Below are 56,384 nucleotides of genomic sequence, written 5' to 3' on the forward strand. Positions count from 1 at the left end.
GAACCTCATCCACGAACCGGAAGAATCCGACCCGATGGACGGGGTATCAACATATTTGGCGTTGACTTTTAGCACGCTGTTGAGTTCTCAAGGAACGGAAGCTACCTTCGAGACCGTTTCACCGGCCGCTCCGGGCTTTCCCTTCGGTGTTCCACCAGCTTATCAGATCCTTTCGGGCCTGATTCCCGCTGGCGGGGATTTTGCTTTCGTGCCCTGCGGCACATCCACTACGTTAGTGGATTTCCTCGCCGACTCCTAATCGAGCGATTCGAATCCCATTCCGGACGCGCCGAAATTGACCCCGATGAGGGGTCGAGTTGTAGTGGTTGGCCGCTTCGTGGGGGCCTGGGCGGACTCCCGAAGGGTCTCGCGGACGGCTCACCCGTTAGAAGCGACTCGGGCTACGTTAGGCGTCGGGCGGGCCCGCGTCAAGTCGCGGACCCGCCCGAAGTGGTCCGATGCCGGACGAACCGTCAGCCGTCGGACGGCCGGGCGGTGTTGAGCTCGACGGCGGCGAGGTTCCGCTTGCCGCGCCGCAGCACCAGCCAGCGGCCGTGCAGCAGGTCGGAGTCGGCGGGGACGGCGTCCTCGTCGGCGACCTTGACGTTGTTGAGGTAGGCGCCGCCCTCCTTGACCGTACGGCGGGCGGCGGACCGGCTCGGGGCGAGCCCGGTGCGCACCAGCAGGTCGACCACCGGCAGCAGGCCGTCGACCGCGGCGTGCGGCAGCTCGGCGAGCGCGCCGGCCAGGGTGGCGTCGTCGAGGTCGGTCAGCTCGCCCTGGCCGAACAGTGCCTGGGAGGCGGCGATCACGGCCGCCGTCTGGTCGGCGCCGTGCACCAGCGTGGTCAGCTCCTGCGCCAGCGCGCGCTGGGCGGCGCGGGCCTGCGGTCGCTCGGCGGTGAGGCGTTCCAGCTCCTCGATCTCCTCGTGGGAGCCGAAGCTGAAGATGCGCAGGAAGCCGGGGACGTCGCGGTCGTCGGCGTTCAGCCAGAACTGGTAGAAGGCGTAGGGCGTGGTCAGCTCCGGGTCGAGCCAGACGGTGCCGGACTCGGTCTTGCCGAACTTGGTGCCGTCGGCCTTGGTGATCAGCGGGGTGGCCAGCGCGTGCACGGTGGCGCCCTCGGCCTTGCGGATCAGCTCGGTGCCGGCCGTGAGGTTGCCCCACTGGTCGCTGCCGCCGGTCTGCAGGGTGCAGCCGTACCGGCGGAACAGCTCCAGGTAGTCCATGCCCTGGAGGACCTGGTAGCTGAACTCGGTGTAGCTGATGCCCGCCTCGGAGTTGAGGCGGCGGGCCACCGCCTCCTTGGTGATCATCGTGTTGACGCGGAAGTACTTGCCGATGTCGCGCAGCAGGTGGATGGCCGACATGCCCGACGTCCAGTCGAGGTTGTTGACCAGGACGGCGGCGTTGGACCCGTCGAAGGCGAAGTACGGCTCGATCTGCCCCCGGATGCGCTCGACCCAGTCGGCGACGGTGCCGGCGTCGTTCAGGGTGCGCTCGGCGGTCGGCTTGGGGTCGCCGATCAGGCCGGTGGCGCCGCCGACCAGGGCGAGCGGGCGGTGGCCGGCCTGCTGGAGCCGGCGCACGGTGAGGATCTGGACGAGGTTGCCCAGGTGCAGGCTCGGCGCGGTCGGGTCGAAGCCGACATAGACCGTGACGGGGCCGTCCGCGAACGCCTTGCGCAGTGCGTCCTCGTCGGTGGAGATGGCGATCAGCCCTCGCCACCGCAGCTCGTCGACGATGTCGGTCACGGGTCTCGTGTCTCCTCGGGTCGGGCGGGGTCGGTCCTGCACGTCATGACTACGTACCGGCGTGAAGCGTGTCCGAGGGTACGCGGTCGCGGCCACCGATTATCGGCGGCGCCGGGGGGCGTGCGCGCGGTAGGGGCTGACGGTGGGGTCGCCGTCGATCCAGAACCGCCAGGGGTGGTCCGCGCCCGCGCCGCCCACGCCGGTGCGCGGGCCGGTGCGGACCGTCCCCGGCGCCGGCGGCGCGCCGGTGAGCAGGCGGAACGGTGTGCCGTCGGGGGCGCAGGCGTCGGCGCCGTTCAGGGCGCGGTCGATGCCGAGCGCGCCGGCCAGCCGGGCGGGTCCCTGGGCGAGGTCGCTGTCGCGCCGGGAGGTGGCGCGGCGCGGGCGGGCCAGGTCGGCGCCGGTGACGATCTCGCCGGCCCGCAGCAGGACGCCGGAGGCGGTGCCGACCGGGCCGCAGACCAGGTTGGCGCAGTGCCACATCCCGTACGTGAAGTACACGTAGACGTGGCCGGGCGGGCCGAACATGACGGCGTTGCGCGGGGTGCGGCCGCGGTAGGCGTGCGATCCGGGGTCGGCGGTGCCCGCGTAGGCCTCGACCTCGGTCAGCCGCAGCGCGATCGGGCCGTCGGCGGTGGTGTGGACCAGGACGCGGCCGAGCAGGTCGGGAGCGACGTCCAGTACGGGCCGGTCGAAGAAGGAGCGGTCCAGCGGGCGTCGGGTGTCGTCGTCGGTGATCACGCGGTACGAGGGTAGTCGTCCGGGCGTGGCCGCCTCCCGCGTCCCGGGGCGCGTCCTAGGGTGGCGGCAGGTACTCGTTCTCAGGAGGTTGTCCAGGTGTCCGAGCACAGCAGGCCGCCGCTTCCGCACGCGTTTCACCCGCCGGTGGCGTCGTTCACCGTGACGAGCGATGACGTGTCGGAGGGGTCGCGGCTGAAGGACGAGCAGGTCATGGCGGCGGGCAACCGTTCGCCGCAGTTGAGCTGGCAGGGGTTCCCGGCGGGGACGAAGAGCTTCGCCGTGACGTGTTACGACCCGGACGCGCCGACGGGCAGCGGCTTTTGGCACTGGTCGGTGTTCGACATCCCGGCGTCGGTGACCGAACTGCCGGCCGGGGCGGGCTCGGGCGACTTCGCCGGGCTGCCGTCGGGTGCGGTGCAGGTGCGCAACGACATGGGCGGCCGGGAGTTCGTGGGGGCCGCGCCGCCGCCCGGGGACGGGCCGCACCGGTACGTGTTCACGGTGTACGCGGTGGACAGCGAGAAGCTGGGTCCGGACGCGGACGCCTCGCCCGCCGTGGTCGGGTTCAATCTGCGGTTCCACGCGATCGGCCGCGCCCAGCTGATCGGTGCGTACGAGGTGGCCGCTCAGGACTGACCTGTGGAGGCCGGTTTTTCCCTTGCGGTGACCGGCCGGCCCGGCCACAGTGGTGTCACCGGGCGACCGGTACCGCCAGTGGCGGGGACGGTGGCCCTACCAACCGCTGTCCGTCGGAACCGGTGGCCGCGCCGCGCGTGAGCGCCGCGCGGACCGGTGGCCTCGCGGGTCGCCAATGCGCCCCGGACGCCCCTTTCGGGGGGTGTCCGGGGCGTTCGGCTTTTCGCAGGTTTCCGGTGATGGGCCCATCTTCCGGCGAGTTGGGGAAATTGCGTTGTCGGTGCGCGTTTCGCGGGTCCACAGTGGTGTCACCTCGCCGCGGGGGCGGGCCTGAGCCGGGAGGGTGGCCGAAGATGCGCGAGACGCTGGTGCTGAACGCGGGGTACGAGCCGTTGTCGACCGTGTCGTTGCGGCGCGCGGTGGTGCTGGTGATGCGGGGCAAGGCGGTGGTGGAGCAGGCGCACCCGGGTCTGCGGCTGCGGGCCGCGGCGGTGGAGATGCCGGTGCCGCTGGTGATCCGGCTGACGCGGTACGTCCGGGTGCCGTTCCGACAACGGGCCCCGTGGTCGCGGCGCGGGGTGCTGGTGCGCGACCGGCACCGGTGCGCGTACTGCGGGCGGCGGGCGACCACCGTCGACCACGTGCTGCCGAGGTCGCGGGGCGGGCGGGACACCTGGCTGAACACGGTGGCGGCGTGCGCGGCGGACAACCACCGCAAGGCGGACCGGACGCCGGAGCAGGCGGGGATGCGGCTGCTGGTCCCCCCGTTCGAACCGACGCCGGCCGACACGCTGGTGGCGGCGCTGGGGCTGACCGGTGACGACGGCGCGGGCGGGGCGGCGCGCTGGCTGGCCGGCACGACCGCGGCGGGCGGGCCGCCGTACCGGCTGCCGGAGTCGGCCACCGCGTAGCCGGGACCGCCGGGACACCGGGACCGCTGAGTACGGCGGGACCGACGGGAACGCCGAGGCCCGGACGGATGATCCGTCCGGGCCTCGGCGTCGCGGGTCAGTCGTTCTCGATACCGGGGGCCTCGCGGCGCGGCGGGACCGGGGACTTGGTCATGCCGCCGCCGTTGCCGCCACCGTTCCCCCCGCCTCCGTTGCCGTTGCCGGCGCCGAGGTTGCCGAGGTTGCCGAACGCGCCGCCGAGACCCTTGAGGGCGTCGCCGATCTCGCTGGGCACGATCCAGAGCTTGTTGGCGTCGCCCTCGGCGATCTTCGGCAGCATCTGGAGGTACTGGTAGGCGAGCAGCTTCTGGTCCGGGTCGCCGGCGTGGATGGACTCGAAGACGGTGCGGATCGCCTGGGCCTCACCCTCGGCGCGCAGGGCGGCGGCCCGGGACTCGCCTTCGGCGCGCAGCACGGCGGAGGCCTTCTCGCCCTCGGCGGTGAGGATCTGCGACTGGCGGATGCCCTCGGCGGTGAGGATCGCGGCGCGCTTGTCACGGTCGGCGCGCATCTGCTTCTCCATCGAGTCCTGGATGGAGGTCGGCGGCTCGATGGCCTTCAGCTCGACGCGGTTGACCCGGATGCCCCACTTGCCGGTGGCCTCGTCCAGCACGCCGCGCAGTGCGTGGTTGATCTCCTCGCGGGAGGTCAGGGTGCGTTCCAGGTCCATGCCGCCGATGATGTTGCGCAGCGTGGTGACGGTGAGCTGCTCGATGGCCTGGATGTAGCTGGCCACCTCGTAGGTCGCGGCCCGGGCGTCGGTGACCTGGTAGTAGATGACGGTGTCGATGTTGACGACCAGGTTGTCCTGGGTGATCACCGGTTGGGGCGGGAACGGCACAACCTGTTCCCGCAGGTCGATCCGGTTGCGGATCCTGTCGATGAACGGGACGACGATGTTGAGACCCGCGCTGAGTGTGCGGGTGTAGCGGCCGAAGCGCTCCACGATGGCGGCGCTGGCCTGCGGAATGACCTGGACGGTCTTGATGAGTGCGATGAAGACGAGCACCACCAGGATGACCAGGACGATGATGATGGGTGTCACGACGACCACTCCCCATGCCCACGCGCCGCAAAGCGATTGGTAGTTGATCCGTATGCTGATCGGGAAGATCAATACTGGCAGACCGGACGCGGGTCGTGCCCATGGTTGGCGCAAACTCTCGGCGTCCGGACACTCGCGGGTCACATGACGACGGCTGTGGCCCCCTCGATCTCGACGACGTCGACCTCCTGGCCGGCCTCGAAGACCAGGGTGGCGTCGTAGGAGCGGGCGGACCAGATCTCACCGCCCAGCTTGACGCGGCCGGTGCGGTTGTCGACGCGTTCCAGGACGAGGGCGCTGCGGCCCTTGAGGGCGTCGATGCCGGTACGCAGTTCGGGGCGGGTGTCGCGGTGCCGTACGGCGACGGCGCGCACCACGGTGACCAGCGATACGGACACCGCCAGGAAGACGATGACCTGGAGTACGCCGCCGGCGCCCAGGACGCTGGACAGCGCGGCGGCCACCGCGCCGATGACGAACATGCCCAGTTCGGGCATCGCCGTGATCACCAACGGGATGCCGAGGACACCCGCCGCTGCCAGCCACCACACCCAGTCATTCACAAGTCCCATGGTAGGGCGGAAGGTTGGGCACCGACAGAAGGCGTGCGCACCGATCGGGCCATCACGGCCGGGATGTTTGGCGGGCCGTGGGGGCGGTGGCGCGGCGGGGTCCGGGCGGGGCCGGGGCGGGTCAGTTCAGCGGCAGGCCCTGGGCGGTCCAGCGGTCGCCGCGGTGCTCGACGGTGAGCGGCAGGCCGAAGCAGTGCGAGAGGTTGCGGGAGGTGAGCTCCAGCTCGATCGGTCCGGCGGCGACGACCTTGCCCTGGCGGATCATCAGCACGTGGGTGAAGCCGGGGGCGATCTCCTCGACGTGGTGGGTCACCATGATCATCGAGGGCGCGATGGGGTCGCGGGCGAGGCGGCCGAGGCGGCGGACCAGGTCCTCGCGGCCGCCGAGGTCGAGGCCGGCGGCGGGTTCGTCGAGCAGCAGCAGTTCGGGGTCGATCATGATGGCACGGGCGATCAGGGTGCGCTTGCGCTCGCCCTCGGACAGGGTGCCGAAGCGCCGCTCGGCGTACTCGGTCATGCCGAGCCGGTCGAGGATGAGCCGGGCGCGCTCCTCGTCGGACGCCTCGTATCTCTCCTGCCAGTGGGCGGTCATGCCGTAGGCGGCGGTGAGGACGGTCTCCAGGACGCTCTGGTCGCGGGGCATCTTCTCCGCCATGGCCACGCCGGCGACGCCGATGCGCGGGCGCAGGTCGAACACGTCGACGCCGCCCAGCTTCTCGCCGAGGATCACGGCGCTGCCGGAGGTCGGGAAAAGGTAGCTGGACGCGATGTTGAGCAGGGTGGTCTTGCCGGCGCCGTTCGGGCCGAGGATCACCCACCGCTCACCTTCCGCGACCGTCCAGGTGATCTGGTCCACCAGAGCCCGTCCGTCGCGGACCACGGATACGTCCACCAGCTCCAGTACTTCGGTCATGAGCGCGTTGTCTCCCCTGTGCGTGTGCGGTCTCGGTCGGCCGCGGGGCCGCCCCATGGAAAACCCCCGAGGGAAAACCTACGCCACACCTCCACCGCGGCAGTCCCTAGGCTGGGTGGATGCTTCAGGAACCACGCGCGGGACGCATGACAGCTTGGGGAAACGCCCTTCTTGGGGGTTTTGTCTCACCGGACGACGCGGTGGACGCGATCGTCGGGAGTGACGCGGCACACCGGATGGCGGGGCTGCCGGGTGAGGACGGTGAGGTGGGGCTGACGCTGGGTCTGGGGCGGCTGCGGGCGCTGGGGGTGCGCGGGCTGCGGCTGGCGCTGCCGGTGCCGGGGCATCCGCTGGGTCTGAGCGGCCCGGCGCCGTTCAACGCGGCGGCGCTGGCGGCCGGGGAGGCGGTGCTGGCGGTGGGCGGCGCGGTCGGTCTGGTGCCGGAGGTGCGGCGGGCGGGGCCGGCCGGGGACGAGCACGTCGAGGTGGTGTGGCGGTGCGCGCCGGTGCGGGAGGCGCCGCCGGCCGACGTGCCGTCGCTGGGCGAGGCGGAACGGGAACTGGCGGAGGCGCTGCGGGACGCCACGCAGGCGCTGTCGCGGCTGGACGTGGCGGGGGCGGGTCCGGCGGCGCGGGCGGCGCTGGAGGCGTACCGGGCGCGGGCCGAGCAGGGACGTCAGGTGCTGGCGCCGGGGTATCCGCCGCGGGCGGTGCGGGTGCTGGCGCTGGCGCAGCGGGTGGCGGCGCTGACCTCGATCGCGGGGGTGCCGGCCACCGGTGAGCACGGCGCGGCGGTGAGCGCGACGCAGATCGCGGCGCGCGCGGAGGTGCTGCGGCCGGTGGAGCGGACCGCGCGGCGGGCGCAGGTGGCGGCGTACAACGCGTTCGTGGAGGAGGCGGAGCGGCGCCGCGAGGGGTGACGGTCGCGGGCTGCGGGCGGCCGGGGTGCGGTCCGTGCCGCGGGGGGCCGCGCCGCCCGGGGTGGCGGGCGCGGGTTGTCGGCGGCCGGCCGGGGGCGGTGGGCGTGGCGCACCGCGCGGGGCGGCCCGGGGGGGGTGCGGTGGACGTGGTCGGGCCCCGCGCCCCGGGGGGTCGCGGGGCCCGGCCCTGCCGTCCCGGAGGCCGCCGCCGGGGTGCGGGACGGCCGTCGGCGGTACGTCAGCTGGCGACGGCGGTGTTGCCGAACGCCGGGTTCAGCAGCCCGACGACGTTGATGGTGTTGCCGGAGGCGTTGACCGGCACGTGGAGCGGCACCTGGATGACGTTGCCCGACACGACGCCGGGGGAACCGGTGGCGGCACCGAGGGCGCCGGCGTCGGCGAAGGCGGAACCGGCGCAGGCACCAGCGGCCACACCGGCGGTGGCGAGGACCAGGGCGGCCTTCTTGGCAGTGTTCATGAGTAGCGTTCCTCCTGTGGTTCGGTGGCCCCGGGCTCGGGTCACACGTGAGGAAACGCCTGACCGCGGCGGACGACACGGTTCGGGGTGCCGATACCTCCGTACGGCGCAACCTGCCGTCGCCGGGCCGCCGTTCGGGCCGCGCCGGAACGCGGAACGGCCCCGGGGCGGATGCCTCCGGAGCCGTTCCGTTCACCGCGTGCGGACCGCGCGGTGCGGGCGGGGGTGCCTCAGTGGTTGAGGGTGTGGTTGCCGAACGCCGGGTTCAGCAGCCCGATGACGTCGACGGTGTCGCCGGTGGCGTTGACCGGCACGTGCAGGGGGACCTGGACGAGGTTGCCCGAGGCGACACCGGGCGAGTTCAGGGCGGCACCGTGGGCGGCGGAGGCCGCGCAGGCGGCACCGGCGCCGGCCATGGCGAGCCCGCCCGCGACGGCGGTGACGGCGGCGACCTTCTTCAGGTTCTTCACTTCTTCGACCTCTCTGGTGGTGCGCCGCCGCAGGACGCGGGCGGCACGCCATGGAGAACGCCGCACCGGCCGAGGGGTTGCGCCATTCGGGCGACATACACCCGACGGTATGAATCTCGGTCGGTAGGACAATCGGTGGCCGACGCGGGCGTTCTACGGTCCGACGCCGTGCCGGACCGCCCACAGCGCGGCCTGGGTGCGGTCGGAGACGTCGAGTTTCATCAGGATGTTCGACACGTGGGTCTTCACGGTCTTCTCCGACAGCACCAGCGCGCGGGCGATCTCGCGGTTGGAGCGGCCGTCGGCGATGAGGCACAGGACCTCGCGCTCGCGGTCGGTGAGGGTGGCGCCGCGGCCCCGGGTGCCGGCGGCGGGCCCGGAACCGTCGAGGGTCAGCAGCGCCTCGGCGACCTCGGGCTGGAGCAGGACGTGGCCGGCGTGCACCGAGCGGATGGCGTCGGCCAGGGCGCCGGGGTCGATGTCCTTGTAGACGTATCCGGCGGCGCCGGCGCGCAGGGCGGGCACGACGGTGCGCTGTTCGGTGAAGCTGGTGACGACCAGCACCTGGGCCCGGTCGCCCGCCTCGCGCAGCAGGCGCAGCGCCTCGATGCCGTCGGTGCCGGGCATCTTGACGTCCATCAGGATGACGTCGGGCCGCAGTTCGGCGGCGCGGGCGGCTCCTTCGGCGCCGTCGGCCGCCTCGCCGACCACCTCGATGTCGGGCTGGACCTCCAGGAAGGTGCGCAGGCCGCGCCGGACGACCTGGTGGTCGTCGACCAGCAGGACGCGGATGACGCCGCCGTCCGCGGGGGCGGGGTGCTCGTCAGCCACCGGGGACCTCCAGTTCGATCGTGGTGCCCTCGCCGGGCGCGGACCGCACGGTGAGCAGGCCGGCGACGGCGGTGGCGCGGTCCCGCATGGACACCAGGCCCAGGTGGCGGCCGGCCCGGCGGACCGCGGTGGTCTCGAAGCCCCGGCCGTCGTCGGTGACGCGCAGGACGGCGCCGCGGCCGCGGCCGGTCAGTTCGACGGCGACCCGGCCGGCCGCCGCGTGCCGCAGGGCGTTGTGCAGGGCCTCCTGGGCGACCCGCAGCACGGCCTCCTCCTGGGCGGCGGGCAGCGCGTGCGGCAGCCGGCCGGTGAACGTCACCCGGGCGGCGTGCGCGCGGTCCAGCACGTCGGTCTGGCTGCGCAGCGCGGCGATCAGGCCGTCCTCCTCCAGGGCGGCGGGGCGCAGTTCGACGACGACGGCGCGCAGTTCGTCGGCGGCCTCGGCGGCGAGCCGGGCGACCTCGCGCAGTTCCTGCTTGGCGCGGGCCGGGTCGCGGTCGACGAGGGCGGCGGCGGCCTGGGCGGTCAGGCGCAGCGAGAACAGCTTCTGGGAGACGGCGTCGTGCAGGCCGTGGGCGATCCGGGCGCGTTCGCCGGCCAGGGTGAGTTCGCGGCTGCGTTCGTGGAGCCGGGCGTTGGTCAGCGCGAGGGCGGCGTGCGCGGCGAGGGTACGCAGCAGTTCCTCGTCGTCGGCGGTGAAGCCGGGGCCGACGGGCGTGGCGGCGGGTGCTTCGCGGGGGCCGTCGGGTGCGTCGCCGGAGCCGTCGTACGCCTCACCGGGGTCGCCGGGCGCGTTGCCGCCGCCGTGCTCCGGGTCGGCGCCGTCGTGCTCCCGGGCGGCGGTGGTCCGCCCGGCGGGGCTCTCCTTGCCGGCCAGGAAGATCGCGCCGAGCACCTCGCCGTCGCCGGTGACCGGCATGCCGAGGAAGTCGGACATCTCGGGGTGCTCCTTGGGCCAGCCCTCGAAGCGGGGGTGGCGGCGGACGTCGGCGAGGCGCTGGGTGGTGGCCTCGTGGAGCATGACGGCGAGGATGCCGTGCTGGCGGGGCAGCGGGCCGATGGCCTTCCACTGTTCGTCGGTGACGCCGTCGACCACGAACTGCGCGAAGCCGCCGTGGTCGTCGGGCACGCCGAGGGCGGCGTAGCGGGCGCCGATGAGTTCGCGGGCGGAGCTGACGATGGTCTGGAGCACGTCGCGGACCTGGCGGTGGCGGCTCATCGCCAGGACGGCGGAGCTGATCGCGTTGATCCGGTCGCGGGCCGTGTCGGGGGCCGTACCGGGTGGGGTGGCGTCGTGCGCCGGGCCGGACATGTGATCACCGTACCCGTGCCGTACCGGGGTGGCACCGGTCCGGCGGCGGAGCGGCGCGGGCCGCTGGTCGTAGGTCCGATGGACCGGTCGGCGGGGTCCGGGCGGCCGACGCGGGCGGGGCGGGGGCGTTCCTACGGTGAGGTGGTCGCCGGGCGGCGGGTCCGGCAGCGGGACGGAGGTACGTCATGCCGGTCGCGATCGTCACGGGTGCGTCGAGGGGGCTGGGGCTGGCGCTGGCGCGGGAGTTGTCGGCGCGGGGGTGGGACCTGGTGCTGGACGCCCGGTCGCCGGAGCCGTTGCGGGCGGCGGCGCGGGGGCTGCCGGGGTCCGGTGAGGTGGTGCCGGTGCCCGGCGACGTGACGGACGCGGCGCACCGGGCGGGGCTGGTGGCGGCGGCGCGGGGGCTCGGCGGGGTGGACCTGCTGGTGAACAACGCGAGCGCGCTGGGCGCCGCGCCGCTGGTGCCGTTGGCGGAGCTGGCGGCGGCGGGGCTGCGGGAGGCGCTGGAGACGAACGTGGTGGCGCCGGCCGAGCTGACCCGGGCGGCGCTGCCGGCGCTGCGGGCGGCCGGGGCGGGCGCGGTGCTGAACGTGACCAGTGACGCGGCGGTGGAGGCGTACTCGGCGTGGGGCGGTTACGGGGCGTCGAAGGCGGCGCTGGAGCGGTGGTCGGCGGTGCTGGCGGTGGAGGAGCCTGCGGTGCGGGTGTGGTGGGTGGATCCGGGGGACCTGCGGACGGCGCTGTACGCGGCGGCGTGCCCGGACGATCCCGGGGCGGCGGCGCGGCCGGAGCCGGGGTCGGTGGTGCCGTCGCTGCTGCGACTGGTGGACGCCGGGGCGCCGAGCGGCCGGTACACGGCGTCGGCGCTCGCGGGGGCGGTGTGATGAGCGGGCGGCCGGTGCGGGTGCCGCGGGAGTTGTCGGCGCGGGGGCCGGCGGCGCGGCGGGACGCGGTGCGGATGGTGGTGGGCCGGCGCGGTTCGGGCGCGGTGGCGCATCACGCGTTCGGCGAGCTGCCGGCGTTGCTGCGGGCCGGGGACGTGCTGGTGGTCAACACCTCGATGACGTTCCCGGCGGCGGTGGACGCGGTGCTGGAGGGGGCGCCGGGCGGGACGGCGGTGCCCGTGGCTCCGCAGGGAATGGCGCCGGGGGTGCCGGGGGTGCCGGGCGGGAGGGCGGCCGGGTTCCCGGACGGGGTGCCGGCGGCCGGTGCGGGCGGGGTGCCGGTGGTGGTGCACTTCTCCGGGCGGCGGGACGACGGGCGGTGGGCGGTGGAGCTGCGCGATCCGGACGGCCGGGGCACGACACGGGCGCGGCCGGGCGGCCCGGCGGGGGCGGTGCTGGCCCTGCCGCGCGGTGAACGCCTGGTGCTGCGGGAGCCGTTGAGCCCGCACGGGGACCGGTTGTGGCTGGCGTCGGTGTCGATGGCGGACCCGGTGCGGTACCTGCACCGGTACGGGCGGCCGATCCGGTACGCCTACACCGAGCGGGACCATCCGCTGTCGGCGTACCGCAGTGTCTTCTCGGTGCCGTCGCCGGACGGTCCGGGGTCGGCGGAGATGCCGAGTGCGGCGCGGCCGTTCACCGCGGCGCTGGTGGCGGCGCTGGTGCGCGGCGGGGTGCAGTTCGCGCCGCTGGTGCTGCACACCGGGGTGGCCTCGGCGGAATCGCACGAACCGCCGTACCCCGAGCGGTTCGCGGTGCCGGAGTCGACGGCGTGGCTGGTGAACGCGGCGCGGGCGGGCGGCGGGCGGATCGTGGCGGTGGGCACGACGGCGGTGCGGGCGCTGGAGTCGGTGGCCGATCCGGCGGGCCGGGTGCGGGCGGGCGGCGGCTGGACGGACCTGGTGGTGACGCCGGAGCGCGGGGTGCGGGCGGTGGACGGGCTGCTGACCGGGCTGCACGAGCCGCGGGCGTCGCACCTGCTGATGCTGGAGGCGGTGGCGGGCGCGCCGCTGCTGGACGCGGTGTACGCGGGGGCGGTGGAGCAGCGCTACCTGTGGCACGAGTTCGGCGACGTCAACCTGCTGCTGCCGTGAGCGGTGCAGCGGTGCCGCCGTGAGCGGTGCCGCGGCGTGAACGTGCCGACGGCGCCGCCCGGTCGGGGGCGGCGCCGTCGGCACGGGCGGGGCGGGCGGGATCACTTCTCCCGCATGACCTCCGGTTCGTGGCGGCGCAGCAGGCGGGCGACGGCGAAGCCGCAGGCGACGCCGAGGGCGAGCAGGACGATCATGTCGGCCCACCAGATGCCGGCGCTGTGCTTCCACAGCGTGTCGGGGTCGGTGGGGTCCCAGGGCAGCAGCGTGTCGAGTTGCACGGTGGTGCCCATGGCGGCGACGGCCCAGCGGGACGGCATCAGCCAGGCGACCTGTTCGATGCCGGGCTTGGCGTAGATCTGGAAGAGCACGCCGGTGAAGACGACCTGGACGATGGCGAACATCACCAGCAGCGGCATGGTCTTCTCGGCGGTCTTGACCAGGGCGGAGATGACCAGGCCGAACATCATCGAGGTGAAGCCGATGCCGATGACGCCGAGGGTCATCTCGATCGCCGGGTGGCTGTGCAGCACGACACCGGTGGTGGGCATGGTGCGCGGGGTGAAGCCGATGGCGCAGATGATGACGCCCTGGAGGGCGGTGATCAGGCCGAGCACGATGACCTTGGACATCAGGTACGCGCTGCGCGACAGTCCGACCGCGCGTTCGCGCTCGTAGATGACGCGTTCCTTGATCAGTTCGCGTACCGAGTTGGCGGAGCCGGAGAAGCACGCGCCGACCGTGAGGATCATCAGGATGGTGCCGGCGTCGCGGTTGGCGAAATGCGCGTTGGCCGGGCCGAAGCCGAGGCCGGACTTGGCCGGGATGACCACGGAGACCACGCCGAGGACCGCGGGCATGATGAGCATCAGCGCCAGGAAGCCGCGGTCGGAGGCGATGACCGAGGTGTAGCGGGCGATCAGCGTCCACAGCTGGGAGCCCCAGCTCTGCGACTTCTGCGGCCGGGTGACCTGGCTGGGCATGGCGGGCGCGACCTGCGGCGCGGCCTCGTCGAGGTGCGCGGTGTACATCTGGTAGTGCTGCGATCCGCGCCAGCGCCCGGCCCAGTCGTAGTCGCGGTAGTTCTCGAACGCCTGGAAGACGTCGGCCCAGCTGGAGTAGCCGAAGAAGTTCAGCGCCTCGTCCGGCGGGCCGAAGTAGGCCATCGAGCCGCCGGGGGCCATCACCAGCAGCCGGTCGCACAGGGCGAGTTCGGCGACCGAGTGGGTGACGACGAGTACCGTGCGGCCGTCGTCGGCCAGGCCGCGCAGCAGCTGCATGACGTCGCGGTCCATGCCCGGGTCGAGGCCGGAGGTGGGCTCGTCGAGGAAGATCAGCGACGGCTTGGTCAGCAGCTCCAGGGCGACCGAGACGCGCTTGCGCTGGCCGCCGGACAGCGAGGTGATGCGCTTGTCGGCGTGGATGTCCAGCTTGAGTTCGCGCAGCACCTCGTCGATGCGGGCCTGGCGTTCGGCGGCGTGCGTGTCGCCGGGGAAGCGGAGCTTGGCGGCGTACTTCAGCGCGGTGCGGACGCTCAGTTCCTTGTGCAGGATGTCGTCCTGCGGAACGAGGCCGATGCGCTGGCGCAGTTCGGCGAACTGCTTGTACAGGTCGCGGTTGTCGTACAGCACCTCGCCGACGTCGGCGGGCCGGTAGCCGGTCAGCGCGCGCAGCAGCGTGGACTTGCCGGAGCCGGAGGGGCCGATGACGCCGATGAGCGACTTCTCCGGGACGCCGAACGAGACGTCCTTGAGGATGCTCTTGGTGGTGTTGCCCTGCGGCACGTTGACGGTCAGGCGGCGCGCGGAGAAGGAGACGGCGCCGGTGTCGACGAACTCCTCCAGCCGGTCGTCGACCAGCCGGAACGTGGAGTGGCCGACGCCGACGATGTCGTGCGGGCCGATCTGGTGGCGGTCGACGGGCTGGCCGTTGACGTAGGTGCCGTTGTGGCTGCCGAGGTCGACGATCTCCATGCGGCCGTCGGGGTGGGCGTGGAACTCGGCGTGGTAGCGGGAGACCTGGAGGTCGGAGACGACCAGTTCGTTCTCCAGCGCACGGCCGATCCGGATGACCCGGCCCGCCGACAGGTGGTGGAAGGTGGTGGGGCTGCGGTCGCTGTAGGCCCCGGCGGCGCCGGCGGTCTGCTGCCGCGGCTGGTCGCCGCCGCGGGCGGCCGGCGGCTGGGCGGGCGGTCCGGCGGTCCCGGCGGCGGACGCGCCGGCCCAGGCGGGCAGGGCGGCCTCGGGCTGCGCGGCGGCCTGTGGTGCCGCGGCGGCCGGCTGCACAGCGGCGGCGGGCCGGGCGGCCGGTTGCGCCGTCGCGGCGGCCGGTTGCGGGACGTCCGCGGCGGTGAAGCCGAGGCGTGGTCCGTCGGTGGCGTTGCCGAGGTTGACGGCGGAACCGGGCGCGATCGCCGCCTCGTTGACCCGCTGCCCGCCGGCGAACGTGCCGTTGGTGCTGCCCTGGTCCTCCAGCAGCCAGCCCTCGCCGGTCCAGCGGATCGTGGCGTGCCGCCAGGAGACCCTGGCGTCGTCGAGCGTTACGTCCCCCTGCGGGTCACGGCCCACGGTGTATGTCCTGGACGCATCAAGGGTCCAGGATTGTCCGTTCAATTCAAGTACGAGTTCCGGCACTCCATGCCCCACAAGGTTGTCCCCCGAGTAGTCCCCCATTGGCGGGGAGTCTAGGGATGTCGAACATCGGGAGGAACTATTTCAGGATTGGCGGTCTATCTGAAAGTCGCCTCCCCCGGCAGCGGGGCCGGCTGCCGCGCGGACGGCGGCGACGACCGCGCAAGCCGGTACGAAAGCCGCCCGCGGTGGTAAGGGGCACGTAACCCCGCCGAGCGGGGCAACCGAGCCCGCCGCACACCACCGGAGCCGCGATGACCAGCGACCGCGCACCCCGGGCGGTGCCGTGGGGGCGGGTCGTCGCGACGGGGGTGGCGGCGGTGGGATGGGCGCTGCTGGGGATGGCCGCGGTGGCCGCGCTCGGGCTGCACCTGCTGGGGACCGACCGGCGGGCGGCGCTGGGCCCGTCGACGGCGGCGCTGGTGACGATGGCGGTGGGCGGCCGGGTGCACGCCTTCGGGAACGTGTCGGCGTTCGGCCGCGGCGCGGCGGCCACCGGCGTGATCGGCCTGCTCCCGCTGGGCGTCGCGCTGACCGGTGCCCTGCTGGTGGCCCGGGTCTTCCTGCGGTCGCTGCGCGGCGCGGACCCGGGGGTGCGGCCGACGGAACTGGCGGCACGGGCCGCGGTGGTGGTGGCGCTGTTCACCGCGGCGGTGGCGGGGCTGGCGTGGGCCGGGCAGGACACCGTCTCGCTGCGCGGCGGCCCGGCCGGCGACGGCAACGGGCTGCCCGGCGGCCTGGCGGGGCTGGACGGCGCTTTCTCCCGGGGTCTCGACACGCTGGGCAGGACGCACGGTTCGGTGGGGTTCCGGGTGGACACCGCCGCGTCGGCGGGCGGCGGCGCGCTGTGGATCGTGGTGGTGCTCGCGCTGGCGCTGGCGGCCGGACGGCGGGCGCCGGCCGGCTGCGGCCCCGTGCACCGCGTGGTGCGGCCGGCCGTCTCCGCGTGGTGCACGGTGCTGCTGCTGGCGGTGGCGGCGGGCCTGGCCGTCGCCGCCTGCGCCGCCGTGACGGACGACCACCCCGCACGGGTGGCCGGCGGCGCGCTGCTCGGCACACCGAACGCGGTGTGGTTCGCCACGACACTGGGCCTGTTCGTCCCCTGGTCCGGCCGGGCGTCCGGACCGCTGACGGTGCTGCTGCCCGATCCGCTGGGCCGGGTGCTGGGCTCGGCCCGCGGTCCGGTGACCGTGCGGGGGCTGGCGGAGCTGGACGGCCGGGTTTGGCTGCTGCCGGTGGCTGCCGCGGTCCTGGTACTGGCCGCCGGCGTACTGACCGCGGTGCGCACGCCGCCCGCCGACGCCCCGCCCGGCCGCCGGGTGGCCCGGATCGCGGTACGCGACGCGGTGGCCGGCGCGGTGGCGTTGCCGGCCCTGGTGGGCCTGACCGGCTTCTCGGTGGCCGCCGGGCTGTCCGCCTTCGGTGTCGACGCGGCCGGTGCGGCGCTGTCCCTGCACGGTTCGCTCGGCCGGGCGGTGCTGCTGGGCGCCGCCTGGGGTGCGGCCGGCGGCGCGGCGGGCGGCGCGCTGGCCCTGCTGACGGGCACGGAGGGATCGCGGGCGGCGCGGGACGGGAACGGGCGGGACGGGAACGGGCGGGGCCGGAACGGGTGGGGTCGCGAGGGGTGACGACTGCGGGGGTGGCCGCAGGGGTGGGACCGGGTGGGAGCCGATCGTGAGGGGAGGGAGCGGATCGTGAGGGAGCGGACCGGGCGGACGGTAAGGGGCCGGACCAGTCGCACCACGGGAGACGGAACCACCGCACCGGGCGGAACCACCGCACCGGGCGAGACCACGCACAGGGTGCGCCGGTGACCGCGCCGACCGCAGACGGAACCACCGCACCGGGCGGGACCACGCACGCAGGCGCCGGCTACCGCGCCGGCCGGGAAGCGGGGTCCGGTGACCGTTGTGCGGGACAGTGGGTCTTGAGTCGGGGAGGAGCCGATACCGTGGGGGGCACCATGGACGACGCATCGCGGACCCTTCCCGCTCACGCCGATCCGGTCACGACGGAGGAAGCCGGACCCACCCTCCTGGTCAAGATCTTCGGCAAGGACCGTCCCGGCATCACCGCCGGGCTCTTCGACACCCTCGCCGGTTTCGGCGTGGACGTGGTCGACCTCGAACAGGTGGTGACGCGGGGCCGGATGGTGCTGTGCGCGCTGGTCACCGCGCCGGCCGGCGACGGCGCGGTGGAGGGCGCGCTGCGCTCGACCGTGCACGCCTGGGCCGAGTCGGTGAAGATGCAGGCGGAGATCATCTCCGGCACCGGCGACAACCGTCCGCGCGGCACCGGCCGCTCGCACGTGACCATCCTCGGCTATCCGCTGTCCGCCCGGGCGATGTCGTCCATAGCGGCCCGGATCACCGACGTCGGCGGCAACATCGACCGTATCCTGCGGCTCGCGAAGTACCCGGTGACCGCGGTGGAGCTGACGGTGTCCGGCACGCCGACCCCGCAGTTGCGCAGCGCGCTGGCACCGGAGGCGATGCGCAGCGGGGTGGACGTGGCGGTGGTCGCGGCCGGGCTGTACCGCCGGGCGCAGCGGCTGGTGGTGATGGACGTGGACTCCACCGTCATCCAGGACGAGGTCATCGAGCTGTTCGCCGGGCACGCCGGCTGCGAGGAGCAGGTCGCGGAGGTGACGGCGGCGGCGATGCGCGGCGAGCTGGACTTCGCGCAGTCGCTGCACGCGCGGGTGACGCTGCTGGCCGGGCTGGACGCCTCCGTGGTGGACAAGGTCCGCGCCGAGGTACGGCTGACGCCGGGCGCGCGCACCCTGATCCGCACGCTCAAGCGGCTGGGCTACCAGGTCGGCGTGGTCTCCGGGGGCTTCACCCAGATCACCGACGACCTCAAGGAACGGCTGGGGCTGGACTTCGCGGCCGCCAACACGCTGGAGATCGTCGACGGCAAGCTGACCGGCCGGGTGACCGGGCCGGTGGTGGACCGGGCCGGCAAGGCCCGGCTGCTGCGCGAGTTCGCGGCGCAGGCGGGGGTGCCGCTGGCGCAGACCGTGGCCATCGGCGACGGGGCCAACGACCTCGACATGCTGAACGCGGCCGGCCTCGGCGTGGCCTTCAACGCCAAGCCGGTCGTGCGCCGGGCCGCCCACACCGCGCTGAACGTGCCGTTCCTCGACACCGTGCTGTATCTGCTGGGCATCAGCCGCGAGGAAGTCGAGGCCGCCGACAGCGAGACGCTGTGAAAGGCCCTGCGGGGCGGGGCGATGATCCCACTGCGCCGTGAAACGCACCCCGGGCCGGCCGGGTAACGGTCCCTTCGCACCGTGAAACGCCTCCGCGGCGGGCGGCGACGATCCGATCGTGCTGTAAAACGCCCCGGGGGCGGGACGATGATCCCTTCGCGCCATGAACCGCACCCCGGGCCGGGGCGACGGTCGCGTCACGCCGTGAAACGCCCCCGGCCCAGCCCGGCGGTCCCGCCCGGAACGGCTCCGTGACGGGGCCGCTCCCGGCGACCGGCGGCGCGGCCGGCGGCGCGTGGGTCAGGCGCGGAGCCGGAGCGAGGGCGGATCAGCCGCAGGGCCGGAGCGGACCAGTCGCGGACCAGCCGCGGAGCCGGGGCGCGGCGGACCAAGCCGCGGAACCGCAGCAGGTCAGCCGCAGGCCCCGAGCGGATCAGTCGCGGGGCGGGGCCCAGTACGCGGTGAGGCGGGCGACGCCGTGCTCGACGCTCTTCCAGGTGCCGGTGAACTCCAGCACGGCGACGGCGGCGGTCGGGAAGGCGCCGCGGCGCATGTGGGCCAGGGCGCCGTCGCCGGCGTCGCCGGCCAGCGCCTCGGCCAGCCCGTGCATACCGGGGTTGTGGCCGACCAGGGCCACGTCCGGCAGGTCCTCCTCGACACCGTTGAGCACTGCCAGCAGGTCACCGGTGGTGGCCTCGTAGAGGCGCTCGTCGTAGACGGTCTTCGGGCGCTGCGGGAGCTCGTGGGCGACCAGCTTCCAGGTCTCGCGGGTGCGGATCGCCGGGGAGCACAGCGTCAGCCGGGGCTGGATGCCCGCACCGGCCAGCCACTGTCCGGCGGCCGGCGCCTCCATCCGGCCGCGGTCGGCGAGCGGCCGCTCCCGGTCGGGGACGTCGGGCCAGTCGGCCTTCGCGTGCCGCAGCAGAACGATCCTTCGGGGCGTTGCGTCGCTCATGCCCTTCAGCTTTGCAGAAAACCGGCCGCCGGGCGCGGGGTGCGCGCGGACCCGTTCGCGGCGGGCGGCCGACGCGGGGGTGCCGTCGGCGGGCTCGCGTCAGGCGGCGGACGCCGGGGAGACGTCACGCGGTGGACGCCGGGCGGACGTCACACGGAAGGCACCGGAGCACGGAGGCGCCGGAGCGGGGGCGCCGGAGCGCGGAGGCGCCGGGCAGGAGGCGTCACGCCCCGGCCGTCAGGGCGGCGGGCAGCAGGGCGCGCAGGTGGCCGAGGAGCACGACGACCGGCGGGACGGCGACCGGGCCGGTGTGCCGGTTGCCGGCCACTCCGGCGAGCAGCAGGACGAACGCGGCGGCGGGCAGCGCCACCGCCCACCAGCGCAGCCGCACCCCGTCACCGGCCGTCGGCCGGGCGCCGGACGCGGTGCCGAGCCCGGCCGCGGTGCCGATCCCGGTGCCCGTGCCTATGCCCGACCCCGTACCCGTACCCCCGCCCGCACGCACATCTGTACCGGAGAAGCCGGTGAAGCCGGAGAGAAAAGCGCGGGCCGTCCGTCCGGCGCGGTGGTGCACGCCGGAGCGGCGGAGCGGGCCGGGGAGGCGGGCCCAGCCGGCGAGGCGGCTGACGCCGAGCGGGCGGTTCGCGCCGAGCGGCGGGCGTATCGGAGTCGCCGAACGCGCCGGGTGCCCGGCCGTCAGCGGGACGGGTGGGGGGTGGCCTGCCATGGGGAACGCCTCCTGATCATCGCTTCCGCGCGCCTGGTGACGACGCTACGCAAGCGGTGTCCGCGTTCCCATCCGGGCGGCCACCCATCCGACCCTGATCCTGACCCCAGGGTGAGGGTGGGGTTGTCCCCACCCCGCGCCAGGGATCACCCGTAGTGGGCGCCGATGGTGGCGATGATCGCGACGACCGCGGGAACGGCGAGCATGAGGCCGAAGACGAGAAGGAGCTTCTTCTGCGGCTGCGGGGGGTTCGGTTCGAGGACTGGCATGGCGTCAGTGTGGCATCCGTTCCTGTACGTCCCGGTCCGGGGGTGCCGGCCCCGGCACCGGCGTGTCGCGCGGCGGCCGGCCGGCACGGGCGGCGGCGCCGGTCGCGGGCCGGGCACCGGCGCGGTCACGGCGTGGTGCGGCGGGTCAGCCAGGCCGCGCGGATCTCCTTCCAGCAGCGGCCGGAGAGCGTGACCCACTGCGCGGGACCGTCGTAGACCGGCGCGGTGTCGGTGGCCGGGTCCCACCAGCGCACGCAGCTGACGTGCAACTGGAGCCGGGTCTCCTCGGGGTCGGGGTTCATGCAGGTGGCGACCGCGTCGCTGCCGTGCCGCACCAGGTCGCACCGGGCGCCGTCGTCGCGCGCGGTGTCCAGCGGGACGACGCCGGGGGTGGCCCGCTGCGCGAGGCGGACGGGCGCGCGGACGGCGGCCGACGACGGCAGGAGGACCAGCGCGGCCAGCACGGCGGCGAGGTGGACGGCCGGCCTGCCGGGGTAACGAAGCATCGCGTGCCCTCCTCGTGGCGCCCTGCCCCCTGAGGTCCCCACCGTCCCCACCGCCATCCTCACCGGCGGCGGACCGCGGCGCCCGGCATGCTGCGCCGACCGGGTCACGGGCCCGCGTCGGGCCCCGGTCCCGCCACTGTGGCGGAGCCGGGGCCCGGTGGACGTACGTCCCATCGAACGCCTCCCCCGCCGGCCGCGAGGACCGACAGGGGATGCGCCGCGGGGTGCGTCTCAGGAAACGCGCCTCGGGGAGCGTCCCTCAAGGGATGCGCCTCGGGGTCAGGCGCCCATCATGTGCACGCCGCCGTCGACGTGGACGATCTCGCCGGTAGTGCGCGGGAACCAGTCGGACAGCAGGGCGACGACGCCGCGGCCGGCCGGCTCCGGGTCGCTCAGGTCCCAGCCGATCGGGGCGCGGTGGTTCCACACGTCGGCGAGTTCCTCGAAGCCCGGGATGGACTTGGCGGCCATCGACTTCAGCGGCCCGGCCGAGATGAGGTTGACGCGCACGTTCTTCTCGCCCAGGTCACGGGCCAGGTAGCGGGAGGTCGACTCCAGCGCGGCCTTGGCGACGCCCATCCAGTCGTACTTCGGCCAGGCGATCTGCGCGTCGAAGGTGAGGCCGACGACCGAACCGCCGCGCGGCATCAGCGGCAGCAGCGCCATGGTCAGCGACTTGAGCGAGTACGCGGAGACGTGCACCGCGGTGGCCACGTCCTCCCACGGCGCCTCGAGGAAGTTGAAGACCGACAGCGGGCCGAAGGCGATGGAGTGCACGACGCCGTCCAGCTCCACGCCCTCGCCCAGGTGCTCGGCGACCAGGCCGGGCAGCCGGTCCAGGTGCTCCTGGTTGGTGACGTCCAGCTCGATCACCGGTGCGGGCTTGGGCAGCCGCCGGGCGATCCGCTCGACCAGGCTGGGGCGGGGGAACGCGGTGAGGATGACCTCCGCCCCCTCCTCCTGCGCGAACTTCGCGGCGTGGAAGGCGATCGAGGCGTCGGTGAGGACTCCGGTGATCAGGATGCGCTTGCCTGCGAGGATTCCACTCATGGTGCTCAGTGACCCATGCCCAATCCGCCGTCTACGGGAATGACGGCTCCAGTGATGTACGCGGCGTCGTCCGACGACAGGAAGCGCACCGAGGCGGCGATGTCCTCGGGCAGCCCGTAACGGGCCATCGGGACCTGGCCCATGATGGCGGCGCGCTGGTCGTCGCTGAGCACCCGCGTCATGTCGGTGTCGATGATTCCGGGCGCGACGACGTTGACGGTGATGTTGCGGCTCGCCAGCTCCCTGGCGAGGGAGCGGGCGAACCCGATCAGGCCGGCCTTGGAGGCGGCGTAGTTGGACTGGCCGGCCGAACCGAGCATCGCGACGACCGAGGAGATCAGCACGACGCGGCCCTTGCGGGCCCGCAGCATGCCGCGCGAGGCGCGCTTGACCACCCGGAAGGTGCCGGTGAGGTTGGTGTCGAGGACCGCGGAGAAGTCCTCCTCGGTCATGCGCATCACCAACTGGTCACGGGTGACGCCGGCGTTGGCCACCAGCACCTCGACCGGGCCGTGCGCCTGCTCGACCTCCTTGTAGGCCTGCTCGACCTGCTCCGCGTCGGTGACGTCGCACTTGACGGCGAGCACCCCCAGGGCGGTCAGCTCGGCCGGCGGCTCGCCGGAGCGGTAGGTGATCGCGACCTGGTCCCCGGAGTCGGCGAAAGCGCGGGCGATGGCGAGGCCGATGCCGCGATTGCCTCCGGTGACGAGTACCGAGCGGCTCAAGGGCCCACCCTTTCGTAGTCTCAGCGTGTGATCCCAGCTCACCCGTCGAAACTATCGGTCACCCGGTGCCTTCGGTGAAGCCGCTGGCGACAGGGGCGGCGGTTGACGTCTGTGGGGTCCCTACAGAAATCGGCGGTGGGCCGGGCTGTCGCAGGGGCATGATTCACTGCGGGTGTCATCGCAGACCGCTGACTGACGGAAGGGGGGCCTCCGTGCCCCAGGAGATCGACGCGTCGTTTCTGGCGCTGCCGCTACGGGCGCTCGCCGACGCCGCGCTGGCCCGCGCCAGGACGCTGGGCGCCGAGCACGCGGACTTCCGGTTCGAACGGGTGCGCAGCGCGTCGACGCAGCTGCGCGACGGACGGCCGGCCGGTTCCTCGGACGGCACGGACACCGGTTACGCGGTCCGGGTGGTGCACGACGGCGCGTGGGGGTTCGCCTCCGGCGTCGAGATGACCATGGACGCGGCGGCCCGGGTGGCCGGCCAGGCGGTGGCGATGGCCAAGCTGTCCGCGGGCATCGGCCGGGCGGCCGGCGGCGACGACCGGGTGGAGCTGGCCGCCGAGCCGGTCCACGCCGACCAGGTGTGGGTGTCGGCCTACGACATCGACCCGTTCTCCGTCCCGGACAAGGACAAGTTCGCGCTGCTGGCCGACCGCAGCGCGCGGCTGCTGGCGGCCGAGGGCGTCACGCACGTCGACGCCTCGGTGCTCAGCGTGCTGGAGAACAAGTTCTACGCGGACAGCGCGGGCACCACCACGACCCAGCAGCGGGTCCGGGTCAACTCCGAGCTGACCGCGCTGTCGGTGGATCCGGCCACCGGCGAGTTCGACTCGATGCGCACCATCGCGCCGCCGGCCGGCCGCGGCTGGGAGTACCTGACCGGCACCGGCTGGGACTGGGACCGGGAACTCGCCGAGATCCCGGGCCTGCTGGCGGAGAAGATGCGCGCCCCCAGCGTCGAGGCCGGCCGCTACGACCTGGTGGTCGACCCGTCCAACCTGTGGCTGACCATCCACGAGTCGATCGGCCACGCCACCGAGCTGGACCGCGCGCTGGGCTACGAGGCGGCCTACGCCGGCACCTCGTTCGCCACCTTCGACCAGCTGGGCACACTGCGCTACGGCTCGCCGGTGATGAACGTGACGGGCGACCGCACCGCCGAACACGGCCTGGCCACCGTCGGGTTCGACGACGAGGGCGTGGCGGGCCAGTCCTGGGACCTGATCAAGGACGGCACCCTGGTCGGCTACCAGCTCGACCGGCGCATCGCCCGCCGCTGCGGCTTCGAGCGGTCCAACGGCTGCGCCTACGCCGACTCCTCCTCGCACGTGCCGGTGCAGCGGATGGCCAACGTCTCGCTGCGGCCGGCGCCGGACGGGCCGTCGACCCAGGAGCTGATCGGCGGCGTCGAACGCGGCATCTACGTGGTCGGCGACCGCTCGTGGAGCATCGACCAGCAGCGCTACAACTTCCAGTTCACCGGCCAGCGGTTCTTCCGGATCGTCAACGGGCAGCTGGCGGGCCAGCTGCGGGACGTGGCGTACCAGGCGACGACGACCGACTTCTGGGGTTCGATGGAGGCGGTCGGCGGGCCGCAGACCTACGTGCTGGGCGGCGCGTTCAACTGCGGCAAGGCCCAGCCCGGTCAGGTGGCCTCGGTCAGCCACGGCTGCCCCTCGGCCCTCTTCCGCGGCGTCAACATCCTCAACACCACGCAGGAGGCGGGTCGTTCATGAGTCGTTCCACCCCCGCGCACGACATCGTCGAGCGCGCCCTGGAGCTGTCGCGGACGGACGGCTGCGTCGTCATCGCCGACGAGCAGTCCAGCGCCAACCTGCGCTGGGCGCGCAACGCCCTGACCACGAACGGCGTCACCCGCGGCCGCAGCCTCACCGTGGTCGCCACGGTCGACGGCGCCCAGGGCACCGCCAGTGGTGTGGTCTCCCGGTCCGCGGTCACCGACGAGGAGCTGGAACCGCTGGTGCGCGCGGCCGAGGCGGCGGCCCGCGACTCCGGTCCGGCCGAGGACGCCCAGCCGCTGATCGGCGGCGCCGCGCCCGCCGCCGACTTCACCGCCCCGCCGGCCGAGACCACCTCCGACGTCTTCACCGCGTTCGCGCCCGCGCTCGGCGAGGCGTTCCGCACCGCCCGGGACGGCGGCCGGGAGCTGTACGGCTTCGCGTACCACTCGGTGGTCACCAGCTACCTGGGCACCTCGACCGGGCTGCGGCTGCGGCACGACCAGCCGACCGGCACCCTGGAGGTCAACGCCAAGTCGCCGGACGGCACCCGCTCGGCGTGGGCCGGCGCCTCCACCCGCGACTTCCGCGACGTCGACCCGCGCACCCTGGACGGCGACCTGGCGCGGCGGCTGGCCTGGGCCGAGCGGCGCGTGGAGCTGCCCGCCGGACGGTACGAGACGCTGCTGCCGTCCACCTCGGTCGCCGACCTGCTGATCTACACCCTGTGGTCCGCCGCCGCCCGCGACGCCGCCGAGGGCCGCACCGTCTTCAGCCGCCCCGGCGGCGGCACCCGGGTCGGCGAGAAGCTGTCGGCCCTGCCGCTGAACCTCTACAGCGACCCGGCCGCCGACAGCATCCAGGCCGCGCCGTTCGTCATCGCGCACTCCTCCGGCGGCGACCAGTCGGTCTTCGACAACGGCATGCCGATCGGCCGCACCGACTGGATGCGGGACGGCGTGCTGGAACGGCTGGTGACCACCCGGCACACCGCCGCGTCGACCGGCCTGCCCGACGCGCCCAGCGCCGACAACCTGCTGCTGGACGGCGGCGGCACCACGTCGCTGGAGGAGATGGTCGCGGCCACCGACCGCGGCCTGCTGCTGACCTCCCTGTGGTACATCCGCGAGGTCGACCCGGCCAACCTGCTGCTGACCGGCCTGACCCGGGACGGGGTCTACCTGGTGGAGAACGGCGAGGTGACCGGCGTCGTCAACAACTTCCGGTTCAACGAGTCGCCGGTCGACGTGCTGGCCCGGGCCACCGAGGCCGGCCGCACCGAACGCACGCTGTCGCGCGAGTGGGGCGACTACTTCACCCGCACCGCCATGCCGCCCCTGCGGGTGCCGGGGTTCAACATGTCCTCGGTCAGCCAGGGCGTCTGACCGGCCGCGCCGGGGAGCACGAAGAGAACCGAAGAGCACGAAGAGAACGAAGAGCACGAGGCCGACGGGGGAACGATCGGGATGACGGGGGGAACGACGGGGATGGACGACAAGCGCCATGTGAAGGTGTCGAAGTTCCTGTCACTGGTGCTGCGGCACCAGCCGTCCGCGGCCGGGGTGACCCTGGACGCGGGCGGCTGGGTGGCCGTCGACGACCTGCTGGCCGGCTGCGCGGCGGCCGGCCGGCCCTGCGGCCGGGCCGAGCTGGAACGGGTGGTCGCCGACAGCGACAAGCAGCGCTTCGCGCTGTCCCCCGACGGCCTGCGCATCCGCGCCAGCCAGGGCCACTCCGTCCCGGTCGACCTGGGCCTGGCCGACAGCGAGCCGCCGCCGGTGCTCTACCACGGCACCGCCACCCGCACGCTGCCGCTGGTGCTGCGCGAGGGCCTGCGGCCGATGGGCCGGCAGGACGTCCACCTGTCGGCGGACGCGGCCACCGCGACCCGGGTCGGCGCCCGGCACGGCCGTCCGGTGGTGCTGGAGATCGACGCGGCGGCGCTCGCCGCGGCCGGCCACCGCTTCCGGGTCAGCGCCAACGGCGTCTGGCTGACGGACGCGGTACCCGCCTCCCACCTGCGGGTGCCGCCGACCGGGTGAGGACGGCGGCGCGCTCCCGGCGCGGCGTCAGCGCGGTGAGCGGTTCCTGTTGCGGCCCCGGATCGACTGCCACAGCGGGCTGCCGACCGCGACGACGAGGACCGCGCCGGCCAGTTGCAGCAGGTGCCGGATCCAGTCGACACCGCTGGTGTGCCGCACGCCGATCCCGCTGGCCACCGCGTTGCCCAGCAGGCCGCCGATGATGCCGTAGATCACCGTCAGCCACAGCGGGATGGCCTGCCTGCCCGGCAGGATGGCCCGGGCGATCACACCCAGCACCAGGCCCACCACGATCGCCCACAACCAGCCCATGACGCCTCCTCGGCCACGACCCCGTCCGTCCCGGGTCAGTCTCCGGCTGCGGCCCGCCCCGCGCATGCCGGGCGGACCCGTTCGCATGGCGGCGGCCGGGCGGCGGCCGGTGGTCGGGGCGGTGGACGGTGATGCGGCAGCCAGCCGGTGACGCAGGGGGGTCGGGGGCGGCGGCCGGTCGTGCGGTGACCGGTGGTGCGGCAGCCAGCCGGTGACGCAGGGGTGGCCGGGGTGGCCGCCCGTCGTGCGACGGCCCGCAGGACGCGCGGGACCCGGGGTACGCCGGACGGCCCGGCGCGGCGTACCGTGGGCAGGGCCCGGTTCCGGGGAACGTCCGGCACGGTGATCAGGTGGTGGAGTTGAAGCGCAAGCGCGCCGGTGACGGCGAGGTCTTCCAGATCTCGGGGGCCCGCGAGGGTCTGTCCGACGACATCCGGGGCCGCCAGCGGCGCTACGCCATTTCGATGGCGGTCCGCACGGTCTGCGTCCTGCTCGCGGTGGTCCTGTGGCACGTACAGACGGTGATCGCCGCGATCTGCCTCGTCGGCGGTCTCGTGCTGCCCTACGTCGCCGTGGTGGTCGCCAACGCCGGCCGCTCCAACGACACGTCGCTGCCGCCGGCCTTCGTCCCCGGCCCCACCCGCAACGTCCTCGAACCCGGCGCCGACCCGCACGCCGTCGGCGACCCGCACTCCGTCGGCGACCCCGGCCGCGATGACGAGCAGGACCGCGGCACCCCCGGCTGACCGGCGACTTCGCGTCAAGCTCAAGGAAACCTCAGACGAATCCCGCCGATCCGCTGCCAACGGAGGGTGGGTGCGTGACATACTGCGTACGCGCTCCGCATCCCCCGTCGGAGCGACCGATCGACGCCGGGCAGCTCCCCCCGTGGCTGCCTGGCGTCGTTCTTTTTGTGCGCCGCGCCGCCTTCTCCAGGGGGCCGTCCCAGCTGCCGGGGCCCGGTCGCGGCGGCCGCCGAGGTCCGTGACCGGTGGTCCCTGCGGTGCCGTACGGGTGGGACGCCGGCCAGCGGCTGTCACCGTGCGACGTCGAAGTCCCAGTCGGACAGCGCGACGACCTCCTTGAGCATGCCGCGCACGTTCAGGAACCCGGACAGCGATGCACGGTGTTCCTCGCAGGCGAGCCAGGTCTTGCGGCGCTCGGGGGTGTGGATCTTGGGGTTGTTCCACGCGACGACCCAGGTGGCGTCGGCTCGGCAGCCCTTGGCGGAACAGATCGGCTTCTCGGCCGCGACGAACTCCATGCCGTGAGCCTACAAAACGGCGCCGCGCGCCAGGGTCCGTCCGGCTGATCCGGTCGGAGCGGGGAGCGGCGAGGGCCGCCGAGCCGCGCGCTATCCGCCGATGGCCGACATCGGGCGCCGGGGCTGGAGGAACGCGGGGTCGTCCAGGCCGGAGCCGGCCTTCTTGCCCCACATCGCGGCCCGCCACAGCGCGGCTATCGACTCGTCGTCGGCACCGGTGCGCAGCGCCTGGCGCAGGTCGGTCTCCTCGCGGGCGAACAGGCAGTCGCGGATCTGGCCGTCGGCGGTCAGGCGGGTGCGGTCGCAGGCGCGGCAGAACGGGCGGGTGACGGAGGCGATGACCCCCACCCGGGCCGGGCCGCCGTCGACGAACCAGTGCTCGGCCGGGGCGGAGCCGCGATCGCCGTCGGTCCCGGGGGTCAGGGTGAAGCGGGTGGCGAGCGAGGTCAGGATCTCCTCGGCGGTGACCATGGTGTCGCGCTGCCAGCCGTGCTGGGCGTCGAGCGGCATCTGCTCGATGAAGCGCAGGTGGTAGCCGTTGTCGACGGCCCAGGCCAGCAGGTCGGGGGCCTCGTCGTCGTTGAGGCCGCGCATCAGCACGGTGTTGATCTTCACCGGTGCCAGGCCGGCGGCGCGGGCGGCGGCCAGCCCGTCGAGGACGTCGGCGTGCCGCCTGCGCCGGGTCAGCCGCTGGAAGACGTCGGGGCGCAGCGTGTCGAGCGAGACGTTGACCCGGTCCAGGCCGGCGTCGCGCAGGGCGGCGGCGGTGCGGGCGAGGCCGATGCCGTTGGTGGTCAGCGACATGCGGGGCCGGGGGTCGAGGGCGGCGCAGCGTGCGACGATGCCGGCCAGGCCGGGGCGTAGCAGCGGTTCACCGCCGGTGAAGCGGACCTCGGTCACCCCCAGCCGGGTCACCGCGACGCGGACCAGCCGCACGATCTCGTCGTCGGTCAGCAGCTCGGGCTTGGCCAGCCATTGCAGGCCCTCCTCGGGCATGCAATACGTGCAGCGCAGATTGCACCGGTCGGTGAGCGAGACCCGCAGGTCGGTCGCGACCCGTCCGTAGGTGTCCAGCAGCACCGTCTCCGCCTCCCCCGGGGCGCCGAGCGCGTCCCGTGATCCCCCCAGCGTAGATCGCCCGGCGGACATTCCACCGATCGAGGACGATCGGCCTTCCGCGCGCGGGGGCAGGGCGGGGGCGCGGGGAGGGCGGGGACGGCTGCCCGGCCGCCGGCGGGGACCGGATCGCGGACCGGGGAGCACGGCGCGAACGGGCGAGCGTGACGCGGACGGAAGAGCGCGGCGCGGACGGAAGAGCGGGGCACGGACCGGATCACGGAAGCCGGAGCGACACGGACCGGATCACGGGCCGACGAGCGTGACGCGCACGGAAGAGCGCGGCACGGACCGACGAGCGCGACGCGGACCGAACAGCGCGGCACGGACCGACGAGCGCGACGCGTACCGAACGGCGCGGCGTGGACCGAACAGCGCGGCGCGGGCCGGGCCGGTGAGCGCGGCGCGGACCAGGCCGGTGAACGCGGCGCGGGCCGGATCGCCGGAGGGGCGAGCGCGGCGCGGCCGACTCGTGGAACAGGCGTCAGGCGGTCATACCGCTTCCGCTCCGGCCGGTGCCTCGGCCACCGCGGTCCCGCCCGCCGGCGTCGTCGCGGCGGGCCGCGCGTCGGCCGGGGCCGGGGGCGCCGCGTCGGCGGTACGCCGGTGTTCCGGCTGCCAGCCGGGGCCGCGCAGTACGTAGCCGGCCCGGTCGCGCCAGCGGTCGGCGGCGGCGATGTCGCGGCCGAGGGCGGCGTATTCGTGGGTGGCGACGCGCAGCGGGTTGAAGGTGCCGATGTTGGTGGTCAGTCCGTAGACCGGGCGGTCGGTCTCGGGGACGAACGAGCCGAACATCCGGTCCCACACGATGAGGATGCCGCCGAAGTTGCGGTCGAGGTAGCCGCCCTGGGAGGCGTGGTGCACCCGGTGGTGCGAGGGGGTGTTGAGCACGAACTCCAGCGGGCGCCACAGCCGACCGACGCGTTCGGTGTGCACCCAGAACTGGTAGACGAGGTTGACCGACGAGCAGAAGGCCACCGCGGCCGGTGAGACGCCGCAGGCGATCATCGGCAGGTAGAACGGCCAGACCGTCCACGTGGTCCACGGCTGGCGCAGCGCGGTGGACAGGTTGAAGTTCTGGCTGGAGTGGTGGACGACGTGACAGGCCCACAGCAGGCGGATGACGTGGTGCTCGCGGTGCGACCAGTAGTAGAAGAAGTCCTGGGCGAGCAGCATCGCGACGACGGTCCACCAGTGCAGCGGGATCCGCAGCGGCGTCAGTTCGTAGACGCCCAGGTAGATCGCGGCGATCGGGATCTTCCAGAGCGCGTCGAAGACCAGGCTGCCCAGGCCCATGCCGATGCTGGTGGTGGTGTCCTTGCCGGTGTACCCGACCTGGTCGTCGTCGGGATGTATCCGGAAACTGACCACTTCGATGACGGTCAGCAGCACAAAGGCAGGTATGGACCACAGCACGGCATTGGGCAGTTGCGGCATAACGGCACCATAGAAGCGCCGGAGCCCTGACGCCAGAGGTAGTTACCGACTAGTACGAAACGAGATGCGTGAGGCTCCGTCAGCCGGCGCGACACGCTGCGCGGGTGACGCCGCGACCGGCGAGCGGTGCGGACGGTGTCAGTGGGGGCCCGTATCCTCGTGAACCATGCTGGACGAACGCCCCGAGACACCGTCACCAACCCCGCCCGTGTGGCCCGATGCCTACCCGCAGGGGTACGCCGTGGTCGACGTCGAGACCACCGGCCTCGGCCGCGACGACCGGATAGTGTCCGCGGCCGTCTACCGGCTCGACGCCCGGGGCACCGTCCAGGACCACTGGTACTCACCGGTCAACCCGGAGCGCGATCCGGGTCCGGTGTGGATCCACGGTCTGACGAGCGAGGCGCTGGAGGGCGCGCCGCTGTTCGCCGAGATCGCCGGGGAGCTGGCCGGCCGGCTGGCCGGCCGGGTGCTGGTCGCGCACAACGCGGTCTTCGACTGGTCCATGCTGGCGCGGGAGTTCGCCCGGGCCGGCACCGAGGTCGCGGTGGAGCACCGGCTGTGCACCATCGTGCTGTCGAAGGAACTGCGGCTGCCGCTGCCCAACCACAAGCTGGAGTCGCTGGCCGCGCACTACGGCGTGGTGCAGCGCCGCAAGCACCACGCGCTGGACGACGCCCGGGTGCTGGCCGAGGCGTTCCGGCCCAGCCTGCACCTGGCGGCCGGTGCCGGGTTGCGGCTGCCGCTGCACGCCTGCCGGCCGCTGACCGAGTGGCGCCAGTCCCCCTCGGTGCCGCTGCGTTCCACCGGGTACCGGCAGCCGACCAGTTGGCGCCAGCCGCGCAAGCGTCCGGCCTGCCCGTACCCGAACCCGGGCCGCCTGGAGCCGGGCCGGCCGCTGGTGCAGGGCATGCGGGTGGCGTTCTCCGGCGACACGACGGTCGAACGCGAACTGCTGGAGGACCGCGCGACCGAGGCCGGCCTGCATGTGGCCTCCAGCGTCTCGCGCCTCACCAGCCTGCTCGTCACCAACGACCCCGGCTCCCCGGCCGCCAAGGTGCTGGCCGCCCGGCGCCACGGCACCCCGGTGGTGGACGAGGCCGGCTTCCAGCGGCTGCTGTCGGAGGTGGCACCCGCGGGCCGCCTGCCCCAGCAGCGGCCGCCGGCCGGGTAGGCCGGACGGGCGGTTCGGCCCCGAACCGCCCCGCGCCTGCGCCGCCGCGGGGCCCCGCGTCACGCACTGTGGCGGCATGGCACGTTGCGAGGTCTGCGGAAACGACTACACGATGAGCTTCGAGGTGCGCGCGCAGGGCGCGACGCACGTCTTCGACAGCTTCGAGTGCGCCATTCACCGCATGGCGCCCATCTGCGAGCACTGCGGGATCAAGGTGGCCGGCCACGGCGTCGAGGCGGACGGCCGGTTCTTCTGCTGCGCCCACTGCGCCAAGGCGGAGGGCGCGGTGGGCCTGGTGGACCGGGTGGGCGCGGCCCCGGTGTCCTGAGGCCCCCCGGTCTCCGGAAGGCCCCGGTGTGCTGAAGGCCCTCGGGTGTCCTGAGGTGCGCTGAAGGCCTCCGGCATCCTGGGCCGTCCGGAAGGCCCCGGTGTCCTGACCGGCCCCGGTGTCCCGGACGGTCGCCGCGGCCCGTTCCCGCGCCGGCCCGCGGTGACCGCGGGCCGCCACCCTTGTGCGGAGCGCCCGGCGACGAGTTGTACCGTCGTGGGGTGTACCGCTTCCTGCTGACCAGGCAATGGGTGATTCTCACCATCGTGGGCCTGCTGATGATGCCCGTGATGGTACGGCTGGGCATCTGGCAGATGCACCGCCACGAGGCCGAGAACGCGAGCAACGCCCGCATCTACGCCGCGCTCGCCGCCGCGCCGGTCCCGGTGGAGCGGATCGACGCCCCCCGCCACCGGATTCCGGCGGCGGACGACTTCCGGACGGTGACGGTCACCGGGACCTACGACCAGGCGCACGAGGTGGTGGTCCGGCACCGCACCTCGGCCGACGACTCCTCGATCGGGTACTACGTCGTCACCCCGCTCCTGCTGGCCGACGGCAAGGCGGTGCTGGTCAACCGCGGCTGGGTCGCCTCGCAGTACGACGGGATCACCTTCCCCAAGGTGCCGGCCGCGCCGAAGGGCCGGGTGAGCCTCACCGGGCGGCTGCGGCTGGACGAGACGACCGCGGGCACCGGCATCCAGGACAAGCACGACATGCCGCCGCGGCAGGTCATGCTGATCAACAGCGAGGAGCTGGCCGGTACGGTCTCCCGGCCGGTCCTGGGCGGCTACCTGGAACTCACCGCCACCTCGCCGAAACCGGCCGCCGGCCAGCCGCAGCTGGTCCCGCCGCCCAACCCCGGCCAGACCAACGGCGGTTACACCCCCCCGCACCTGGCGTACGCGTGGCAGTGGTGGCTGTTCGTGCTGATGGTCCCGGCCGGCTGGATCATCCTGGTGCGCCGTGAGCACCGCGACCAGGTGGCCAAACGGGACAAGGCCCGCGACGCCGCGGCCGGTCCGGGCGACACGGGTGCCGGCGAGACCGGTGCCGGTGTGGCGGGTGCCGGCGAGACCGGTGCGGCCGGTTCGGACGGTACCGCCGACGCCGGTGCGGAAAGTGCCGCCGGTGCCGGTGCGGATGGTGCCGGTGTCAGTGCCGGGGTCCGTGGTACCCGTGAGGGCGATGCCGAGGACGCGGCGGCGAAGGTTACCGTGCCGGCCGCCTCCGGCGAGGGAAAAGCGTCGTAACGCCCCTTCGGGGAACGAATAGCGGCGTCGGGCGCGTCACCGCGCGGGAGAACGGGCGGCGGCCACCGGAGGCCCGGGCCCGACCTGACAGAGTTCCGTTTCCAGGAAAGGCACCACGTGGCAGGACGCATCGAGGACTACGCGATCATCGGCGATCTCCAGACCGCCGCCCTCGTGCACCGCAACGGTTCGATCGACTGGCTCTGCCTGCCGCGGTTCGACTCGGGGGCGTGCTTCGCCGCGCTGCTGGGCGGCGAGGACCACGGCTTCTGGCAGCTGGCGCCCACCGGGCACAACGCCACTCCCCGGCGGCAGTACGTCAAGGACAGCCTGGTGCTGGAGACGGAGTGGGAGACCCCGTCGGGCACCGTGCGGGTGACCGACTTCATGCCGCAGCGCGACCACCGCCCGGACGTGGTCCGGATCGTCGAGGGCCTGTCGGGCCGGGTGCAGATGCACGGCCAGCTGCGGCTGCGGTTCGACTACGGCAGCGTCGTGCCGTGGGTGCGGCGGGTGGACGGCACCCGGGTGGCGGTGGCCGGACCCGACTCGGTGTGGTTCGGCGTCGAGGGCGACGTGCACACCTACGGCGAGGACTTCACCACGCATTCGGAGTTCACCGTCGGCAAGGGCGACAAGGTCGCCTTCGTGATGTCGTGGCACCCCTCGCACGAACCGCGCCCCAAGCTGATCCACCCGTACAAGGCGCTGGAGCAGAGCCTGAAGGGCTGGCGCAAGTGGGCCGACCGGTGCAGCTACGACGGACCGTGGCGCGACGAGGTGGTGCGGTCGCTGATAACGCTGAAGGCGCTGACGTACGCCCCCACCGGCGGCATCGTGGCCGCCGCCACCACCTCGCTGCCGGAGGAGATCGGCGGGGTCCGCAACTGGGACTACCGCTTCTGCTGGCTGCGGGACTCCACCTTGACCCTGAGCGCGCTGCTGGCCAGCGGCTACACCCGGGAGGCGTCCGAGTGGCGCGACTGGCTGCTGCGCGCGGTGGCCGGCGACCCGGCGGATCTTCAGATCATGTACGGACTGGCCGGTGAACGCCGGCTGCCGGAGATGCTGCTGCCCTGGCTGCCCGGCTACGAGGACTCCTCGCCGGTGCGGATCGGCAACGCGGCGGTGGAGCAGTTGCAGCTCGACGTCTACGGCGAGGTGATGGACTCCCTGTACCTGGCCAGGACCGCGGGCATGCCGATAAAGAAGCACGCGTGGAACTTCCAGCGGTCCCTGATGGACTTCCTGGAGTCCAACTGGCGTGACCCGGACGAGGGGTTGTGGGAGATCCGCGGCCCGCGCCGGCACTTCACCCACTCCAAGGTGATGGCCTGGGTCGCCGCCGACCGCGCCGTGCGAACCGTCGAGGCGGTGCCGGAGCTGAAGGGCGACCTCGACAAGTGGCGGGCGATGCGCGACGAGGTGCACCGCGAGGTGTGCGAGAAGGGCTACGACCCCGAACGCAACACCTTCACGCAGTACTACGGCTCCGCCGAGCTGGACGCCGCCACCCTGCTGATCCCGCAGGTCGGCTTCCTGCCGGCCGACGACCCCCGGGTGGTCGGCACCGTCGACGCGGTGCGCCGCGAGCTGGAGCACGGCGGCTTCGTCCGCCGCTACTCCACCGGCATGGGCGCCGACGAGTCGGTGGACGGCCTGCCGGGTGACGAGGGGGCGTTCCTGGCCTGCTCGTTCTGGCTGGCGGACGCGCTGGCGGAGACCGGGCGCAACGACGAGGCCGTGGAGGTCTTCGAGCGGCTGCTGAGCCTGCGCAACGACGTTGGCCTGCTGGCGGAGGAGTGGGACCCGGCGGCCGGCCGCCAACTGGGCAACTTCCCCCAGGCGTTCAGCCACGTCGGCCTGGTCAACACGGCGATGCGGCTGGCCCGCAGCGCGAAGGGCGATACCACGGAGGCGGACGTGACGATCCGGGGGTGACCGGCTTCCACCGCTCCCCCACCGCACGCCACTGCGCCCCGCACCGCCTGTCCCCCACCCGCACGACGCCCGCGGCCACCCCGGCCGCGGGCGTCCCGCCTTCCACCCCACCGGGCTCACCGGACTCACCGGGCTCGTCCGTCCGGCGCGGCGGCTCACTCCACGCGGGCGCCCCGGTGCCGTTCGCCGTGCAGGCGGACCTCCGCGGGGAGTCCGTCGAGCGCGGCGGAGCGGCAGGCGTCGGTGAGGACGCGGGCGTCGAGGTCGGTGACGACGGTGTCCGGCACGGCGTGCCCCTCCAGCAGCAGCGACACCCGGGCGGCCGGGGTGTGGCGGCGGCCGGCCAGCCGGACCCCGGAACGGGCCACCCCGGGCAGCGCCTCGGCGTCGGCGGCCAGCGCGTCCTCCAGCGCCCGGCCGCGCAGCACGACGCGGCCCTCCTCGCCGTAGTCCACCTGCACCTGGCCCAGCCGGCGGGTGCGCAGCTGCGCCACCAGCCACCACAGGGCGGCCAGCGCGATCACCGCGAGGGCGGCGATGACCACCGGCCACCACCAGCTGTCGCCGCGGTAGCGGGTCCGGTCGGCGGCGGTCAGCAGCACGTCGTGCGGGCCGCTGAACGGCCACCAGGACGGCAGGGTGAAGTGCCAGTGCCTCGGCAGGTCGAACGCGGAGACCAGCACCGATCCGCCGACGACGAACAGGATCGCTCCGATCAGCCCCATCAGGAGCCGGTTGACCGTGGTCCGCATGGACCGCTCACCCCTTTCCGGCCCGGCGCACGGCCAGCGACAGCCGCGGCGGGCGTTGCAGCCCCAGGCCCCGGCGGGCGTCGCCGAGCACGCTGTCCAGGTCGTCGCGTACGTCGTCCAGCGCCCGGAAGTGCGACTCGGCGCGGACCTTGGCCCGGCGCCGGCCGACCGCGACGCGCACCGACTGCACGCCCGGCACCTCCAGGGCCCGGTCCCGCAGCACCAGCGCGGCGGCGTCCCGGTCCAGGCCGGCCCGGATGCGCCCGGGTCCCGGCCGCATCGCCAGCACCTGCCGCAGGCCGGGCGTCGCCGCCAGCACCAGCAGCCACAGGCCGAGCGCGGCGGCGAGCGCGGCGCCGGCCAGCACCCAGGTGTCGTCCAGCGGACGGGTCGCCAGTTCCCGGGCGACCCGCACCCGCCAGGCCATCGCCCGGCGGCCGGCCCGCACGGCGGCGACGTCGTACAGCAGCAGGCCGCTGCCCGCCAGCACCAGCAGCGCGGTGATCAGCGCCGGCAGCCGGCGCGGCGACCAGAACCGCTTGCCCCGCCCGCCCGGCCGCGGCCCCGGCTCGGCGTGCTCCTCGGGAACGCGCGCGTTGAGCGGCGGAACGGGCCCGGCACCGGCCGGGTCGTCCCCGCCGCCGGTGGTACGGTCGCGCTCCGCGGGGTCGCCGGGGTCGAGGTCGCGGTGGCCGGGGTCGCCGGTGCCGGCGTCGCCGCCGCGGTCGCGGGGGTCGGCGGCGCGGTGCGCCCCGGAGCCGGACGTACCGGACGCCGGACCGGACGCGGTGCCGGACGTACCGGACCCGGCACCGGACGCCGGACCGGAGACGCCGGACGTACCGGAGCCGCCGGGGGGCCGCGCGGTGCCGGGGGGTTCCGCGCCGGGGTCGGTCATGACAGCCTCCCGTGGTCGGCGGTCATGGCCGAGGAGTGCAGGTGTTCCACCTCGACGGAGACCTCGCGCACCGTCATGTCGCACAGTTCGCCGACCCGGTCGATGACGTGCCGGCGGACCGCGGCGCAGACCGCGCGCAGGTCGGCGGGGTAGCCCAGGTCGACGTAGAGCCGGATCTTGGCCAGTCCGCGGCCGCCGCCGCGGGCCCCGCCGGCCGGGCGGACGCTCACCGACGCCTGCGGGAAGCGGTCCCGGGGCACCAGGTGGTCGGTGGGCAGGCCGCGCAGCACCTCACGGGCGGCCTGCGAGGCGATCCGGCCCACCACCCGGTCGGCGATCCGGGTCGCGCCGCGGTCGGCCGCCGCCACCCGGGGCACGGCCTGGTCGGGCACGGTGGCGGTCACCGGCGCCGGTCACGGTCGCGCGGCCGGAAGATGTCGCCGGGGTCGAGGTCGCCGTCGAGGAAGCGGCCGACCAGGAACCCGACCGCGCCGAGCGCCGCCACCAGCAAGAACGCGCCGAACCCGCCGAAGTACCCGGCGAACGCCAGGGCCATTCCGGTGATCAGACCCACTACGGCCATGCTCATCGTCCGCTCCCCGTCATCGTCCGCATCGAGGACCACTCGTCCTGCCGTCCGTCATCGCCGGGACTCACTGGACCCGCGTCTCGGGATCGTCGTCCTCCTCGTCGGGCAGCTTGACGTCGCCGACCGCGATGTTGACCTCGACGACCTCCAGGCCGGTCATCCGCTCGACGCCGGCGATGACGTTCTCCCGCACGGCGCGGGCCACCTCGGCGATGGACACCCCGTACTCCACGACGATGTCGATGTCGATGGCGGTCTGCACCTCGCCGACCTCGGCCTTGACGCCGCGGGTGGCGGTGCGGCCGCTGCCGGGGACCCGGTCGCGGACCGCGCCCAGGGTGCGGGCGAACCCGGTGCCGAGCGCGTGCACGCCGACGACGTCGCGGGCGGCCAGCCCCGCGATCTTCTCGACGACGCCGTCCGCGATGGTGGTCCGCCCGCGGGTCGCCGGGTCGCCCAGCTGTCCCTCGCGCGGCCGGCCGCTCCCCAGCGGGGTGCCCCGGCCCGTGCTGTCCTTCGCCATGTCCGTCACAGCGGGTCGTCCTCTCGATCGGCGGACCTGATACGCGGTCACTCCACGCCAGCGTATGCGCGCCTGCCCGGCCGTGCCGGAGAGTTGGCCCCCGACGCGCCGCCATCGGGGTGAACCCGGGCGTGAGCCGGGCGCCGGGCGCAAGATGGCAGCCAGTCAGCAGGCGTTGCTGGGCCGGTGACAGGAGACGTGATGACCGCGGACGGATTGCTCCAGGCGGTACGAGGACAGGTCGGCGCGGGCCGCACGCTGCCGCTGGGCGGGCCGGCGGACGGCTGCTGGATCACCGAACGGGCGGTGGCGCGGGTGCTGCGGGAGGCCGAACGCACGGTGCCGGGGGTGGCGCTGGACCGGGTGCGGGTGCGGCTGGCCGACCCGGACGCGCACGACTGGGGTGCGGTGCGGACCGCGAATCCGGCGGCGCCGCCGAGCGCGATGCCGGCCGGGCCGTTGCGGATCGAGGCGGACTTCGCGGCCCGGCCGGACCGCCCGCTGCCGCGCACCGCCGACCTGCTCAGGGCGGTGCTGGCCGCGCTGGCGGCGGACCGGCTGGGCCTGGTGGTGACCGCGATCGACCTGCGGGCGGTGGGACTGCTGGGCCCGCTGGACGCGGACCGCCCGATGGCGGACCCGGACGAGGCGGGGCTGGAGACGGGGCCCGACGCCGCGGCCGGGCCGGTGGGGGACGCCGCGGGCGCGGACGGACCGGCGGACGCGGTGGTGGCGGCGGCGCTGAAGGTGGGCGGGGTGCGGGGGGCCGCCGCCCGGTGGACCGCGGGGGGTGTGCGGGCGTACGTCACGGTGGACGGCGGGTTCCGGGCGCTGGACGTGGCGGTGGCGGTGCGTACCGCCGTCACGGTGGCGGCGGCCGGCGAGCGGGCGGCGGCGGACGGCCCGGCGCCGGCCACCGCTGTCGTGGTGACCGGCGCGGGGTGAGGCGGTGCGGGGCGTCAGTCGCCGAGGCCGGCCAGGTCCCGCAGGCGGCGGCCCTGCGCGGCGCGTTCGGCGGCGCGCTGGTCGTCCAGGTCGCGGTCGGCGGCGCCGGACAGCAGGCCCTTGAGCTCCACGACCGCGTCGCGGGCCGGGGCGAGCAGGGCGGCGGTGAGGTCCTGGACGGCGGCGTCGAGCTCGGCGGCCGGCACGGCGAGGTTGGCCAGGCCGGTGCGGACCGCCTCGTCGGCGTGCACGAAGCGGCCGGTGGCGCAGATCTCCAGGGCCCGGGCGTAGCCGACCAGCGCGACCAGCGGCCGGGTGCCGGTCAGGTCGGGCACCAGGCCGAGGCTGGTCTCACGCATGGCGAACTGCACGTCGTCCGCGCACACCCGCAGGTCGCAGGAGAGCGCGAGCTGGAACCCGGCGCCGATGGCGTGCCCCTGCACGACGGCGACCGTGATCAGGTCGGTGCGCCGCCACCAGGTGAACGCCTCCTGGTAGCCGGCGATGACCGCGTCGAGTTCGGCCTCGGTACCGCGGGCCATGTCGACGAAGGACGGCTCCCCGGCGAAGCCCTCCGGGGTGAACGCCTGCCGGTCCAGACCCGCCGAGAACGAGACGCCCTCGGCGCGCAGCAGCGCGACCCGTACGCTGCCGGGCAGCAGGCGGCCGGCCTCGGCCAGCGCCCGCCACAGGGCGGGCGACTGGGCGTTGCGCTTGCCCGCGTTGCACAACGTGACGGTGGCCACGGCGCCGTCCGGGTGGACGGTCAGCCGTACGCCGTCGCGGTCGAGCAGCGCTGCGGTGGTCGGGTCGGACATCGGGTGCCTCCGGACGGGCGGGAACGGGATCACCGAACAGTGATTACCGAACAGTAACCACTGAAGCGCCCGTTCCGCCGTCCGGGTGACAACCGGACCGGCGGCCGGTCAGGCGGCGGCCTTCTTTCCCCTGGTCGCACCTCCGCGGCCGCGGAGAGCCACACCGGACTCACTCAGCATGCGGTGGATGAATCCGTAGGACCGGCCCGTCTCCTCGGCCAGCGCCCGGATACTCGCACCGGAGTCGTATTTCCTCTTGAGGTCAGCCGCGAGCTTTTCGCGCGCGGCGCCGGTCACCCGGCTGCCCTTCTTCAGAGTCTCGGCCACCCGTGCCTCCTCCAGGAAGTGCCTTCGGACTCTCATGATCACCCCTCCGGCGCTTCCTGGCCACCCATTCGGCAAGTCGAGTGGCACAACATCCGCCGTGCGTTCGGCCGGGCACAGGGAGTATCCGGCCGCGCTCCGGCCGCCGGGCACCGGAACGTTTCCGCAGCGCTCACCGGCGCGATCGTGAAACCGCTGGTCATCACGGTGCGTAAGGAGCGCCGGGCACGGGCGGGCATGAGCGTCCCCCGCCCCGGGGACGGTGGACGCCCCGGGACGGGGGATGAAACCGGCTCGTGCGGATGACGGAGGCCGGATCGGCCGAAAGATCCCCTCCGGCCCGCGCGGGCACCCGCGACGGCGCGGCCGGCGCCCTCGGCACCCGCACCGCCGCGGTGCCGGCGGCGCGGTCAGGCCAGGGCGACCAGGTCGGCGTAGTCCTCGCCCCACAGGTCCTCGACGCCGTCCGGCAGCAGGATGATCCGTTCGGGCTGGAGCGCCTCGACGGCGCCCTCGTCGTGGGTGACGAGTACGACCGCGCCGGTGAAGGTGTGCAGCGCGCCGAGGATCTCCTCGCGGCTGGCCGGGTCGAGGTTGTTGGTCGGCTCGTCCAGCAGCAGCACGTTGGCGCTGGAACACACCAGGGTGGCCAGGGCCAACCGGGTCTTCTCGCCGCCGGACAGCACGCCGGCCGGCTTGTCGACGTCGTCGCCGGAGAACAGGAACGAGCCGAGGATCTTGCGGATCGCCACCAGGTCCATGTCGGGCGCGGCGGACCGCATGTTCTCCAGCACGGTGCGGTCCGGGTCGAGGGTCTCGTGCTCCTGGGCGTAGTAGCCGAGCTTGAGCCCGTGACCGGGTTCGATCGTGCCGGTGTCCGGCGTCTCCACCCCGCCGAGCAGCCGCAGCAAGGTGGTCTTGCCGGCGCCGTTGAGCCCCAGGATGACCACCCGGGAGCCGCGGTCGATGGCCAGGTCGACGTCGGTGAAGATCTCCAGCGAGCCGTAGGACTTCGACAGCCCGGAGGCCATCAGCGGGGTCTTGCCGCACGGCGCCGGGTCGGGGAAGCGCAGCTTGGCGACCTTGTCGGCGGCCCGGACCGACTCCAGGCCCGACAGCAGCTTCTCGGCGCGGCGGGCCATGTTCTGCGCGGCGACGGTCTTGGTGGCCTTCGCGCGCATCTTGTCGGCCTGGGTGTTGAGCGCGGCGGCCTTCTTCTCGGCGTTGGCCCGCTCGCGCTTGCGGCGCTTCTCGTCGGCCTCGCGCTGGGCCAGGTACAGCTTCCAGCCCATGTTGTAGATGTCGATGTGCGAGCGGTTGGCGTCCAGGTAGAAGACCTTGTTGACCACCGTCTCCACGAGGTTGACGTCGTGGGAGATGACGATGAAGCCGCCGCTGTAGGTCTTGAGGTAGTCGCGCAGCCAGGTGATGGAGTCGGCGTCGAGGTGGTTGGTCGGCTCGTCGAGCAGCAGCGTGTCGGCGTCGGAGAACAGGATGCGGGCCAGCTCCACGCGGCGGCGCTGGCCGCCGGACAGGGTGTGCAGCGGCTGGCCGAGCACCCGGTCGGGCAGGCCGAGCGCGGCGGCGATGGTGGCGGCCTCGGCCTCGGCGGCGTAACCGCCCTTGGTGAGGAACTCCGTCTCCAGCCGCGAGTACTTGCGCATCGCGTTGTCGCGGGTGGCGCCCTTGCCGGTGGCCATCCGCTCCTCGTTCTCGCGCATCTTGCGCAGCACGGTGTCGAGTTCGCGGGCGGACAGGATGCGGTCGCGGGCGAGCGTGTCGAGGTCGCCGGTGCGCGGGTCCTGCGGCAGGTAGCCGATCTCGCCGGAGCGGGTGACAGTGCCGGCGGCGGGCTGGGCCTCGCCGGCCAGCACCTTGGTCATGGTGGTCTTTCCGGCTCCGTTGCGGCCGACCAGGCCGATGCGGTCGCCCTTGGCGACGCGGAAGGAGGCGGATTCGATGAGGATGCGGGCGCCGGCGCGCAGCTCGAGGCCGGTGGCAGTGATCACGGAAGGAACTCCAGGGCAGGACCAGGACAGGGATGGACGGCAGGACGGACGGGCGGGGCCGGTTGCCGTCTAGTGCACGAGGTTGACTGCCATGGGCGTCAGTCTACCGGGCGCCGCGACGGCGCCCGGTGGGCCCGGGAGCGGGGCCGCCCGGCCGGCGCCGCGGCGGCGGCCCGCCGCGGGGTGCCGGTGCGGGATGCCGGTGCGGGATGCCGGTGCGCGGGGCCGGGATGTCCCCGGGGTGCCGGCGGGCGGGGCCGGGATGTCTCCGGGGTGCCGGCGGGCGGGGCCGGGGCGTCCCTGCGGTGCCGGCGCGCGGGGCCGGCATGTTCCGGGGGCGGCGCGCGGGGCCGACGCGTCCCCGCGGTGCCGGCGCGCGTCCCTGCGGGGGCCGGGCCGGCGGCCCGGCCCCCGGGGTCATTCGCCTCCGGTGTGGACCTCGAACGCGGCGCGGCGGACGGCCTTGGCGAGCGCGGGGTCGGGGTGGGCGGAGGCGAGGGCGACCAGGACCTGGACGGTGCGCGGGTGGCCGGTGGCGCGGATCTCCTCCAGCAGGCGCGGGACCGGTCCCTGAAGCGCCGTCTCCAGGTGGCCGACGAGCAGCTGGCTCTCGCCGTGTTCGGCGACCGCGGCGGCGGTGTCGACCCACAGCCAGGTGGCCTCCTCGCGGGTGAGCAGCGCGGCCTGCTCCTCCGGCTCCAGCCCCTGCTCCTCCGCCAGCCACAGCACCGCGTACGGGCGCAGCATCGGTTCGTCGACGACGGCGCGCACGGCGGGTTCGGCGGGCGCGCCGACGGTGCGCAGCGCCTCGAAGGCCAGCCCGCGCAGCAGCGCGTCGTCGCCGCGGGCCACGTCGAGCAGCTCCCCGACGGCCTGCCGGACCGGGCGGGCGGCCAGCCACGCCTTGTACTCGGTACGGGCCGGGCCGGGCGAGTACTGGGCGCAGGCGCGCAGCAGGTCCTCGGCGGACTGCTCGATGTGGCCGGCCGGGCCCTGCGCGGCGACGCAGATCTGTTCCAGCTTCACCCAGACCGCCCAGCTGCCCAGCTCGGTCAGCACGACGTCCTCGGTGGCCCCCGCGCGGGTGCGCAGCGCGCCGACGCCGACCAGCGCGTCGAGCGTCCACTCCAGCAGCGCGGCCAGCGGCGCGGCGGCACCGTCGGGCTGCTCGGTGGGCGGTTCGTGGCGTTCGGTGCGCAGCTCGGCGACTCGGGCGGTGAGCAGGTCGAGCAGGGCCTCGACGGCGACCGGGCCGGAGGACAGGTGCAGCAGCGACAGCAGTTGCGGGGCGGCCTCGACGACCTCGGCGATCAGCGACAGGTCGCCGAGGGCGGGCGCGGGGTGGTAGAGCGACCAGGCGTCGAACAGGGCGACCCAGCCGCGCAGGATCGCGGTGTCGTCCCCGGTCCACGCGCGTAGCCGCCATCCCGGCCGTGCGGTGCCGTCCCGGATCTCGATCAGGCCGGCGAGTCTCGCCTGGTCCCAGGCGGCCGCCACCTGATCGTGCGTCAGCTTCAGTGCCGCTGCCGCGAGTTGGAGTTCGGCCAGCGGCAGCGTGCCGCTGGGCTCCGGGTGCAGCGGGCCGCTGCGGGCGGCGCGGCCGGTGCGGGTGTCCGCCGGGTCGGCCCAGTACGCGAGCCGGGCCGCGTCGGCCAGTACGGCCCTCGCCAGGGCCGCGAGTTCGGCGTTGGCGGGGGTTCCGTCGGGCGGGCGGGGCGGCCCGGTGCGGCGGGCCTGGGCGGCCCTCCGCACAGCCGCGATCGGCTGCTGGTTCACGAGCCGGAGCTTGGTGTCGCGCTGGGAACGGGACGTCACGGGAGAAGTCTTACGGGTGACCGACCGGAATCCCAAACGAGCGGTCCGCGGACCCGGCGGACGGTCCCTTTCGCACCGTTCGCCCCGGTCATCGGGCCCGGGACGCCGCCGAACGCTCTCCCGGCGCCCCGGACGGGCGGACTCCCGCACGGCACGCCGCGGCGCGGGAGCCGGACGCGGTACGCGTCCGGCGGAGGTTCGCGGTGCGTCTGCGCCGGTCCCGGTCCCGGTCCCGGTCGGTCATATCAGCGGCACCGCCGTACGTCGGATCAGCGGCCGACCGGCGTACGTCACATCAGCGGGGTGAGGAAGCGGCGCAGCGACTCCTCGTACGCGTCGGGGTCGACGTTCCACATGCCCTGGTGCTCGGCGCCGTCGACCCGGAAGAGGGTGACGAGGTCGGGGCGGCGGGCGGCGAACGCGCGGCTGGTGCGCCAGGGGGCGACCGAGTCGCCGGGGCCGTGCGCGACGAAGGTCGGCACGGTCAGCCGGTCGGGGTCGGCCGAGCCGGTGAGCGGGCCGCCGTACAGCCCGGTGCGGCCGGCCACCGCGCGGGTGGCCAGCGGCAGGAACACGCCCGGCACCCCGTGCTCACGGGCCAGCGAACGCACCACCGCCTGCCATTCGAGCACCGGCGAGTCCAGCACCAGACCGGCGATGCGGTCGCGCAACGGGGACAGGTCGGCGGTGCGCAGCGCCATCGCCGCGCCGGTCGACCAGCCGTGGATCACCACCCGCCGGGCGCCGTAGTGGACCGCGTGCCGCAGCGCGGCGTCCACGTCGCGCCATTCGGTGTCGCCCAGGTGCGAGACCCGGTCCGGGGACTTCGGCGCGCCGGGGTCGTTGCGGTAGCTGACCGACAGCACCGGGAAGCCGAGCCGGTGCAGCAACGGCAGGACGGCGAGCGGCTGTTCACGCGTGGCGCCGAGGCCGTGCACGGCGATGACCCAGGTGGCCCGGTCGCCGGGGACGAACCAGGCGGGCAGATGGCCGAGTTCGCTCTCGACGGGGTCCTCGGCGTACCGCAGGCCGTGCGTCTCGTGGGGGTTGCCGGCGTGGACCTGCGGGGTGATGCGGACCCGGCTGCCGGGCTTGAGCCATCCGCGCTGCGGCAGCAGCAGTTCACGGGTGACGGTGGTCGGGGTGGTGTCCAGCACCGCGCCGACGGCGGCGTGCGCCGGCTCCCCCGACGCGCCGTTCGACGTGCCCTGGAGCCCGTAGACGCCGCGCCGCACGGTGGCCAGCGACCGCGTGAGGGTGACGCGGTCGGGCCGCACGTCGTGCACGGTGAGGGCGCCGCCGTCCGGGGTGGGATCCGGCCGGGGGCGCAGTGCGTAACGGGACGCGAACCGGCCGGCCGCCACCGCGGCCGCACCGGCACCCACACAGGAGACGGCGGCCACACTCGCCGCGGTACGGAGGCGCATCTTCCCCAGTGTCGGTGAACGGACGGATTCCGGCCACCCCGCCCGGCACCGGTGCGGCCGGTCGGGGGTAGCGGCGCGGGCCGGTCGACCCGGTTTCGGCGCGGCCGGCTGGCGGAGACGGTGCGGCCGGTCGGCGCGAGCGGTGCGGCCGGTCGGCGGCGCCGTGTCCCGCTGCGCTCCGGCGCCGGTCAGGTCTTCGGCTGGCCTCCGGCGCGGAGCATCTCCCCGGCCAGGGCGATCTCCTCCGGCGGCAGCAGGCTGGGGGTGCCGACGGCTGCGGCGGCGAGCCAGACGCGGCACATCCACTCCAGCTGCGCGGAGTTGTCGTAGGCGGTGGCCAGCGTGTCGGCGTACACCACCGTGCCGTGGTTGCGCAGCAGGCAGCCGGTGCGGTCGCGCAGGGCGGTCAGGGCGGCCTCGGCGAGTTCGGGGCTGCCGTAGGTGGCGTAGGAGGCCACCCGGATGATGCCGCCGAGCGCCCCGCAGATGTAGTGCACCGGCGGGAGCTCCTCCACCAGGGTGGAGACGGCGGTGGCGTGCGGGGCGTGGGTGTGCACGATCGCGCGGGCGTCGGTGGCGCGGTAGACGGCCAGGTGCAGCGGCAGTTCGCTGGACGGGCGCAGCCGGCCGGCCCGGGTGACGCCGTCCAGGTCCACGGCGAGCAGGTCGTCCGGGCCCAGGTCCTCGTAGCGGACCGAGGAGGGGGTGATCACCACCAGGTCGCCGACCCGGGCGGAGACGTTGCCGGAGGTGCCGACCACCAGGCCCTCGGCGGCGGTGCGCCGGGCGGTGGCCACTACCTCGGCCCAGGCGGCGCGCAGTTCGTTGTCATGTTCCGTCACTCGCGGCACCCTACGTTGCCCGGCCGACCGGGCGGGCAGTAACGTCCCGCTGCGCCCCCGCTCCTGCGGCGGGCCTCACAGGCGGTGACCACACGATGCGGGGACCCTCATGACGACCGTCAACGGCGGCATCTCGTTCTGGTACTCCTCCACCGGCCTGCCCGCCCCCCGCGAACCGCTGCCGGGCGACACCGCGGCCGACGTGTGCGTGGTGGGCGGCGGCTACACCGGCCTGTGGACCGCGTACTACCTGAAGAAGGCGGTGCCGTTCCTGCGCATCGTCGTCCTGGAGCGGAAGTTCTGCGGCTACGGCGCCTCCGGACGCAACGGCGGCTGGCTGTACAACGGCATCGCCGGCCGGGACCGGTACGCCGCGCTGCACGGGCACGACGCGGCGGCCGGACTCCAGCGCGCGATGAACGACAGCGTGGACGAGGTCGTCCGGGTGGCGCAGGAGGAGGGGATCGACGCCGACGTCCACCGGGGCGGTGTGCTGGAGGTCGCCCGCACCCCGGCGCAGCTGGCCCGCCTGAAGGCGTACCACGCGGCGGAGGTGGCCTTCGGCGAGACCGACCGGCTGCTGCTGGGCGCCGTCGAGACCGCGGAACGCGTCCGGGTGGCCGGCACGGTCGGCGGCAGCTGGACCCCGCACGGCGCCCGCATCCACCCGGCGAAGCTGGTGCAGGGGCTGGCGAAGGCGGTGGAGGCGCTCGGCGTCGTCATCCACGAGTCCACCCCGGTGACCGAGATCCGCCCCAAGCACGCGGTGACCCCCTACGGCACGGTCCGGGCGCCCTACGTGCTGCGCTGCACCGAGGGCTTCACGGCCGACCTGAAGGGGCAGCGGCGCGCCTGGCTGCCGATGAACTCCTCCATGATCGCCACCGAGCCGTTGCCGGCCGAGGTGTGGCGGACCATCGGCTGGGACGGCCGCGAGGCGCTGGGCGACATGGCGCACGCCTACGTGTACGCGCAGCGCACCGCCGACGACCGGATCGCGCTCGGCGGCCGCGGTGTGCCGTACCGGTTCGGGTCGCGCACCGACAGCGACGGGCGGACCCAGGACGCGACGATCGCCGCGCTGCGCGACGTCCTCGTGCGGTTCTTCCCGGCGACGGCCGGCGTGGCGATCGACCACGCCTGGTCCGGGGTGCTCGGCGTGCCGCGCGACTGGTGCGCGTCGGTGGAACTGGACCGGGCCACCGGCCTGGGCTGGGCCGGCGGCTACGTCGGCAGCGGCGTGACGACGGCGAATCTGGCCGCCCGCACCCTGCGCGACCTCGTCCAGCAGGACTCCGGCCAGAGCGGCCCGACCGAGCTGACGGCGCAGCCGTGGGTCGGTCACCGGGTACGCCGCTGGGAGCCGGAGCCGCTGCGCTGGCTGGGCGTGCACGGGCTCTACGCGGCCTACCGGTACGCGGACCGCCGGGAGGCGGAGGCACACCTGGCCGGGACGAGCGCGGTGGCCCGCGCGGCGGACCGGATCGCCGGCCGCTGAGGGGGCTCCCGCGGGGGCTCCCGCGGAGAGCAAGGGCCGGGGCTTCGGGTGCGGGGGCTCCGGAGAGGCGGTGCTCCGGAGAGGCGGTGCTCCGGGGGCGTGGGCTCCCCCGGAGAGGAGGGGCTCCGGAGGCGTGGGCCTCCCGACCGGTCCCCCCGCGGAGCGGTCCCCCGCGCGGGGCGATTCGTCCCGGCTTCCCCGGTCCCGAGCCGGAGAATCATGTGGGCGGCGGGTATCCGCACGACCGGGGCGGACCGCGTTCACCTGGGGTTTTCCGTGGCGTTGACGGGACGTCGGACACCGCGCCGGGGACAACACCGCAAGGTCGTGCCCAGTTCACCTCGCGTTCACCCGCGGTCCGTACGGTCACCCGCGTCTGCGACCGAATACTTAACGATTGTCGGGTGAATGGAACACATCACGCTGCTCATCGGAGTCGTGATCGCCACCGCGCTCGTATTCGACTTCACCAACGGCTTCCACGACACCGCCAACGCCATGGCGACCACCATCGCCACCAAGGCGATGGCGCCCAGAGTGGCCGTGGCGATGTCCGCGGTCCTCAACCTCGCCGGCGCCTTCCTGTCCATCGAGGTCGCCAAGACGATCTCCGGCGGGATCATCGACGAGGGTTCCGGTATCCGTCCCCAGGTGATCTTCGCCGGGCTGATCGGCGCCATCGTGTGGAACCTGGTGACCTGGCTGGCCGGGCTGCCGTCCAGTTCGTCGCACGCCCTGTTCGGCGGGCTGATCGGCGCCACGCTGGCCGCCGTCGGCACGCACGGGGTGCACGGCGACGCCGTGGTCATGAAGGTCCTGATCCCCGCGGTGGCCTCCCCGCTGGTCGCCGGGCTCGCCGCGGCCGCCGCGACCCGGCTGACGTACCGGGTCGGGCGCAACGCCGGCGAGCACACCGCCCGGCGCGGCTACCGCGCCGGCCAGATCGCCTCCGCCGCGCTGGTGTCGCTGGCGCACGGCACCAACGACGCGCAGAAGACCATGGGCGTCATCACCTTGACGCTGGTCACCGGCGGCGTGCTGGCGCCGGGTTCGACCCCGCCGGTGTGGGTGATCCTGTCCGCCGGCACCGCGATGGCGCTCGGCACGTACCTCGGCGGCTGGCGGATCATCCGCACGCTGGGCCGCGGGCTGACCGACGTGACGCCGCAGCAGGGGTTCGCCGCCCAGACCGCCGCGGCCACCGTGATCCTGGCCTCGTCGCACCTGGGCTTCGCGCTGTCCACCACCCACGTGTGCTCCGGCGCGGTGGTCGGCTCCGGCCTGGGCCGCAAGGGCGCGGTCGTGCGCTGGGGGCTGGCCGGGCGGATCGCGCTGTCGTGGCTGGTGACGCTGCCGGCCGCCGCGCTGGTGGCGGCCGGCGCCGCCCTGCTGGCCGACCGCGGCCCCTGGGGCGTCGTGGCCGACGGCCTGGTGGGCCTCGTCGTGTGCGCCGGCGCCTGGGCGCTGGCCCGCCGCCGCCGGGTGGACCACCGCAACGTCAACGCCGACGAGCCGGCCGGCGTCAGGGTCGCCCCGGTCGCCCTCCCCGTCGCCGTCCCGCTCACCGTGCCGGTCACCGCGGGCGCGGTCCGGACCGGGACGCTGGCGGCGACCATCGCGGCGCCGGCGACCGCCGCGCCGAAGCAGGCTGAGAAGGAGGCGGCGCTGTGAGCGTCGACTGGGGTTCCCTGGCCACCGTGCTGGTGGTCGGCGTGGTCGTCACGCTGGGGCTGGTGGGCCTGTTCACCCTCGGCATCGCCGGGCTGTCCCGGCAGGAGGCCGCGGTCGCCCGCGGCACGAGCGCCCCGGCCGCCCGGGTCGGCGGCTGGGCCTGCTTCGCGCTGGCCGCCGCGGCGGTCGGCTACGGGATCAGCCTGATCGCCGGCTGACCCGCCCGCGTCCACCGTCCGCACCGGTGACGGCCGCGTCGCTCCGCAGGCGTTCACCCCGCCCGCACCCGTACCCGCCGGCCGCCTCCGTGCGCGTCCACCGTTCGCCCTCACGACCGCCGTCCCGCCTCCGCCCGGGGACGGCGGTCGACGGCGTTCCGCGAGGCCGGTACGGGGGCCCGCGCGGGGGCGGCGACGGGGCCGGGGACCCCGCGCGACGACGGCGCGAGCAGCGGATGAGACCCTTGACCGGCCCGAACAGCGACAGGACGGGCCGCAGTTGAACCGTACGGGGGAATCATGACGCCGACGCGCGCCCGCGGCGAGCCGCCCGCGGCCGGCCCACGCACCGCCGGGAACCGGCCGCGTACCGCCGCGCACCGACGGCCCACCGCGCAGGGCCGGCCGCCTACCGCCGCAGCCGGCCGGCGCACCGCCCCGGGACACTCGCGCACCGCACCGGGCGACCCCTCGCGCACCGCCCCGGCAGGCTCTCGCACCGCCGGGGGGCGCTCGGGCGCCGTGGATCCCGCATGCGCCGCGCCGCCGTCCTCGCGGGCCGCCGCCGGACCCCCGGGCACCGCCGCGGAGCCCGCCCGCGACACCGTGATCCGAACGGTCCGCGGCCTTGCGCGGTGGTCCGGCGGGCGGCGGTCCGGCCGGATCTGAACCGGTCGCGCGCGGCCGGAAGTCGTCACGAACACGCCCTGAAAGCAAGCCCGTTGGGTTGCCATGGGCGAGTACCGTTCCCCCGGCGCACAGGTCAGCGACAGGCATGACCAGGCGCGCGCACCCTGCCTGTCGGCTCGGGGGCCGGGCTCAGTACCGTCAGGCGTACCGCCCCCACCGCCCCGCCGAGCCGCCCGCCCCGCAAGCACCACCCGCACCGAGGAGATCCCCCAAGTGACCCCGCCGCCAGCCCTTCTCGTCGTCGGCCACGGCACGTGCGACGAGGCCGGAGCCGCGACTCTGCGGTCCTTCGTCCAGATGCTCGGTGAACGCAATCCGGGGCTGCCGGTGGGCGGTGGCTTCACCGAAGAGAACTCGTCTTCCGCCGCCGGTTCCGCCCCCGGCGGTCTCTCCGGTGCCGGGCCCGGCCGTTTTCCCGGCCATGACATCCCCGCCCGGTTGCCCGGCGCCCTGCCCGGTCAGCAGCCCGACCACCTCGCCGGCCACCTCCCCGGCTCCCTCTCGGGCGCCGTGGCGGAGCTGGTGGTGCGGCGCGCGGCGCGGGAGTTCGCGGTCATACCGCTGACCCTCGGCCGGGCCGACCAGGCCGACGCCGAGATCCAGCGGGCGCTGGAACGCGAGGAGCAGCGGTACGACGGCATCGGGTACGCCTACTGGCGCGGGCCGCTCGGACCGCACCCGGCGCTGCTGAGCGCGCTGGAACGGCGGCTGGACGAGGCGCTGGGCAACGCGCACCGCACCCCGTCGGACCGGGCGGCCACCACCGTGCTGCTGGTCGGCCGCGGTTCCATCGACCCGGAGGCCAACGCGGAGCTGTACCGCACCGCCCGGCTGCTGTGGGAGGGCCGCGGCTACGCCAGCGTGGAGGTCGCCTTCGTCTCGCAGGCGGCGCCCGACGTGCCGTCCGGCCTCGACCGCTGCGCCCGGCTCACGTCCGGGGTGCCGGGGCGGATCACCCGGGTGGTCGTGCTGCCGTACTTCCTGTTCGACGGTCACCTGCCGGATCGGGCCCGCCAGCAGGCGGAGGGCTGGGCGGAGGCCAACTCCACCGTCGACGTGCGGTTCGCCGGCGTCATCGGGGCCGCCGAGGAACTGGCCGACCTGGTGCTGGAACGCTACGGCGCGCTGCCCGGCGCCCGGCAGGACGCACCGGCCCACGCCTGACCGGTACCGGCCGGGCGGGGACGGTGACCTGTGCGCCCCGCCCCGGCCGGTGTCAGTCCCGCGGGCCGGCGCGGCGGCGCCGGGCGACGAGGAGGACGGTGCCGCCCGCGATCAGCAGGGCCACCGCACCGGCGACCAGCAGCGGCGTCGCCGGACCCGCGCCGGTCTCCGCCAGGTCCCGCCCGGTCGTGGTGGCCGAGACCGGCCGCACCGAGGAACCGGACGAGCCGGCGGAACCGGCACCGGACGCCGCCCCCGTACGGCCCGAACCGCCGGAAGCGCCCGCGCCGGAGGAACCGTCCCCGCCGGAGGCACCCGCACCGCCCGACGCTCCGCCGGAGCCCGAACCACCGCCGCCGGAGCCGCCGCCGGCCCCACCACCACCGCCGGAGCCGCCACTCCCGGTGCCCCCGCTGCCGGAACCCCCGGAGGCACCCCCGCTGCCGGAACCTCCGGAGGAACCCCCGCCGTGACCGCCGGGCGTCGTGCAGGAGGCCGCGGCCAGCGAGATGTCGCCCTTGACGGTGGCGACGCCGAGGCCGAGCGGGTCGACCGCCACGGTGAGGTGGAGCGCGGTGGCGGCCGCGGTCGTCGAGGTGGTCGCGGTCCGCGACAGCGTCAGGCGCACCTCGCCGGCGCCGGGCACCCGCACGTCGGTGCCGCCGGCGGTCAGGGTGACCGGGCGGCCCAGCACGCCGACGGTGCCGAGGACCTCGGACGTCGCGGTCGGGCGCCGGCCGGCGTCGCAGGTCGCCCGTGAGGTGGCCGTCCGCACCGTCAGCAGCGGGCCGGGCAGGCCGGGCAGCGTGACCCGGGCGTCGACCAGGTCGGCGTAGCCCTGCGCCCGGTGGCCGTCGGCGGTGGCTCGGGCGGTGGCCACGTCGGCGCTCAATACGCCGAACGGGTGACCGCCGTCGATTCCGTCCAGCCGGGCGGACAGCGCGGTCCCGCGGGCGTCACCGGGCGCGTGGATGTCGTCGAGCGTCACGTCGAGCGGGACGCCGACCGTCCGCCGCAGCAGCGTCACGTCGAGTCCGGCGCGCAGCACGGCGGCGCCGGCCGTGCCGGGGTGCGTCGCGCCGGGACCGGCGGTGGCGGCCAGCGCGTTCGGCGCCGGAGCGAGGGCCACGGCGGCGAGGGCGGCGGCCGCCGCGACGGCCGCGGAACGGCGTGCGGGCTTACTGAGGACAGGTCTGTGCACGGGTGGAACCCCCACGAAAGGCATGCGCCACCGGCGTCGCCGCAAGGGACAGCCCGGCCGCCGGTGACCTGGACCCGGCCATATTTACGCACCGTGCGTCAACGGTCAGCGACAGTGAGCCACTCCACCCGAATGGGTGGTTTCCGGGTGAACGTTCGACTCTCGCGCCATAACGACTCCACCGCATCACCTGATACCACCCGCACCGCGACCCGCTCCCCCCGGCGATCCGCACGCCCCCTCGACGTCGGGCGACGCATTCCGTCATGCGTCAACCAAGGGTTGACCCGAGTCAATCGACAACCTAAGGTTGACGCATGACGAAGCAGCCCGTGCGGCTCGACGACCTGATCGAGCACGTTCTCAACCAGCACCCGGACGGTGACGCGCTCCAGCACCTGTCCGACGCGGTCACGACCTCCAGCCACCTCGGCGAGGTCTCCGACCACCTGATCGGCCACTTCGTGGACCAGGCGCGCCGGGCGGGCGCGTCGTGGACCGAGATCGGCCAGTACATGGGGGTGACCAAGCAGGCCGTGCAGAAGCGGTTCGTCCCCAAGGAGAGCGAGGCGGACGAGCTGGACTCCCCGCAGTCGGGGCTGTTCACCCGCTTCACCCAGCGGGCGCGCGACGTGGTCGAACACGCCCGCGCCGCGGCCGAGCGGCACGGCAGCGGCCACGTGGAGACCGCCCACCTGGTCCTCGGCCTGCTCGCCGTGCCGGAGGGCATCGCGGCGCAGGCCATGGTGGCCCTCGGCCCGGACGCGGCCACCATCGGGATGACCGTAACGGCCGCCCTCGATCCGCCGGCGGACAAGGCCCCGCGCCGCATCCGGTTCAGCCGCGGCTCGAAGAAGACGCTGCAACTGGCCCTGCGCGAGGCGCTGCACCTGGGCCACAACTACATCGGCACCGAACACATCCTGCTCGGCCTGCTGCGCGACGAGCAGGACCCCGCCGCCGAACTCCTCACCGGCCTCGGCATCGGCCACGAGGCCACCGAGACCTGGACCAAGGCCGCCCTCGCCGGCTACAAGCTCCGCAACGGCGGCGGCAGCAAGGACTGACGCGGGAAGCGCGCGCCGGGCGCCGCCGCCTGCGACGCGGGTCGCGGCTCCTGACGCCGGACGCCGCGACACCCGACGCGCGAGGAGGCGGCACCGGGGGCGGGGTGCACCCGGCGCGGAGGCGGCACCGGGGGCGGAGACAGCACCGGGGGCGGCACGTGCAGCTCACCCACCGGGCCGTGCACTAGTGGTCCCCGCGCCCGCGCGGGTGGTCCCGGCTACACCTCCGCCGCGATCGGCCGCGAGCTGTGGTCCCCGCACCCGCGGGGGTGGTCCCCGCTCATGGGGTTCCTACAACCGCACCGGCGGCGGGGTGCACCCGGCGCGGCAGCGGCAGCGGCACCGGGGGCGCCGGCACGGAGGCGGCGTGGAGGCGGCACCGGCGCGAAGGCGCATGCGGCACCGGCGCGGAGGTGGCACCGGCGCGGCGCGCATGCGGCACCGGTGGCCTCGCCGCACCCCGCGCCACCGCGGAACTCCCCCGCCGCGCCGCAGAACAGCGCCCGCCCACGCAGGGTTCCGCCGCGGAGCACCCCTCGCCGCGGAGCGCCCCCGCGTCAGCCCGTCACGTTCCCGCGGAGCACCACGTGCCGGGGGGCGGCCAGGACGCGGACGTCGGCGCGCGGGTCGGCGTCGTAGAGGACCAGGTCGGCCGGGTCGCCCTCGGCCAGCAGCGGGCGGCCCAGCCAGCGGCGGGCGTCCCAGCAGGCCGCCGACAGCGCGGTCACCGGCGGCAGGCCGGCCCGGACCAGTTCGGCGACCTCGTCGGCGATCAGCCCGTGCGGGAGCGAGCCGCCCGCGTCGGTGCCGGCGAAGATCCGCACGCCGGCGTCGTGGGCGGCGCGCACGGTGTCGTAGCGGCGTTCGTGCAGCCGCCGCATGTGCGCCGACCAGACCGGGTAGCGCTCGTCGCCGCCCGCCGCGAGGGCCGGGAAGGTGGCGATGTTGACCAGGGTCGGCACGATCGCCACGCCGCGTTCCGCGAACAGCGGGATGGTGTCCTCGGTGAGCCCGGTGGCGTGTTCCACGCAGTCGATGCCGGCCTCGACGAGGTCGGCGAGCGAGTTCTCGGCGAAGCAGTGCGCGGTGACCCGGGCACCCTCTCGGTGCGCGGCGGCGATGCCCTCCTCGATCGCCCAGCGCGGCCAGCAGGGGGCGAGGTCGCCCTCGGCGCGGTCGATCCAGTCGCCGACCAGCTTGACCCAGCCGTCGCCGCGCCGCGCCTCGCGGGTGACGTAGGCGGCGAGGTCGCCCGGTTCGATCTCGTGCGCGAAGCCGCGGATGTAGCGGCGGGTGCGGGCGATGTGCCGGCCGGCCCGGATGATCCGCGGCAGGTCCTCGCGGTCGTCGATCCAGCGGGTGTCGGCCGGGGAGCCGGCGTCGCGGATCAGCAGGGTGCCGTGCTCGCGGTCGCCCACCGCCTGCTTCTCGCTGGTGGCCTCGTCCACCGCGCCGTGCGGCCCCAGGCCCACGTGGCAGTGCGCGTCCACCAGGCCGGGCAGCGCCCAGCCCGACAGCGTGCGCACGTCCCGGGCGGTGGCGGGCCGCTCGTGGCTGATCCGCCCGCCGACCACCCACAGCTCGTCGGTCAGGTCCTCCGGACCGGTCAGAACCCGTCCCTTGATATGCAGCACCGGGGCATCCGTCGTCATGCCGTTGACTCTACGAGCGCTCCCCCCGGGGCCGAAACCGCCTCCGGGACCGCCTCGGACATCGCCTGCGGAACCGCCGCCCTCCGGCGCCCGGCCACCCGGCCGGCGGACCGCCCGGCCCCGCGGCGCGACCCGCGACGGGCGGTCGGCATTCCGCATTCCCACGGCCCGTACGGACGCGTGGCCCGCATTCCGGATGCGCAATTGCGCGGTCACCGCCATAATGCAGCGGCGGAATTCAGCGCGCTTACATCCCCATCAGCTCCTGCCCAGGCTCGCAGTCGCTAAACGCCCCTTTTCCGAGCGCGTTCCGGACGGAAATCCAGCAGATCTCGGTGAAGTTACGCGGGTGTGATCGACCCCACAAGAAGTCCGGTTCACCCGTATATATACGGGCGTAGCGGACCATGATGCGCGGCGGACGATCATGCCGTACGCGCGCGATAACACATCTCGCGAAGCCGGGTAACCCCGCCCCCTCATGCATTTCTCCCAGAGGCTGGGTAAATTCATATTCCATGACCGCCGTACAAGCGACGAAGAATTCCGATCACCTTCTCGACCATCCCACCGTGGACGACGGCGCCGAGATGTGGCGCATCGCCCGCGACTCCAAGGTCCTCGATCTGAACTCCTCCTACAGCTACCTGCTGTGGTGCCGGGACTTCTCCCGTACCTCGGTGGTGGCCCGGGAGAACGGCAGAACGGTCGGGTTCGTGACCGGGTACGTGCGCCCCGAGCGGCGCCGGACGCTGGTGGTCTGGCAGGTCGCGGTGGACGAGGCGTACCGCGGGCGCGGGCTGGCGGCGACGATGCTCGACGGGCTGACCGCCCGGACGGTCGCCGCCCTCGGGATCGACCGCATGGAGACCACCATCGCCCCGGACAACGAGGCGTCGAGCCGGCTGTTCACCTCGTTCGGTGAGCGGCACGGCGCCACGG

56 protein-coding genes (1 of these 56 running past the window's edge) are annotated in these 56,384 nt (G+C 74.5%); 23 read left to right on the forward strand and 33 right to left on the reverse strand.

All coding sequences use genetic code 11. The annotated features are described in order from the left end of the window. Positions 1–259, forward strand: a 259-nt coding sequence (locus tag POF43_RS10125; protein ID WP_282704515.1) for a hypothetical protein, incomplete at its 5' end; no start/stop codon positions are given. A gap of 214 nt (positions 260–473) precedes the next feature. Here the strand turns inward: POF43_RS10125 and tyrS are convergent. Next, positions 474–1,754 carry a tyrosine--tRNA ligase gene (gene tyrS / locus POF43_RS10130; protein WP_271317069.1) on the reverse strand — a complete coding sequence of 427 codons (1,281 nt, stop codon included), beginning with the start codon at positions 1,752–1,754 and terminating at the stop codon, positions 474–476. A gap of 99 nt (positions 1,755–1,853) precedes the next feature. Further along, positions 1,854–2,495, reverse strand: coding sequence for a DNA-3-methyladenine glycosylase (locus POF43_RS10135; protein ID WP_271317068.1), 642 nt, complete (start codon positions 2,493–2,495; stop codon positions 1,854–1,856). A 96-nt stretch (positions 2,496–2,591) separates the two neighbouring features. Here POF43_RS10135 and POF43_RS10140 point away from each other — a divergent pair, with 96 nt between their 5' ends. Further along, positions 2,592–3,131, forward strand: a complete 540-nt coding sequence (locus POF43_RS10140) for a YbhB/YbcL family Raf kinase inhibitor-like protein (RefSeq protein ID WP_271317067.1) — start codon at positions 2,592–2,594, stop codon at positions 3,129–3,131. 353 nt (positions 3,132–3,484) lie between these two features. Then, positions 3,485–4,042: an HNH endonuclease gene (locus POF43_RS10145; RefSeq protein ID WP_271317066.1), complete on the forward strand. Its 558-nt coding sequence runs from the start codon at positions 3,485–3,487 to the stop codon at positions 4,040–4,042. 97 nt (positions 4,043–4,139) lie between these two features. Here POF43_RS10145 and POF43_RS10150 read toward each other — a convergent pair whose 3' ends face one another. The 3 genes from POF43_RS10150 to POF43_RS10160 form a co-directional block, all read right to left on the reverse strand. Further along, positions 4,140–5,126, reverse strand: coding sequence for an SPFH domain-containing protein (locus POF43_RS10150; protein ID WP_271317065.1), 987 nt, complete (start codon positions 5,124–5,126; stop codon positions 4,140–4,142). 140 nt (positions 5,127–5,266) lie between these two features. Continuing rightward, complete coding sequence (locus tag POF43_RS10155; protein WP_372515955.1) at positions 5,267–5,623, reverse strand: NfeD family protein; 357 nt, start codon at positions 5,621–5,623, stop codon at positions 5,267–5,269. Between the two features lie 196 nt (positions 5,624–5,819). Next, positions 5,820–6,611: an ABC transporter ATP-binding protein gene (locus tag POF43_RS10160; RefSeq protein WP_271318751.1), complete on the reverse strand. Its 792-nt coding sequence runs from the start codon at positions 6,609–6,611 to the stop codon at positions 5,820–5,822. Between the two features lie 119 nt (positions 6,612–6,730). Between POF43_RS10160 and POF43_RS10165 the strand changes: the two genes are divergently transcribed. Continuing rightward, positions 6,731–7,531 (forward strand): Rv1486c family protein, encoded by an 801-nt coding sequence (locus tag POF43_RS10165; RefSeq protein ID WP_282699205.1) that lies wholly within the window; start codon positions 6,731–6,733, stop codon positions 7,529–7,531. Between the two features lie 238 nt (positions 7,532–7,769). Here the strand turns inward: POF43_RS10165 and POF43_RS10170 are convergent, their stop codons facing one another. From POF43_RS10170 to POF43_RS10185, 4 genes are all read right to left on the reverse strand, one after another. Beyond that, positions 7,770–8,009 carry a chaplin gene (locus POF43_RS10170; protein WP_271325520.1) on the reverse strand — a complete coding sequence of 80 codons (240 nt, stop codon included), beginning with the start codon at positions 8,007–8,009 and terminating at the stop codon, positions 7,770–7,772. A gap of 230 nt (positions 8,010–8,239) precedes the next feature. After that, positions 8,240–8,479 (reverse strand): chaplin, encoded by a 240-nt coding sequence (locus POF43_RS10175; protein WP_271325519.1) that lies wholly within the window; start codon positions 8,477–8,479, stop codon positions 8,240–8,242. A gap of 153 nt (positions 8,480–8,632) precedes the next feature. Then, positions 8,633–9,310, reverse strand: coding sequence for a response regulator (locus POF43_RS10180; RefSeq protein ID WP_271325518.1), 678 nt, complete (start codon positions 9,308–9,310; stop codon positions 8,633–8,635). Further along, on the reverse strand, positions 9,303–10,622 hold the full coding sequence (locus POF43_RS10185; RefSeq protein ID WP_372515943.1) for a GAF domain-containing sensor histidine kinase: 1,320 nt from the start codon (positions 10,620–10,622) through the stop codon (positions 9,303–9,305). The genes POF43_RS10180 and POF43_RS10185 overlap by 8 nt, the downstream gene beginning before the upstream one ends. A gap of 185 nt (positions 10,623–10,807) precedes the next feature. On the opposite strand from POF43_RS10185, the gene POF43_RS10190 reads away from it, so the two are divergent. Further along, positions 10,808–11,506, forward strand: a complete 699-nt coding sequence (locus POF43_RS10190; protein ID WP_282704516.1) for an SDR family NAD(P)-dependent oxidoreductase — start codon at positions 10,808–10,810, stop codon at positions 11,504–11,506. After that, a complete protein-coding gene (locus POF43_RS10195; protein WP_282704517.1) occupies positions 11,506–12,660 on the forward strand; it encodes an S-adenosylmethionine:tRNA ribosyltransferase-isomerase in 1,155 nt (384 codons plus the stop codon). The genes POF43_RS10190 and POF43_RS10195 overlap by 1 nt, the downstream gene beginning before the upstream one ends. A 101-nt stretch (positions 12,661–12,761) precedes the next feature. Here POF43_RS10195 and POF43_RS10200 read toward each other — a convergent pair whose 3' ends face one another. Further along, positions 12,762–15,329 (reverse strand): FHA domain-containing protein, encoded by a 2,568-nt coding sequence (locus tag POF43_RS10200; RefSeq protein ID WP_271317712.1) that lies wholly within the window; start codon positions 15,327–15,329, stop codon positions 12,762–12,764. Between the two features lie 212 nt (positions 15,330–15,541). On the opposite strand from POF43_RS10200, the gene POF43_RS10205 reads away from it, so the two are divergent. Both POF43_RS10205 and serB read left to right on the forward strand, forming a co-directional pair. Then, positions 15,542–16,915, forward strand: a complete 1,374-nt coding sequence (locus tag POF43_RS10205) for a streptophobe family protein (RefSeq protein WP_282704518.1) — start codon at positions 15,542–15,544, stop codon at positions 16,913–16,915. A 335-nt stretch (positions 16,916–17,250) separates the two neighbouring features. Next, the gene (gene serB / locus POF43_RS10210) at positions 17,251–18,498 is read left to right on the forward strand and encodes a phosphoserine phosphatase SerB (RefSeq protein WP_271318299.1); all 1,248 of its coding nucleotides are present in this window, start codon (positions 17,251–17,253) and stop codon (positions 18,496–18,498) included. Between the two features lie 433 nt (positions 18,499–18,931). Here serB and POF43_RS10215 read toward each other — a convergent pair whose 3' ends face one another. The 6 genes from POF43_RS10215 to fabG all read right to left on the reverse strand — a co-directional run bounded on the left by POF43_RS10215 (position 18,932) and on the right by fabG (position 22,730). Further along, entirely contained in the window at positions 18,932–19,453 is a 522-nt protein-coding gene (locus POF43_RS10215; RefSeq protein WP_271318298.1) for a SixA phosphatase family protein, read from the reverse strand. A 223-nt stretch (positions 19,454–19,676) separates the two neighbouring features. Further along, complete coding sequence (locus tag POF43_RS10220; protein WP_271325289.1) at positions 19,677–20,180, reverse strand: hypothetical protein; 504 nt, start codon at positions 20,178–20,180, stop codon at positions 19,677–19,679. A 146-nt stretch (positions 20,181–20,326) separates the two neighbouring features. After that, a complete protein-coding gene (locus tag POF43_RS10225) occupies positions 20,327–20,449 on the reverse strand; it encodes an SGM_5486 family transporter-associated protein (RefSeq protein ID WP_271313747.1) in 123 nt (40 codons plus the stop codon). Between the two features lie 125 nt (positions 20,450–20,574). Next, on the reverse strand, positions 20,575–20,955 hold the full coding sequence (locus POF43_RS10230) for a hypothetical protein (RefSeq protein WP_271313748.1): 381 nt from the start codon (positions 20,953–20,955) through the stop codon (positions 20,575–20,577). Positions 20,956–21,234: 279 nt separating this feature from the next. Then, a complete protein-coding gene (gene fabI / locus POF43_RS10235; protein ID WP_271313749.1) occupies positions 21,235–22,005 on the reverse strand; it encodes an enoyl-ACP reductase FabI in 771 nt (256 codons plus the stop codon). A gap of 5 nt (positions 22,006–22,010) precedes the next feature. Further along, positions 22,011–22,730: a 3-oxoacyl-[acyl-carrier-protein] reductase gene (gene fabG / locus POF43_RS10240; RefSeq protein ID WP_271313750.1), complete on the reverse strand. Its 720-nt coding sequence runs from the start codon at positions 22,728–22,730 to the stop codon at positions 22,011–22,013. Between the two features lie 212 nt (positions 22,731–22,942). On the opposite strand from fabG, the gene POF43_RS10245 reads away from it, so the two are divergent. The 3 genes from POF43_RS10245 to POF43_RS10255 all read left to right on the forward strand — a co-directional run bounded on the left by POF43_RS10245 (position 22,943) and on the right by POF43_RS10255 (position 26,514). Further along, positions 22,943–24,469, forward strand: coding sequence for a TldD/PmbA family protein (locus tag POF43_RS10245; RefSeq protein ID WP_271313751.1), 1,527 nt, complete (start codon positions 22,943–22,945; stop codon positions 24,467–24,469). Further along, the gene (locus tag POF43_RS10250; protein ID WP_271313752.1) at positions 24,466–25,857 is read left to right on the forward strand and encodes a TldD/PmbA family protein; all 1,392 of its coding nucleotides are present in this window, start codon (positions 24,466–24,468) and stop codon (positions 25,855–25,857) included. The genes POF43_RS10245 and POF43_RS10250 overlap by 4 nt, the downstream gene beginning before the upstream one ends. Before the next feature lie 102 nt (positions 25,858–25,959). Next, positions 25,960–26,514: an RNA 2'-phosphotransferase gene (locus tag POF43_RS10255; protein ID WP_271313753.1), complete on the forward strand. Its 555-nt coding sequence runs from the start codon at positions 25,960–25,962 to the stop codon at positions 26,512–26,514. A gap of 27 nt (positions 26,515–26,541) precedes the next feature. On the opposite strand, the gene POF43_RS10260 is transcribed toward POF43_RS10255, so the two are convergent. Beyond that, entirely contained in the window at positions 26,542–26,826 is a 285-nt protein-coding gene (locus POF43_RS10260; protein WP_271313754.1) for a GlsB/YeaQ/YmgE family stress response membrane protein, read from the reverse strand. A 350-nt stretch (positions 26,827–27,176) separates the two neighbouring features. On the opposite strand from POF43_RS10260, the gene POF43_RS10265 reads away from it, so the two are divergent. Then, entirely contained in the window at positions 27,177–27,572 is a 396-nt protein-coding gene (locus POF43_RS10265) for a DUF3099 domain-containing protein (RefSeq protein WP_308217330.1), read from the forward strand. Between the two features lie 290 nt (positions 27,573–27,862). On the opposite strand, the gene POF43_RS10270 is transcribed toward POF43_RS10265, so the two are convergent. From POF43_RS10270 to POF43_RS10280, 3 genes are all read right to left on the reverse strand, one after another. Continuing rightward, entirely contained in the window at positions 27,863–28,090 is a 228-nt protein-coding gene (locus tag POF43_RS10270; protein ID WP_271324334.1) for a hypothetical protein, read from the reverse strand. 90 nt (positions 28,091–28,180) lie between these two features. Continuing rightward, complete coding sequence (gene moaA, locus POF43_RS10275; protein ID WP_271324335.1) at positions 28,181–29,170, reverse strand: GTP 3',8-cyclase MoaA; 990 nt, start codon at positions 29,168–29,170, stop codon at positions 28,181–28,183. A gap of 528 nt (positions 29,171–29,698) precedes the next feature. Beyond that, a complete protein-coding gene (locus POF43_RS10280; RefSeq protein ID WP_271324026.1) occupies positions 29,699–30,643 on the reverse strand; it encodes a sterol desaturase family protein in 945 nt (314 codons plus the stop codon). A gap of 166 nt (positions 30,644–30,809) precedes the next feature. Between POF43_RS10280 and POF43_RS10285 the strand changes: the two genes are divergently transcribed. From POF43_RS10285 to POF43_RS10300, 4 genes are all read left to right on the forward strand, one after another. Beyond that, complete coding sequence (locus POF43_RS10285; RefSeq protein ID WP_271324025.1) at positions 30,810–31,817, forward strand: DEDDh family exonuclease; 1,008 nt, start codon at positions 30,810–30,812, stop codon at positions 31,815–31,817. Between the two features lie 76 nt (positions 31,818–31,893). Then, positions 31,894–32,145: a metallothionein gene (locus tag POF43_RS10290; protein WP_271313758.1), complete on the forward strand. Its 252-nt coding sequence runs from the start codon at positions 31,894–31,896 to the stop codon at positions 32,143–32,145. Positions 32,146–32,366: 221 nt separating this feature from the next. Further along, positions 32,367–33,398, forward strand: a complete 1,032-nt coding sequence (locus tag POF43_RS10295) for an SURF1 family cytochrome oxidase biogenesis protein (RefSeq protein ID WP_271324024.1) — start codon at positions 32,367–32,369, stop codon at positions 33,396–33,398. Positions 33,399–33,515: 117 nt separating this feature from the next. Continuing rightward, positions 33,516–35,339: a glycoside hydrolase family 15 protein gene (locus POF43_RS10300; RefSeq protein ID WP_271313760.1), complete on the forward strand. Its 1,824-nt coding sequence runs from the start codon at positions 33,516–33,518 to the stop codon at positions 35,337–35,339. A gap of 155 nt (positions 35,340–35,494) precedes the next feature. On the opposite strand, the gene amaP is transcribed toward POF43_RS10300, so the two are convergent. The 5 genes from amaP to POF43_RS10325 all read right to left on the reverse strand — a co-directional run bounded on the left by amaP (position 35,495) and on the right by POF43_RS10325 (position 38,110). Beyond that, positions 35,495–36,091, reverse strand: a complete 597-nt coding sequence (amaP, locus tag POF43_RS10305) for an alkaline shock response membrane anchor protein AmaP (RefSeq protein ID WP_271313761.1) — start codon at positions 36,089–36,091, stop codon at positions 35,495–35,497. 7 nt (positions 36,092–36,098) lie between these two features. Continuing rightward, positions 36,099–36,989, reverse strand: a complete 891-nt coding sequence (locus tag POF43_RS10310; protein WP_271324023.1) for a DUF6286 domain-containing protein — start codon at positions 36,987–36,989, stop codon at positions 36,099–36,101. Then, complete coding sequence (locus tag POF43_RS10315) at positions 36,986–37,393, reverse strand: Asp23/Gls24 family envelope stress response protein (protein WP_271324022.1); 408 nt, start codon at positions 37,391–37,393, stop codon at positions 36,986–36,988. The genes POF43_RS10310 and POF43_RS10315 overlap by 4 nt, the downstream gene beginning before the upstream one ends. Next, positions 37,390–37,578: a hypothetical protein gene (locus POF43_RS10320; RefSeq protein WP_271313764.1), complete on the reverse strand. Its 189-nt coding sequence runs from the start codon at positions 37,576–37,578 to the stop codon at positions 37,390–37,392. The genes POF43_RS10315 and POF43_RS10320 overlap by 4 nt, the downstream gene beginning before the upstream one ends. A 64-nt stretch (positions 37,579–37,642) precedes the next feature. After that, entirely contained in the window at positions 37,643–38,110 is a 468-nt protein-coding gene (locus POF43_RS10325) for an Asp23/Gls24 family envelope stress response protein (protein ID WP_271324021.1), read from the reverse strand. A 192-nt stretch (positions 38,111–38,302) separates the two neighbouring features. Between POF43_RS10325 and POF43_RS10330 the strand changes: the two genes are divergently transcribed. Next, positions 38,303–39,046 (forward strand): hypothetical protein, encoded by a 744-nt coding sequence (locus POF43_RS10330; RefSeq protein WP_282704519.1) that lies wholly within the window; start codon positions 38,303–38,305, stop codon positions 39,044–39,046. Between the two features lie 14 nt (positions 39,047–39,060). On the opposite strand, the gene POF43_RS10335 is transcribed toward POF43_RS10330, so the two are convergent. From POF43_RS10335 to POF43_RS10360, 6 genes are all read right to left on the reverse strand, one after another. Continuing rightward, positions 39,061–39,864, reverse strand: a complete 804-nt coding sequence (locus POF43_RS10335) for an enoyl-CoA hydratase/isomerase family protein (protein WP_271317433.1) — start codon at positions 39,862–39,864, stop codon at positions 39,061–39,063. Between the two features lie 108 nt (positions 39,865–39,972). After that, a complete protein-coding gene (locus tag POF43_RS10340; protein WP_271317432.1) occupies positions 39,973–40,191 on the reverse strand; it encodes a helix-turn-helix domain-containing protein in 219 nt (72 codons plus the stop codon). A 407-nt stretch (positions 40,192–40,598) separates the two neighbouring features. Continuing rightward, positions 40,599–42,197, reverse strand: coding sequence for an ABC-F family ATP-binding cassette domain-containing protein (locus POF43_RS10345; protein ID WP_271325407.1), 1,599 nt, complete (start codon positions 42,195–42,197; stop codon positions 40,599–40,601). Between the two features lie 417 nt (positions 42,198–42,614). Beyond that, positions 42,615–44,012: an amino acid adenylation domain-containing protein gene (locus POF43_RS10350; RefSeq protein WP_282699056.1), complete on the reverse strand. Its 1,398-nt coding sequence runs from the start codon at positions 44,010–44,012 to the stop codon at positions 42,615–42,617. A gap of 290 nt (positions 44,013–44,302) precedes the next feature. Beyond that, positions 44,303–45,439, reverse strand: a complete 1,137-nt coding sequence (locus POF43_RS10355) for an alpha/beta hydrolase (protein ID WP_271317088.1) — start codon at positions 45,437–45,439, stop codon at positions 44,303–44,305. A 188-nt stretch (positions 45,440–45,627) separates the two neighbouring features. Then, positions 45,628–46,290, reverse strand: a complete 663-nt coding sequence (locus POF43_RS10360) for a class II aldolase/adducin family protein (RefSeq protein WP_372515945.1) — start codon at positions 46,288–46,290, stop codon at positions 45,628–45,630. Between the two features lie 100 nt (positions 46,291–46,390). Between POF43_RS10360 and POF43_RS10365 the strand changes: the two genes are divergently transcribed. The 4 genes from POF43_RS10365 to POF43_RS10380 all read left to right on the forward strand — a co-directional run bounded on the left by POF43_RS10365 (position 46,391) and on the right by POF43_RS10380 (position 51,522). Beyond that, positions 46,391–47,779, forward strand: a complete 1,389-nt coding sequence (locus tag POF43_RS10365) for an NAD(P)/FAD-dependent oxidoreductase (protein ID WP_271317086.1) — start codon at positions 46,391–46,393, stop codon at positions 47,777–47,779. Between the two features lie 408 nt (positions 47,780–48,187). Next, positions 48,188–49,450 (forward strand): inorganic phosphate transporter, encoded by a 1,263-nt coding sequence (locus POF43_RS10370; RefSeq protein ID WP_271317085.1) that lies wholly within the window; start codon positions 48,188–48,190, stop codon positions 49,448–49,450. Then, positions 49,447–49,668, forward strand: a complete 222-nt coding sequence (locus POF43_RS10375; protein WP_271324493.1) for a hypothetical protein — start codon at positions 49,447–49,449, stop codon at positions 49,666–49,668. Before POF43_RS10370 ends, POF43_RS10375 begins: the two co-directional genes overlap by 4 nt. A 903-nt stretch (positions 49,669–50,571) precedes the next feature. After that, the gene (locus POF43_RS10380) at positions 50,572–51,522 is read left to right on the forward strand and encodes a sirohydrochlorin chelatase (RefSeq protein WP_282704520.1); all 951 of its coding nucleotides are present in this window, start codon (positions 50,572–50,574) and stop codon (positions 51,520–51,522) included. 52 nt (positions 51,523–51,574) lie between these two features. On the opposite strand, the gene POF43_RS10385 is transcribed toward POF43_RS10380, so the two are convergent. Beyond that, positions 51,575–52,723 carry an SCO1860 family LAETG-anchored protein gene (locus tag POF43_RS10385; protein ID WP_282704521.1) on the reverse strand — a complete coding sequence of 383 codons (1,149 nt, stop codon included), beginning with the start codon at positions 52,721–52,723 and terminating at the stop codon, positions 51,575–51,577. Positions 52,724–53,040: 317 nt separating this feature from the next. Between POF43_RS10385 and POF43_RS10390 the strand changes: the two genes are divergently transcribed. Next, complete coding sequence (locus tag POF43_RS10390; protein ID WP_271324309.1) at positions 53,041–53,790, forward strand: Clp protease N-terminal domain-containing protein; 750 nt, start codon at positions 53,041–53,043, stop codon at positions 53,788–53,790. A gap of 557 nt (positions 53,791–54,347) precedes the next feature. On the opposite strand, the gene POF43_RS10395 is transcribed toward POF43_RS10390, so the two are convergent. Continuing rightward, the gene (locus tag POF43_RS10395; protein ID WP_271324310.1) at positions 54,348–55,442 is read right to left on the reverse strand and encodes an amidohydrolase family protein; all 1,095 of its coding nucleotides are present in this window, start codon (positions 55,440–55,442) and stop codon (positions 54,348–54,350) included. Positions 55,443–55,960: 518 nt separating this feature from the next. Between POF43_RS10395 and ectA the strand changes: the two genes are divergently transcribed. Continuing rightward, positions 55,961–56,384 carry the 5' portion of a diaminobutyrate acetyltransferase gene (gene ectA / locus POF43_RS10400; RefSeq protein WP_271315578.1) on the forward strand. It continues 86 nt past the right edge of the window, so the window shows 424 of its 510 coding nt (coding positions 1–424); it begins with the start codon at positions 55,961–55,963; its stop codon lies off the right edge, out of view.

This window comes from Streptantibioticus silvisoli, assembly GCF_027947535.2.
Taxonomy (GTDB): domain Bacteria; phylum Actinomycetota; class Actinomycetes; order Streptomycetales; family Streptomycetaceae; genus Streptantibioticus_C; species Streptantibioticus_C silvisoli.

Coding starts and splice junctions, on each gene's coding strand:
- POF43_RS10145 (WP_271317066.1), top strand. CDS start 3,485: ATGCGCGAGACGCTGGTGCTGAACGCGGGGTACGAGCCGTTGTCGACC.
- POF43_RS10155 (WP_372515955.1), bottom strand. CDS start 5,623: ATGCCCGAACTGGGCATGTTCGTCATCGGCGCGGTGGCCGCCGCGCTG.
- POF43_RS10160 (WP_271318751.1), bottom strand. CDS start 6,611: ATGACCGAAGTACTGGAGCTGGTGGACGTATCCGTGGTCCGCGACGGA.
- POF43_RS10165 (WP_282699205.1), top strand. CDS start 6,731: ATGCTTCAGGAACCACGCGCGGGACGCATGACAGCTTGGGGAAACGCC.
- POF43_RS10170 (WP_271325520.1), bottom strand. CDS start 8,009: ATGAACACTGCCAAGAAGGCCGCCCTGGTCCTCGCCACCGCCGGTGTG.
- POF43_RS10185 (WP_372515943.1), bottom strand. CDS start 10,622: ATGTCCGGCCCGGCGCACGACGCCACCCCACCCGGTACGGCCCCCGAC.
- POF43_RS10190 (WP_282704516.1), top strand. CDS start 10,808: ATGCCGGTCGCGATCGTCACGGGTGCGTCGAGGGGGCTGGGGCTGGCG.
- POF43_RS10195 (WP_282704517.1), top strand. CDS start 11,506: ATGAGCGGGCGGCCGGTGCGGGTGCCGCGGGAGTTGTCGGCGCGGGGG.
- POF43_RS10200 (WP_271317712.1), bottom strand. CDS start 15,329: ATGGGGGACTACTCGGGGGACAACCTTGTGGGGCATGGAGTGCCGGAA.
- POF43_RS10205 (WP_282704518.1), top strand. CDS start 15,542: ATGACCAGCGACCGCGCACCCCGGGCGGTGCCGTGGGGGCGGGTCGTC.
- serB (WP_271318299.1), top strand. CDS start 17,251: ATGGACGACGCATCGCGGACCCTTCCCGCTCACGCCGATCCGGTCACG.
- POF43_RS10215 (WP_271318298.1), bottom strand. CDS start 19,453: ATGAGCGACGCAACGCCCCGAAGGATCGTTCTGCTGCGGCACGCGAAG.
- POF43_RS10220 (WP_271325289.1), bottom strand. CDS start 20,180: ATGGCAGGCCACCCCCCACCCGTCCCGCTGACGGCCGGGCACCCGGCG.
- POF43_RS10225 (WP_271313747.1), bottom strand. CDS start 20,449: ATGCCAGTCCTCGAACCGAACCCCCCGCAGCCGCAGAAGAAGCTCCTT.
- POF43_RS10230 (WP_271313748.1), bottom strand. CDS start 20,955: ATGCTTCGTTACCCCGGCAGGCCGGCCGTCCACCTCGCCGCCGTGCTG.
- fabI (WP_271313749.1), bottom strand. CDS start 22,005: ATGAGTGGAATCCTCGCAGGCAAGCGCATCCTGATCACCGGAGTCCTC.
- POF43_RS10250 (WP_271313752.1), top strand. CDS start 24,466: ATGAGTCGTTCCACCCCCGCGCACGACATCGTCGAGCGCGCCCTGGAG.
- POF43_RS10255 (WP_271313753.1), top strand. CDS start 25,960: ATGGACGACAAGCGCCATGTGAAGGTGTCGAAGTTCCTGTCACTGGTG.
- POF43_RS10260 (WP_271313754.1), bottom strand. CDS start 26,826: ATGGGCTGGTTGTGGGCGATCGTGGTGGGCCTGGTGCTGGGTGTGATC.
- POF43_RS10270 (WP_271324334.1), bottom strand. CDS start 28,090: ATGGAGTTCGTCGCGGCCGAGAAGCCGATCTGTTCCGCCAAGGGCTGC.
- POF43_RS10280 (WP_271324026.1), bottom strand. CDS start 30,643: ATGCCGCAACTGCCCAATGCCGTGCTGTGGTCCATACCTGCCTTTGTG.
- POF43_RS10285 (WP_271324025.1), top strand. CDS start 30,810: ATGCTGGACGAACGCCCCGAGACACCGTCACCAACCCCGCCCGTGTGG.
- POF43_RS10290 (WP_271313758.1), top strand. CDS start 31,894: ATGGCACGTTGCGAGGTCTGCGGAAACGACTACACGATGAGCTTCGAG.
- amaP (WP_271313761.1), bottom strand. CDS start 36,091: ATGCGGACCACGGTCAACCGGCTCCTGATGGGGCTGATCGGAGCGATC.
- POF43_RS10310 (WP_271324023.1), bottom strand. CDS start 36,989: ATGACCGACCCCGGCGCGGAACCCCCCGGCACCGCGCGGCCCCCCGGC.
- POF43_RS10320 (WP_271313764.1), bottom strand. CDS start 37,578: ATGAGCATGGCCGTAGTGGGTCTGATCACCGGAATGGCCCTGGCGTTC.
- POF43_RS10330 (WP_282704519.1), top strand. CDS start 38,303: ATGACCGCGGACGGATTGCTCCAGGCGGTACGAGGACAGGTCGGCGCG.
- POF43_RS10335 (WP_271317433.1), bottom strand. CDS start 39,864: ATGTCCGACCCGACCACCGCAGCGCTGCTCGACCGCGACGGCGTACGG.
- POF43_RS10355 (WP_271317088.1), bottom strand. CDS start 45,439: ATGCGCCTCCGTACCGCGGCGAGTGTGGCCGCCGTCTCCTGTGTGGGT.
- POF43_RS10365 (WP_271317086.1), top strand. CDS start 46,391: ATGACGACCGTCAACGGCGGCATCTCGTTCTGGTACTCCTCCACCGGC.
- POF43_RS10370 (WP_271317085.1), top strand. CDS start 48,188: ATGGAACACATCACGCTGCTCATCGGAGTCGTGATCGCCACCGCGCTC.
- POF43_RS10390 (WP_271324309.1), top strand. CDS start 53,041: ATGACGAAGCAGCCCGTGCGGCTCGACGACCTGATCGAGCACGTTCTC.
- POF43_RS10395 (WP_271324310.1), bottom strand. CDS start 55,442: ATGACGACGGATGCCCCGGTGCTGCATATCAAGGGACGGGTTCTGACC.